General features: G+C 67.7%; 42 protein-coding genes and 3 pseudogenes (2 of these 45 cut by a window edge). 30 read left to right on the forward strand and 15 right to left on the reverse strand.

Annotated features, from left to right (window positions below):
* Both HWX00_RS30490 and HWX00_RS30495 read left to right on the forward strand, forming a co-directional pair.
* A protein-coding gene (locus tag HWX00_RS30490; RefSeq protein ID WP_175027289.1) for a polysaccharide deacetylase family protein crosses the window boundary here: on the forward strand, positions 1 to 123 show its end. It extends 786 nt beyond the left edge of the window; only the last 123 of its 909 coding nucleotides appear in the window; its start codon lies off the left edge, out of view; the stop codon is at positions 121 to 123.
* Entirely contained in the window at positions 120 to 1,496 is a 1,377-nt protein-coding gene (locus HWX00_RS30495; protein WP_175027288.1) for an MmgE/PrpD family protein, read from the forward strand. Before HWX00_RS30490 ends, HWX00_RS30495 begins: the two co-directional genes overlap by 4 nt.
* Positions 1,497 to 1,673: 177 nt before the next feature.
* On the opposite strand, the gene HWX00_RS30500 is transcribed toward HWX00_RS30495, so the two are convergent.
* Positions 1,674 to 2,570: a LysR family transcriptional regulator gene (locus HWX00_RS30500; protein ID WP_124609306.1), complete on the reverse strand. Its 897-nt coding sequence runs from the start codon at positions 2,568 to 2,570 to the stop codon at positions 1,674 to 1,676.
* Positions 2,571 to 2,675: 105 nt separating this feature from the next.
* Between HWX00_RS30500 and HWX00_RS30505 the strand changes: the two genes are divergently transcribed.
* The 21 genes and pseudogenes from HWX00_RS30505 (at position 2,676) to HWX00_RS30605 (ending at position 32,403) form a co-directional block, all read left to right on the forward strand.
* Complete coding sequence (locus tag HWX00_RS30505; RefSeq protein WP_034190955.1) at positions 2,676 to 3,581, forward strand: alpha/beta hydrolase family protein; 906 nt, start codon at positions 2,676 to 2,678, stop codon at positions 3,579 to 3,581.
* 145 nt (positions 3,582 to 3,726) lie between these two features.
* Positions 3,727 to 4,638 carry an NmrA/HSCARG family protein gene (locus tag HWX00_RS30510; protein ID WP_175027287.1) on the forward strand — a complete coding sequence of 304 codons (912 nt, stop codon included), beginning with the start codon at positions 3,727 to 3,729 and terminating at the stop codon, positions 4,636 to 4,638.
* 40 nt (positions 4,639 to 4,678) lie between these two features.
* On the forward strand, positions 4,679 to 5,695 hold the full coding sequence (locus HWX00_RS30515) for a pirin family protein (RefSeq protein ID WP_226104031.1): 1,017 nt from the start codon (positions 4,679 to 4,681) through the stop codon (positions 5,693 to 5,695).
* Between the two features lie 543 nt (positions 5,696 to 6,238).
* Positions 6,239 to 8,321: pseudogene (locus HWX00_RS30520) on the forward strand (putative bifunctional diguanylate cyclase/phosphodiesterase).
* Positions 8,322 to 8,962: 641 nt separating this feature from the next.
* Complete coding sequence (locus tag HWX00_RS30525; RefSeq protein ID WP_049035768.1) at positions 8,963 to 10,561, forward strand: Re/Si-specific NAD(P)(+) transhydrogenase subunit alpha; 1,599 nt, start codon at positions 8,963 to 8,965, stop codon at positions 10,559 to 10,561.
* A gap of 13 nt (positions 10,562 to 10,574) precedes the next feature.
* Entirely contained in the window at positions 10,575 to 11,987 is a 1,413-nt protein-coding gene (pntB, locus tag HWX00_RS30530; protein ID WP_175027286.1) for a Re/Si-specific NAD(P)(+) transhydrogenase subunit beta, read from the forward strand.
* Positions 11,988 to 13,276: 1,289 nt separating this feature from the next.
* Positions 13,277 to 14,800, forward strand: coding sequence for a mannose-1-phosphate guanylyltransferase/mannose-6-phosphate isomerase (locus HWX00_RS30535; protein ID WP_175027285.1), 1,524 nt, complete (start codon positions 13,277 to 13,279; stop codon positions 14,798 to 14,800).
* Between the two features lie 41 nt (positions 14,801 to 14,841).
* Positions 14,842 to 16,212: an undecaprenyl-phosphate glucose phosphotransferase gene (locus HWX00_RS30540; protein WP_034190961.1), complete on the forward strand. Its 1,371-nt coding sequence runs from the start codon at positions 14,842 to 14,844 to the stop codon at positions 16,210 to 16,212.
* Positions 16,213 to 16,220: 8 nt separating this feature from the next.
* Positions 16,221 to 16,673, forward strand: a complete 453-nt coding sequence (locus tag HWX00_RS30545; RefSeq protein WP_059557916.1) for an arsenate reductase/protein-tyrosine-phosphatase family protein — start codon at positions 16,221 to 16,223, stop codon at positions 16,671 to 16,673.
* On the forward strand, positions 16,673 to 17,071 hold the full coding sequence (locus HWX00_RS30550; RefSeq protein ID WP_175027284.1) for a hypothetical protein: 399 nt from the start codon (positions 16,673 to 16,675) through the stop codon (positions 17,069 to 17,071). Before HWX00_RS30545 ends, HWX00_RS30550 begins: the two co-directional genes overlap by 1 nt.
* Positions 17,072 to 17,190: 119 nt before the next feature.
* The gene (locus tag HWX00_RS30555) at positions 17,191 to 18,351 is read left to right on the forward strand and encodes a polysaccharide biosynthesis/export family protein (RefSeq protein ID WP_059558007.1); all 1,161 of its coding nucleotides are present in this window, start codon (positions 17,191 to 17,193) and stop codon (positions 18,349 to 18,351) included.
* 32 nt (positions 18,352 to 18,383) lie between these two features.
* Entirely contained in the window at positions 18,384 to 20,615 is a 2,232-nt protein-coding gene (locus HWX00_RS30560) for a polysaccharide biosynthesis tyrosine autokinase (protein WP_175027283.1), read from the forward strand.
* Positions 20,599 to 22,128, forward strand: a complete 1,530-nt coding sequence (locus HWX00_RS30565) for an oligosaccharide flippase family protein (RefSeq protein ID WP_049036127.1) — start codon at positions 20,599 to 20,601, stop codon at positions 22,126 to 22,128. Before HWX00_RS30560 ends, HWX00_RS30565 begins: the two co-directional genes overlap by 17 nt.
* Complete coding sequence (locus HWX00_RS30570; RefSeq protein ID WP_059557911.1) at positions 22,125 to 23,351, forward strand: hypothetical protein; 1,227 nt, start codon at positions 22,125 to 22,127, stop codon at positions 23,349 to 23,351. The genes HWX00_RS30565 and HWX00_RS30570 overlap by 4 nt, the downstream gene beginning before the upstream one ends.
* The gene (locus tag HWX00_RS30575) at positions 23,348 to 24,184 is read left to right on the forward strand and encodes a glycosyltransferase family 2 protein (RefSeq protein WP_034190966.1); all 837 of its coding nucleotides are present in this window, start codon (positions 23,348 to 23,350) and stop codon (positions 24,182 to 24,184) included. The genes HWX00_RS30570 and HWX00_RS30575 overlap by 4 nt, the downstream gene beginning before the upstream one ends.
* A 3-nt stretch (positions 24,185 to 24,187) precedes the next feature.
* Positions 24,188 to 25,258: a glycosyltransferase family 4 protein gene (locus HWX00_RS30580; protein ID WP_049036126.1), complete on the forward strand. Its 1,071-nt coding sequence runs from the start codon at positions 24,188 to 24,190 to the stop codon at positions 25,256 to 25,258.
* 67 nt (positions 25,259 to 25,325) lie between these two features.
* Entirely contained in the window at positions 25,326 to 26,156 is an 831-nt protein-coding gene (locus HWX00_RS30585; RefSeq protein WP_034190967.1) for a glycosyltransferase family 2 protein, read from the forward strand.
* Complete coding sequence (locus HWX00_RS37050; protein ID WP_244131202.1) at positions 26,153 to 29,698, forward strand: DUF4838 domain-containing protein; 3,546 nt, start codon at positions 26,153 to 26,155, stop codon at positions 29,696 to 29,698. The genes HWX00_RS30585 and HWX00_RS37050 overlap by 4 nt, the downstream gene beginning before the upstream one ends.
* A gap of 45 nt (positions 29,699 to 29,743) precedes the next feature.
* A complete protein-coding gene (locus HWX00_RS37055; RefSeq protein WP_226194256.1) occupies positions 29,744 to 31,039 on the forward strand; it encodes a polysaccharide pyruvyl transferase family protein in 1,296 nt (431 codons plus the stop codon).
* Positions 31,040 to 31,131: 92 nt separating this feature from the next.
* Positions 31,132 to 31,458: an H-NS histone family protein gene (locus HWX00_RS30600; protein WP_034190970.1), complete on the forward strand. Its 327-nt coding sequence runs from the start codon at positions 31,132 to 31,134 to the stop codon at positions 31,456 to 31,458.
* Positions 31,459 to 31,557: 99 nt separating this feature from the next.
* A complete protein-coding gene (locus HWX00_RS30605; RefSeq protein ID WP_226194254.1) occupies positions 31,558 to 32,403 on the forward strand; it encodes an IclR family transcriptional regulator in 846 nt (281 codons plus the stop codon).
* 147 nt (positions 32,404 to 32,550) lie between these two features.
* On the opposite strand, the gene HWX00_RS30610 is transcribed toward HWX00_RS30605, so the two are convergent.
* Positions 32,551 to 33,153, reverse strand: a complete 603-nt coding sequence (locus HWX00_RS30610; RefSeq protein ID WP_175027282.1) for a LysE family translocator — start codon at positions 33,151 to 33,153, stop codon at positions 32,551 to 32,553.
* A 782-nt stretch (positions 33,154 to 33,935) separates the two neighbouring features.
* Between HWX00_RS30610 and HWX00_RS30615 the strand changes: the two genes are divergently transcribed.
* The 6 genes from HWX00_RS30615 (at position 33,936) to HWX00_RS30640 (ending at position 41,822) form a co-directional block, all read left to right on the forward strand.
* On the forward strand, positions 33,936 to 35,552 hold the full coding sequence (locus HWX00_RS30615; RefSeq protein ID WP_034190973.1) for a tryptophan halogenase family protein: 1,617 nt from the start codon (positions 33,936 to 33,938) through the stop codon (positions 35,550 to 35,552).
* 50 nt (positions 35,553 to 35,602) lie between these two features.
* Positions 35,603 to 36,643, forward strand: a complete 1,041-nt coding sequence (locus HWX00_RS30620) for a monodechloroaminopyrrolnitrin synthase PrnB family protein (protein ID WP_175027323.1) — start codon at positions 35,603 to 35,605, stop codon at positions 36,641 to 36,643.
* Between the two features lie 44 nt (positions 36,644 to 36,687).
* Positions 36,688 to 38,388 (forward strand): NAD(P)/FAD-dependent oxidoreductase, encoded by a 1,701-nt coding sequence (locus HWX00_RS30625; protein WP_175027281.1) that lies wholly within the window; start codon positions 36,688 to 36,690, stop codon positions 38,386 to 38,388.
* 24 nt (positions 38,389 to 38,412) lie between these two features.
* Positions 38,413 to 39,528, forward strand: coding sequence for a Rieske 2Fe-2S domain-containing protein (locus tag HWX00_RS30630; protein WP_175027322.1), 1,116 nt, complete (start codon positions 38,413 to 38,415; stop codon positions 39,526 to 39,528).
* Positions 39,529 to 39,687: 159 nt separating this feature from the next.
* Entirely contained in the window at positions 39,688 to 40,365 is a 678-nt protein-coding gene (locus HWX00_RS30635; protein ID WP_124609313.1) for a heavy metal response regulator transcription factor, read from the forward strand.
* Entirely contained in the window at positions 40,362 to 41,822 is a 1,461-nt protein-coding gene (locus HWX00_RS30640) for a heavy metal sensor histidine kinase (RefSeq protein WP_175027280.1), read from the forward strand. Before HWX00_RS30635 ends, HWX00_RS30640 begins: the two co-directional genes overlap by 4 nt.
* On the opposite strand, the gene HWX00_RS30645 is transcribed toward HWX00_RS30640, so the two are convergent.
* The 3 genes and pseudogenes from HWX00_RS30645 to HWX00_RS30655 all read right to left on the reverse strand — a co-directional run bounded on the left by HWX00_RS30645 (position 41,800) and on the right by HWX00_RS30655 (position 48,058).
* Complete coding sequence (locus HWX00_RS30645; RefSeq protein ID WP_175027279.1) at positions 41,800 to 43,320, reverse strand: efflux transporter outer membrane subunit; 1,521 nt, start codon at positions 43,318 to 43,320, stop codon at positions 41,800 to 41,802. The genes HWX00_RS30640 and HWX00_RS30645 overlap by 23 nt on opposite strands.
* Positions 43,321 to 43,350: 30 nt before the next feature.
* A complete protein-coding gene (locus tag HWX00_RS30650) occupies positions 43,351 to 44,766 on the reverse strand; it encodes an efflux RND transporter periplasmic adaptor subunit (protein ID WP_175868168.1) in 1,416 nt (471 codons plus the stop codon).
* Positions 44,767 to 44,820: 54 nt separating this feature from the next.
* Positions 44,821 to 48,058, reverse strand: a pseudogene (locus HWX00_RS30655) (efflux RND transporter permease subunit).
* A 321-nt stretch (positions 48,059 to 48,379) separates the two neighbouring features.
* On the opposite strand from HWX00_RS30655, the gene HWX00_RS30660 reads away from it, so the two are divergent.
* Positions 48,380 to 48,685: a DUF4148 domain-containing protein gene (locus HWX00_RS30660; protein ID WP_175029148.1), complete on the forward strand. Its 306-nt coding sequence runs from the start codon at positions 48,380 to 48,382 to the stop codon at positions 48,683 to 48,685.
* Positions 48,686 to 49,160: 475 nt separating this feature from the next.
* Here the strand turns inward: HWX00_RS30660 and HWX00_RS30665 are convergent, their stop codons facing one another.
* The 10 genes and pseudogenes from HWX00_RS30665 to HWX00_RS30710 all read right to left on the reverse strand — a co-directional run.
* On the reverse strand, positions 49,161 to 49,697 hold the full coding sequence (locus tag HWX00_RS30665) for a DUF2878 domain-containing protein (RefSeq protein ID WP_175029149.1): 537 nt from the start codon (positions 49,695 to 49,697) through the stop codon (positions 49,161 to 49,163).
* Positions 49,698 to 49,740: 43 nt separating this feature from the next.
* Positions 49,741 to 50,283, reverse strand: a complete 543-nt coding sequence (locus HWX00_RS30670) for a chalcone isomerase family protein (RefSeq protein ID WP_049028789.1) — start codon at positions 50,281 to 50,283, stop codon at positions 49,741 to 49,743.
* A complete protein-coding gene (locus HWX00_RS30675) occupies positions 50,273 to 51,502 on the reverse strand; it encodes an SAM-dependent methyltransferase (protein ID WP_049028790.1) in 1,230 nt (409 codons plus the stop codon). The genes HWX00_RS30670 and HWX00_RS30675 overlap by 11 nt, the downstream gene beginning before the upstream one ends.
* Positions 51,503 to 51,661: 159 nt before the next feature.
* Positions 51,662 to 52,354: pseudogene (locus HWX00_RS30680) on the reverse strand (DUF1365 domain-containing protein); the annotation flags it as partial.
* Positions 52,351 to 53,658 carry an NAD(P)/FAD-dependent oxidoreductase gene (locus tag HWX00_RS30685; protein ID WP_069707154.1) on the reverse strand — a complete coding sequence of 436 codons (1,308 nt, stop codon included), beginning with the start codon at positions 53,656 to 53,658 and terminating at the stop codon, positions 52,351 to 52,353. The pseudogene HWX00_RS30680 and the gene HWX00_RS30685, both read right to left, overlap by 4 nt.
* 92 nt (positions 53,659 to 53,750) lie before the next feature.
* Entirely contained in the window at positions 53,751 to 54,362 is a 612-nt protein-coding gene (locus tag HWX00_RS30690) for a lipocalin family protein (protein WP_034190986.1), read from the reverse strand.
* 8 nt (positions 54,363 to 54,370) lie between these two features.
* Positions 54,371 to 55,471 (reverse strand): SAM-dependent methyltransferase, encoded by a 1,101-nt coding sequence (locus tag HWX00_RS30695; protein WP_175029150.1) that lies wholly within the window; start codon positions 55,469 to 55,471, stop codon positions 54,371 to 54,373.
* Positions 55,468 to 56,301, reverse strand: coding sequence for a DUF1295 domain-containing protein (locus tag HWX00_RS30700; protein ID WP_175029151.1), 834 nt, complete (start codon positions 56,299 to 56,301; stop codon positions 55,468 to 55,470). Before HWX00_RS30700 ends, HWX00_RS30695 begins: the two co-directional genes overlap by 4 nt.
* Before the next feature lie 155 nt (positions 56,302 to 56,456).
* Entirely contained in the window at positions 56,457 to 57,191 is a 735-nt protein-coding gene (locus HWX00_RS30705) for an anti-sigma factor (RefSeq protein ID WP_175029152.1), read from the reverse strand.
* On the reverse strand, positions 57,188 to 57,671 hold the 3' portion of the coding sequence (locus HWX00_RS30710) for a sigma-70 family RNA polymerase sigma factor (protein ID WP_175029160.1). 113 nt of this gene lie beyond the right edge of the window; 484 of the gene's 597 nt are visible here — the last part of the coding sequence; its start codon lies off the right edge, out of view; its stop codon occupies positions 57,188 to 57,190. Before HWX00_RS30710 ends, HWX00_RS30705 begins: the two co-directional genes overlap by 4 nt.

Genomic DNA, 57,671 nt, shown 5'->3' on the forward strand with positions numbered 1-57,671 from the left:
GACGCGTGGTTCGCGACCGGGCGCGACATCGCACGCTGGTGGCGTGCGCAGGCGCCCGTCAATCCGCCGGGCCATCCGGTCGACGTATTCGCGCACTGCGTGGCAGACGCGTCCGCGCGATGACGGCGGCGCCGGAAACGCGCGCTACCCGGCTGGCGGCATTCGTCGCGCAAACGGCCGCCGATGCATTGCCGGATGACGTCGTCGCGAAGGCGCGGCGTCATGTGCTCGACACGCTCGGCGCGGCGCTGGCAGGCACGTGTGCCGCCGAGACGCGCAGCGCCCGCGCGCTGACGGGCACGGTCGCGCAGGGCGGCGCGACGCTGTGGGGCACGCGGCACGCCGCGGGCGCGCGCGATGCGGCGTTCGTGAACGGCATTGCCGCGCACGCGCTCGAACTCGACGATTCCGGCGGCTGCGATCATTCGGGCGCGGTGGTGTTGCCGGCCGTGCTGGCCGCGCTGTCGTGCGCGGGCCGCCCGGTGACGGGGCGCGAATGCGTGATGGCGATCGTGCTCGGCTACGACGTCGGCCGGCGCGTGCTCGAAGCGGCGGGCGGCTACGCGGCGCACAACGGGGCGGGCTGGCACTCGACGCTCAGTTGCGGCGTGTTCGGCGCCGCGGCCGCGAGCGCGCGCGTGCTCGGGCTCGACGCCGCGCGCACGCGCGACGCGCTCGGCCATGCGGCGAGTTTCGCGGGCGGCCTGTGGAGTTTCATCCACGACGGTTCGCAGACGAAGCGGCTGCACGCCGGGCGGGCGGCGGAGGGCGGCGTGCTCGCGGCGCTGCTTGCGCGCGAAGGCGTGAGCGGCCCCGCGCGGGTGTTCGACGACGTATGGGGCGGTTTCTTCAGCACGTTCGCCGCGCAGTCGCATGCGCCCGATGCACTGACCGACGGCCTCGGCACTCACTGGAAGCTGATGCGCTGTTCGATCAAGCCGCACGCATCGTGCCGCAGCGCGCATGCGGCCGTCGACGCGGCGCTGCAGCTCGCGAACGGCCGCAGGCTCGATGCGGGCGACATCGAGCGGGTGGTCGTGCGCGCGAGCGCGTTCGTCGTGCGCATGTGCGGCGGTTGCGATCTGACGACGCTGTCGTCCGCGCAGATGAGCCTGCCGTATGCGGTGGCGGCGGCGCTTGCATTCGGGGACACGGGAATCGGCGTGTATCGCGCGGCGCGGCGCAGCGATCCGCGCGTGACCGCACTGCTGGCGCGCATCGCGCTCGAGGTCGACCCGGCGCTTGGCGATCTCGACGAGCCGACGGTGATCCTGCATGGCACGGACGGGCGGCAGGCATCGTGCCATGTGCCGATCGCGCTCGGCGATCCGCGCAATCCGCTGCCGGACGCGGCCTTGCTCGCGAAATATCGCACGCTGGCGGGCATGGCGTTCGACCGGCCGCAGGTCGATGCGCTGGGCGACGCCTGCCTGGCGCTGGATCGGCTGGAGGACGCGCGCGTGATGAACGAATGGCTGGCTGTGAAGCTTCGATAGGTTGGTTCGATGGTTCGTCCGGACGGGGTCCGGGCGACTGGAGGTCGCCAAACCCCCGATCTTCCAGGAACCCGGCCGGATGAACATCCACAAGAATGTCCGACGCGCTTTCGCGCGTCGATTTGAGCTGGTTCGAGAGATCACCGGATCCGGTTCGAGCGTGCCGCACGCGGCACGTCAATCGTTGCCCAACCGGATCCGCTGGGCGAGCAGATCGACGAAGGCGACGACCTTGGGCGAAAGATGACGTCTTGTCGGGTAGAGCGCATAGACCGGAATGTCTTCCCAGGACCAGTCGACGAGCAGGTGCCGCAAGCGCTTCCCGTCGAGATCGTCGGTGCACAAGGCCTTGGGTAACCATGCGATTCCCACGCCGGCGAGAGCGGCCACTCGAACCATCTCGATGTCGTTGGCCATCAGTCGTGGCGTAATGCGGACTTCGGTACGTTTGCTTCCTGATTCCAAAGGCCAGACGCGCGACGTCGCTTTACCGCCAAGGGCGATGCAGGCGTGGTTCGTCAGTTCGGCAGGTGTCTTCGGGACGCCATGGCGTTCGCAGTATTCGGGCGTCGCCACCAGCATGAACTGTGCTGTTCCGAGCTTGCGTGCGACGAGCGACGAATCGACGAGTGCGCCCGCCCGAATCGCGACGTCGAAGCGCTCGTCGACGAGATCGACAAGGCGATCTGAGTTCACCAACTCGATCGCGACGTCGGGATGGCGAGCGAGGTATTCGGCAATGATCGGTCTGAGTGGGCTGAAAGACATCGGCGCCGCGACCCGCAGCACGCCACGGGGCGTCCCACGCATTCCCGCCACTGCGCTCTCCGCCTCTTCGATGTCGCTCATGGCGGGGCCGACGCGTTCGAACAGGACGCGGCCGGCCTCGGTGAGGCTGAGCTTGCGTGTCGTGCGCTGAATGAGCCGCTCGCCGATCCGGTCTTCCAGGTCGGAGATTTTTCGGCTTACCGTGGACTTCGGCAGGTTCAGGCGTCGCGCTGCCTCACTCAGGCTTCCCGCCTGAATGACCCGGATGAAGATCAGGAATTGGTTGAGATCGATTGTTCCACTCATGGAACGATGATACTAAAAATGCCCGTCTTGTTCAACGAAAGGCTCGGACGTATCTTCTGCGGACTGGGAAAACTTCCCGAATCGGATAGCTAAGGAGAAACCGTCATGCCCGATACTTCGCAGATGCTCACGACGCTGGCCCAGGGCCTCAGCACCCCGGTCCGCGCACCGATCCTCCACACGCCGGACGAGTATGGAATGGCGTACGAGGACATCACGTTCCCGTCCCTGGACGGCACTCCGCTGGAGGCGTGGTGGATTCCCCGAGCGGGCTCGAACAAGCTGGTGATCGCCAACCACCCGATGCCGATGAACCGCTACGGCTTCCCCTCGCACCTGCCGCGGTGGCAGTTCGTTCCGGGCAATGACATCGAGGTCAACTACATGCGGGAATATCAGCACCTGCATGAGGCTGGCTACAACGTGCTGACCTACGACGCGCGCAACCACGGCCAGAGCGGCGCGGCCAACGGCAACATCTTCACGTGGGGCCTGTTCGAATCCCGCGACGTCGCCGGTTCGCTGAAGTACGTCAAGTCCCGCCCCGATACCCGTGGCATGAAGCTGGGCCTGCTCAGCCGCTGCATGGGTGCGAACGCCACCTTCGTCGCGAAGACGCGATATCCGGAGCTCTTCGCCGACGTACAGGCGCTTGTTGCCGTGCAGCCGATCTCGATGCGAGCCATGGTCGAGCGCAACCTCGAGTACATGGGGCTTGCGGACCAGTTCGAGGCGATCGACCGCGAGGTGCAGCTGATTACCAGCTTCAGGATCGACCAGGTGTCGCCGCTGGAATACGCGAAGCACTGGCAGGCGCCGGCCTTCCTGCTGCAGGTGCGTAACGACGCGCTGACCAAGCCCGGCGACGTACAGTCGATCTTCGACAACATTCCCGTTGCCGACAAGCAGCTGTTCTGGCTCGAAGGCAGCACCCGGCGCTGGGATGGCTACAACTACTTCTCCGAACACCCGGAGCAGTTGATCGCATGGTTCGACAAGCATGTGAAGTGAGTCCGTTTCACTTCGATCACGCTATGTGAACGCACCACACCGCTACGACTGGGTGCGAGACGAGCGCTGAGGATCCCGCTCCCCGAGCGATGTCCTCGGCTCCTTGGTATCAGCGGCAATCCGCAGAAAACGCAGGAGAATGACCATGTCGGAAAAAACCATTGTCGTGTTTGGCGCGACGGGGCGACAGGGGCAAGGCGTGGTGAATGCGCTGCTCGATCAAGGCGGTTATACCGTCCGGGCGATCAGTCGAGATGTCGGCTCGGATCAGGCCAAACGGCTCGCCGCTCGAGGCGTCGAAGTGGTTGCCGCAGATCTGAACAGGGTAGACACATTGGCGCCCGCGCTCAGCGGAGCCCATGGGGTGTTCCTGGTCACGAATTTCTGGGATCCCGCAACAGGGACGAGCGAATACGATCAGGTAAGGCATGTGGTCGGCGCCGCAAAATCTGCCGGCGTGACTCACATGGTCTGGTCGACGCTACCCGACGCTCACGAAATTTCAGGCGGCCGGTATGAGGTTTCGCACTTCACCCACAAAGCTCGGGCCAACGCCGTGATCGCCGACGCGGGCTTTCCCGATTACAGCTTCGTCGAAGCGCCGTTCTTCTTTCAGAATTTCCTTGGCCAGATGGCGCCGCAACCCACCGGGAACGGGAATCAAAAGGCCTGGGCGGTTCCGATGGATATCAACAGCAAGAGCGTCCATGCCGGCGACATCCACGAACTGGGGAAGTTGGTCAAGGAAGTCTTCGACCATCCGGAGATAGCCGGTCAGGGGCAGATTCTGTCGTTGTGCGCCGACGCTTACAGCTGGCAGGCGTTCGCGGATATCCTGAATGCGCAGGGCCACAACGTGGTGGTGAACCAGGTGCCGGGCAAGGCCTACGAAATGTTCTATCCCGGCGCGGACGAAGTCTGCGCGATGATGGGTTACTTCGAAGACTACAGTTACTTCGGCCCTGACGCGGACGCCAAGAGGGCGCGCGCAGATGCGCTGGTCAACGGGCAGATCACCGGCTTTGCGGAGTGGGCCAAGGTCAACATGCCGGCTTGATCAGCGTGGCAAGAAGTTAGGATGCCGATTCGATATCGTCATGGACGCGGATGATAGGCGGGACCCCAACCGGGTATTGCGCGACGCGCGGGTTGGTCAGCCACTATTCGCTCACTTTCGCACGAGCGGCAAGTCGAAAGAAGACGTGAAAACAAGGATGAATGCCATGACAACAAGCACGACGGGAAGCGAAAACGCCCAGTTTCCGCTCAAGCATGAGCAGCGTTCACGTGGTATCGTCCGCCGCGCGCGCGGGTTGGGCAACGGGTCGATTACGCGGCTGGTGAGTCCCTCTGACCTGGGTCGGTTGATCAAGCCGTTCGTGTTCCTTGATCTCTTCGAGTCCAATGGCAGTCACGCCCGACCGCTTGAATTCGGCTGGCATCCGCACTCCGGCATCGCCACGGTAACGGTCGTCCTTGACGGCGCGGTCCAATATGCGGAAACGACGGGCAACGCCGGGGTGCTGCCCGCGGGTGGTGTGGAATGGATGCAGGCGGGCGGCGGTGTGTGGCACACGGGCACCTTTGACACGGCACCCCTGCGGGGCTTTCAGCTCTGGGTCGCGCTCCCGCCAGATCTGGAGAATGCACCGACCAGGAGCCAATATGTGATGCCGGAGCAGGTTCCGGGCGCGGGCCCCGTGCGCGTGATCCTGGGCACGTACGATGGCATGACGAGCCCTGTCGATGCACCGCCGATGACCTACCTCGTGGTCACGCTGAAGGATGGCGAGCATTGGGCGTTTGTTCCTCCTCCGGGGCAGGACGTCGCGTGGGTTTCCGTGATGGATGGCGCACTGCGTGCGTCATCCCGCATCACGCGTGGAGAGGTCGCGATCTTCGAGCGCGCCGAGACGGCGATCGAACTGGTCGCCGAGGGCGACACGCGCTTCGTGCTGGGTTCCGCCACTCAGCATCCCTACGAACTCGTGCTCGGCCACTACTCCGTGCACACCAGTGTCGACGCGCTTCAGCGCGGAGAGGCCGAGATTCGCCGCATCGGACGTCAACTTCGTGCCGAGGGCAAGCAGAGCGGTGCGCTCCAGTCGATCTGACGCCGGGATCGGAACGCCCGCACCGGGCTGGCCTGAAGGCCGGCCGGAATCGACAGACTCGCTCATACCCGGAATCGAGCCGGCGCAGCAGCGTGTCGAGGCGATCGAGCGACTGTACATTGATCGCGATACAGCCGAACTCGTCAACCGCGCGGTTGCTGCGCACCATGCGAGACGATCGGGTCGACGCCGAGCGGTGTGACCGCTCGCCCGTGTCGATGTCTGCCGTCGATGGCGTCGATCGACAAACACGGCGGCCGCGCCTGACGCACGGCCGCCCGATGGCATGCCTGCGGATGCCCGTACAATCCGGGCCGCGTCCTTCACCGACCCCGCAGCGGTAAATCCTTCCCTGAACCGAAGGTCGCGTTTATGATCCGCCATGCAAGCGGTGGTCGCTGGAATCGCCTGATTGGTCGCACGACCAGTCCGTTCCTTCGGGCACCGCTTTCCTTTTGTGCCCGACCTTCACGCGAATTCACGCAGACCCCGTGTAACGTGTGATCTCGTCACCGCCGAACCGAAAGCGATCTGTAAATAACAATGCTGCCGACAAGCTACAACGCGTTGCTCGTTCTTCTTTCGCTCCTGATCGCCATATTGGCGTCCTACACCGTGCTGGACATGGCCGGGCGCATCAAGACCGCCCAGGGGCGCGCCGCACATTGGTGGCTGGTCGGCGCGGCTTGCGTGATGGGCACGGGCATCTGGTCGATGCATTTCGTCGGCATGCTTGCTTTCGCGTTGCCGATTCCGGTCGGATACGATCCGGCCATCACGTTGCTGTCGCTGCTGATCGCCATCGCCTGCTCCACGTGCGCACTGTGGCTCGTCTGTCGGGATACGCTGAAGTGGCACCGGCTGTGCGGCGGGGCCGTGTTGATGGGGGCCGGCGTCGCGGGAATGCATTACACGGGCATGGCCTCCATGCACATGTCGCCGGGCATCCGGTACGACCTGCTGCTCGTTTGCCTGTCGGTCGCGATCGCCGTGGTCGCGTCGGGCGCCGTGCTGTGGATCGTGTTCATCCGGCGTGCGAACTCGTCCCGCGTGCGCCTGCTCAACCTGGGGTCCGCCGTGCTGATGGGGGCCGCCATCGCCGGCATGCACTATACCGGGATGGCCGCCGCCCGGTTCCCGCTGGGCAGCATCTGCGGCGCAGCCGGCTCGCGCATGGACGCTGGCTGGCTCGCACTGGTCATCATCGTCGCCACGTTGGCCATCCTCGCCATCGCGCTGGTCGTTTCCATCCTCGATCTGCGTCTGGAGTCCCGCACGGCAGTGCTGGCGACGTCGCTGGCCGAAGCCAACCAGGAATTGACGTATCTGGCGTTGCACGACAACCTCACCAAGCTCCCCAATCGCGTGCTGCTCGAAGACCGGATCGATCAGGCGATCCAGGGCACCGACCGCGAGAAAGGATGTTTCGCGCTGATGTTCATGGATCTCGACGGATTCAAGGCGGTCAACGACGCGTATGGCCATCATGTCGGCGATCTGCTGCTGGTCGACGTGGCGCAGCGCATCGGCGCGAACCTGCGCACGCAGGACACGATCGCCCGTCTGGGGGGGCGACGAGTTCGTGCTGGTCGTGTCCGTCGACGAACCCGCGGACGCGGCCGGCGTGGCGGACAAGGTACTGGCGGTGATTCGACAACCGTTCCGCGTGGCCGAGCACGAATTGCGCGTGTCGGCCAGCATCGGAATCGCGCTCTATCCCGGCAACGGCAGCCATTTCCGGGACCTGATGACCAATGCCGATGCAGCGATGTATCACGCGAAGGCGCTCGGCCGAAACGCGTACTGCTTCTTCGAGGCATCGATGAACGCGAATGTCCGCGAGCACCTGAAGATCGTGCAGGAACTCCGCCTGGCGCTGGAGCGGCGTGAACTGGTCCTGCATTACCAGCCGAAGTTCGAAGTGCCGCATGGACCGATCATCGGCGTCGAGGCGCTGTTGCGGTGGATGCACCCGACGCGCGGCCTCATTTCACCCGATCAGTTCATCTCGATCGCGGAAAAGACCGGGTTGATCGTCCCGATCGGCGAGTGGGTACTGGACGAGGCCTGCCGGCAGATGCGCGCGTGGTGCGATGCCGGTCGAACCGACTGGACGATGGCCGTCAACCTGTCGCCGTTGCAATTCGGTCACGCGAGCCTGGTCCAGGTCGTGCAGGCCGCATTGCAGCGGCACGCGCTGGAACCGCGCTGCCTGACGCTGGAAATCACCGAATCGACTGCGATGCGCGATGCCGATGCCAGCTTGAGAATCCTCGAGCAGCTGCACGACATGGGCGTGCGTATTTCCATCGACGACTTCGGAACGGGTTATTCGAGCCTGCTCTATCTGAAACGCCTGCCGGCCAGCGAGCTCAAGATCGACCGCGGGTTCATCCGCGATCTCGAACACGACACCGAGGATGCCGCGATCATTTCCGCGATCGTCGCGCTCGGCCGGGCACTCGACCTGAAGATCGTCGCGGAGGGCGTTGAAACGACGGCGCAGCAGCAGTTCCTGACCACGCTCGGCTGCAATTCGCTGCAAGGTTTCCTGCTCGGGCGTCCGATGCCGGCGGAGCATTTCATCGACATGACCGCGCAAGGCAATGCGATCGGGAGCGCTTGATCCCGTCGTCATGATTCGGTTGTGAAATCCGATGGGCGACAAGCCGACGGCCGGCGCGCGACCGCCGAGCAGCGGTGCGTGAAGTCGCCGAAGCATGCAACGTCGGGCGGTGGCGATCAAGGGCGCAATGCGTGGTCGGGTGCGATGAGTGCATGGATCGGTGCGAGTTAAAGGGCCATATCGAAAGACCTGGCTGGCGTTCGTTTGTAGCGCCCCCGCGGCAGGAAAGCGAATGATCCGTGATGGCCGGCCGACATGTGTTCCGTCGGCGGAACCGATTCCTTCGAAGCCTCGCCGGGAAAGGGGCGCGTGCGGAGATCACACGCGACTTGAACGAGTAAACCGAAACGGTCAGACTGTCGCTGAATCCTCGGCACGGGATTCATGAAACGAATGCTGCTCGATTCAGAAGATAAATTTCGAGAAGACCGCGTCGGCCGGTATGCTTGATGCCGCTGTCCCACGGCCCGACGCCGGATATCGAGTACGGAACCTGGCGATGGAGACAACGTGTTCGCGGCTGCATCAGGGCTGCGCTGTTGATCCAGGTTGACCTGTTTCACCAAGGCCGGGAGCCTGAATTTGGCCACTCGACACTCGGGGCTGAATTTTTCGCGCGGCCGCAACCGACAGTTCACAATATGACATTACAGATTGGGATTCCTCTGGAGATAGCCACCGGCGAACGGCGCGTAGCGACCGTCCCCGAGGTGGTTGAGAAACTGATCAAGCTGGGGTTTTCGGTGGCCGTGCAAAGCGGCGCCGGGGCCGGTGCGAACTTTGACGACGACGCGTATCGTGCGGCCGGCGCGAGCATTGCCGCCACGGCGGCCGAGCTCTGGTCCGGCAGCGACATCGTGTTCAAGGTGCGCCCGCCGACGAGCGACGAAGTGGCGCTGATGCGCGAGGGCGGCACGCTGATCGGCTTCGTGTGGCCCGCGCAGAATCCCGAACTGATGGCGCAGCTGGCCGCCAGGCGCGCCACCGTGCTGGCGATCGATTCGCTGCCGCGCACGTTGTCGCGCGCGCAGAAGATGGACGCGCTCACGTCGATGGCCGGCATCAGCGGCTACCGGGCGGTGATCGAGGCCGCGCACGCGTTCGGCCGCTTCCTGAACGGCCAGGTCACGGCGGCCGGCAAGGTCCCGCCGGCCAAGGTGTTCATCGCCGGTGCCGGCGTGGCCGGTCTCGCCGCGATCGGCACGGCCGCGAGCCTCGGCGCGATCGTGCGTGCGAACGACACGCGCGCCGAAGTGGCCGACCAGGTCAAGTCGCTGGGCGGCGAGTTCGTCAAGGTCGACTACGAAGAGGAAGGCTCGGGCGGCGGCGGCTACGCGAAGGTGATGAGCGAAGGCTTCCAGCAGGCGCAGCGCGCGATGTACGCGCAGCAGGCGAAGGACGCCGACATCATCATCACGACCGCGCTGATTCCCGGCAAGCCGGCGCCGAAGCTCATCACCGCCGAGATGGTGCAGTCGATGAAGCCCGGCAGCGTGATCGTCGACATGGCGGCCGAACAGGGCGGCAACTGCGAACTCACGGTGCCCGGCGAGGCCGTCGTGCGCCATGGCGTGACGATCGTCGGCTACACGGATCTCGCGTCGCGCCTGTCGCGGCAGTCGTCGACGCTGTATGCGACCAACCTGCTGCGTGTGGTCGAGGAGCTGTGCAAGGCCAAGGACGGCACGATCAACGTCGATTTCGACGACGACGCGATCCGCGGCCTCACCGTCATCAAGGACGGCAACATCACGTGGCCGCCGCCGCCGATCAAGCAGGCGGTCGTCGCGCCGAAGCCCCCGGCGGCGCCCGCGGCGGCCGCGCCCGCGAAGTCCAAGGGCCATGGCCACAGCGGCGAGCCGATGTCGGCCAAGGCGCTCGCCATCGTGTTCGCGGTCGGCGCGCTGGCTTTCCTGGTCGTCGGCCAGTACGCGCCGGCGAGCTTCCTGTCGCACTTCACGGTGTTCGTGCTCGCGTGCTTCGTCGGCTACATGGTGATCTGGAACGTCACGCCGTCGCTGCACACGCCGCTGATGAGCGTGACCAACGCGATCTCGTCGATCATCGCGATCGGCGCGCTCGTGCAGGTCGCGCCGCCCCTCGGTGAACTGGCCAACGCGGGCGATCGCCCGTCCGGGCTGATCCTCGGCCTGGCGGTGGGCGCGCTGACGCTCACGGCCGTCAACATGTTCGGCGGCTTCGCGGTGACGCGGCGCATGCTGGCGATGTTCCGCAAATAAGGGGACGACAACAATGACTGCAAACCTGACTACCGTCTCCTATATCGGCGCCGCGATCCTGTTCATCCTCAGCCTCGGCGGGCTGGCCAACCCTGAAACCGCGCGTCGCGGCAACCTGCTCGGCATGATCGGCATGCTGATCGCCGTGCTGGCCACCGTGGCCGGCCCGCGCGTGTCGGCCGCGGGCATTCCGTACGTGGTCGCCGCGCTGGTCGTCGGCGGCGCCGTCGGCCTGTACGCCGCGAAGAAGGTGCAGATGACGCAGATGCCGGAACTGGTCGCGCTGATGCACAGCCTGGTCGGTCTCGCCGCCTGCCTGGTCGGCTTCGCGAGCTACATCGACACGTCGCTGCAGTTCACCGGCGCCGAGAAGGCCATCCACGAAGTGGAGATCTACGTCGGCATCCTGATCGGCGCGGTCACCTTCGCGGGCTCGATCATCGCGTTCGGCAAGCTGTCGGGCAAGATCGGCGGCAAGCCGCTGCTGCTGCCGGCGCGGCACTGGATGAACCTGGCCGCGCTGCTGATCGTGATCTACTTCGGCCGCGCGTTCCTGCATGCGGAAAGCATCCAGGACGGCATGCTGCCGCTCGTCGTGATGACGGTGATCTCGCTGCTGTTCGGCGTGCACATGGTGATGGCGATCGGCGGCGCGGACATGCCGGTCGTGGTGTCGATGCTCAACAGCTACTCGGGGTGGGCGGCGGCGGCCACCGGTTTCATGCTCGGCAACGACCTGCTGATCGTGATCGGCGCGCTGGTCGGCTCGTCCGGTGCGATCCTGTCGTACATCATGTGCCGTGCGATGAACCGCAACTTCATCAGCGTGATCGCGGGCGGCTTCGGCAGCGGCGCAGGCGCGCTGGCGGCAGCCGGCGGCGGCGCGCAGCCGGCCGGCGAGGCGGTCGCGGTGAGCGCGGCGGAAACGGCCGAGCTGCTGCGCGAGGCGAAGCGCGTGATCATCGTACCCGGCTATGGGATGGCGGTGGCGCAGGCCCAGCACACGGTGTTCGAGCTGACGAAGCTGCTGCGTGAAAAGGGCGTCGACGTGCGTTTCGCGATTCACCCGGTCGCGGGCCGCATGCCGGGCCACATGAACGTGCTGCTGGCCGAAGCGAAGGTGCCGTACGACATCGTGCTCGAAATGGACGAGATCAACGGCGACTTCCCGGAGGCCGACGTGTCGATGGTGATCGGCGCGAACGACATCGTGAACCCGGCGGCGCAGGACGACCCGACGAGCCCGATCGCCGGCATGCCGGTGCTGGAGGTGTGGAAGGCGAAGACGTCGATCGTGATGAAGCGCAGCATGGCTTCGGGTTATGCGGGCGTCGACAATCCGCTGTTCTACAAGGACAACAACCGGATGTTGTTCGGCGACGCGAAGTCGATGCTGAGCGAGGTCTTCGGCATGCTGAAGGCCTGATGCGAGCGCGAACTTGAGTCAGTGACGGAGCGCGCGACGGCCGGCAACGCCCGGCCGTCGCCGCCAACACGTGCACCGCGGGGCGAGGCCATGCGCAAGCGCTCCGCGGTCGCCAGCGGTCCGGCCACGGCGCACGATACGTCGTGCGCGAATCGATCGACGTGATCGACCGGACGATCCGGATCATGCACGACCGGGCATGGCGTCGCTCTTCCCCGGGCACGACATCCGAAACATCCCGGGATCCCTGCCTGTCCAGGCTTGTACACGCGCCGCACTGCGCGCGCGACCGATACGCTCCCCGTTCGATTCCACGCCGCTTGCGTCATGCGTCGCGGCCGTCGGTCCATTTTTGTCGCGCTGTCGTATGCAAACGATGGCGAGGCATCCGCCATTTCCAGCGCACCTTGCCGGTATTTAAATCGGTTGACAGGTTTTTTTGGATTGGATTGCGGATTACCGGCCGCCGATATTCACCGCATTCCGATACGCGCTGCAATGTGCGGTGAATCTGTCGTTCAGGCCGCGCTCTCCGGCCGCACCCGTTCCGCAATCGCAACGATCCGGGTGTTCCGTGCCATGTTCCCGTCCGGCGTGCGTTACGGCGCATCGTTACGTAACGGGCGAGAGCGTTTCATCCCCGCAAACGTTAAACACGATTATTTCTATTTATTCATACCTTTTCAATTCCGGACATAGGTCATTGGTTTGTCGAGGTTTTTCTGCGTTGCAGCAAAAGAAAGGGACGCAATGGCACGGATCGTGCGTTAAATGGCACGTGCCGAAGTAGTTAATACCATAACGTTAGACCGATCATGAATCACATCCTTATTCCGATATCCGGACGCGACGCGGGGGCGAAGCGGTCGATTCCGGGCCTTCACGTGATCAATCGCGTTCATGCGCCAATCCGTTCGGGATGGCTCGGACGCGGCATTTTCATTGCCATGCCGGACCGGGCCGACACGCCATCGCGGCGACAGTGCATCGGTGCGGAGGCGTGCGCCTAGGCAATTCGCAGTCCGTTCATCGTCCGGGTCCCTTGCGGGAATCGAATCGCTCGTCCGGTAACCGCGCGTTCCACTACATATAGGAATGCGAATTTATTGATTAATTCATCGATGGACGGGTGACGTCCGGGATGAATGTTGTCGACGTATCGGGATACCGAGGGCGGAGCATGTCCGGCGTCAGCACGGACATGCTCGCAGGCGAGGCAATGGGTGCAAGGGGCAGGCAGTGCCATGCGGTGTCGTGATGGGAAAAGTGGATGTTGAGGAGTACATGAGATGAGTGAAATCGAGTTGATCGACAAGGCGTGCCATGCCGATCCGGGCGTTCAGGATCGGCATCGTGTCGCCGCGGGCGCGGTGGTGCCGGTGGTCCTGGCCGGCGGGTCGGGAACCCGGCTGTGGCCGATGTCCCGCGAGCAGCACCCGAAACAACTCACGCATCTCGTCGGCGACGAAACGCTGCTCGAATCGACGCTGCGCAGGGTGAGCGGACTCGGGTCGGCATTCGAGCTGGCTGCTGCACAGGTCGTATGCGGCGACGCGCATCGGCACACCACGGTGCGGCAGCTTGCGGCCGGCGGCCTGCGGGCGCGCGTGGTCGTCGAGCCGGCGCGCCGCGATACGGCGCCCGCGATGACGCTCGCGGCAGCCCTTGCGCTGGCCGAGCACGGCGACGCCGTGCTGGTCGTCATGCCGGCCGATCACGCGATCCACGACACGTCCGGTTTCGAGCGTGCGATGGCAACCGCATTGCGTTACGCGCAGCTCGGGTGCATCGCGACGCTCGGCGTCCGGCCGACGCATGCCGATTCGGGCTTCGGTTATCTGCGTACCGGTGGCCAGGTCTCGCTGGACGGCGCCGCCGGCGGCTACACGCTCGATGCGTTCGTCGAAAAGCCCGTGCCCGAAATCGCGGCGCAGTACGTCGCGTCGGGCTCGCACTGGTGGAACAGCGGCATTTACGTGGTCCGGGCGAGTGTCTGGCTGCGCGCGATCGAGGCGCTTGCGCCGGACATTCACGCAGCGTGCGTCGCCGCGATCCGCGATGGCCGCGCGGACGACGGCTGCTTTCACCCGGCGCCGGAACCGTTCGCCGCGAGCCCGTCGGATTCGATCGACTACGCGGTCATGGAGCGGCTGGCCGCGATGACCGAACCGCCGGTGGCCGTCGCCGTGCCGCTGGATGCAGGCTGGTCCGACCTCGGGTCGTGGGACGCCGTCTGGGCCGCGCTCGACAAGGACGAGGACGGTAACGCCGGGCGCGGACGCGTGATGTTCGAGGACGCGACTGCGTGCTATGCGCATTCGGAAGGCCGGCTCGTCGCGTGTGTCGGCGTCAGCAACGTGGCGGTGGTGGAAACGCCCGACGCCGTGCTGGTCGTGGACCGGCAGCACGTTCAGGGCGTCAGGTCGCTCGTGGCCCGGATCAAGGCCGAACATGGCGCGGAAGCCGAGACGCACCGGCTCGTGCGGCGCCCGTGGGGCTGGTACGACTCGGTCGACCGCGGCGAACGCTTCCAGGTCAAGCGGATCGTGGTGGATCCCGGCGCGCGGCTGTCGTTGCAGATGCACCATCACCGCGCCGAGCACTGGACCGTCGTGAAGGGCACCGCGACCGTCACGCGCGGCGACGAGCAATTCCTGCTCGGCGAAAACGAATCGACCTACATCCCGATCGGCGTGCGGCACCGGCTCGAGAACCCCGGGCGCTTGCCGCTGGAAATCATCGAAGTGCAGACCGGCAGCTATCTCGGCGAAGACGACATCGTGCGCTTCGACGATGCATACGGGCGCGTGTGACGGCAAATGCGGCGCCGTCGCGCGCCGCCTGGAGAAGAGTCATGTTCGGAGTTCAGTCGATTGTTGCGCGCCTGTTCGATGCACTCGTCGTGGTGCTGGCGGCGGCCGCCGCGTCGCATGTGCGGTTCGATGACGATACGCTCGGCCGGTCGGACGCGATGGTCGTCCCGTTCGTCGCGATGCTGACGCTTGCCGTCTTTCCCGCATTTCAGGTCTACCAGTCGTGGCGCGGGCGGTCGTGGATCGCGATGATCAGCCGCATCAGTGCCGCATGGGTCGCGGTGCAGGCGGGCAATCTCGTGCTGCTGTTCGCGATGCATCGCGTCGATCACGTGTCGCGGCTGTGGTTCGTCTACTGGACGGCGATCGCGGGATGCGGATTCGTCGTGATCCGCCTGGCTGCCTACACGATGCTCGCGCACGTGCGGCATGCCGGCCTGAATCTTCGCAAGGTGGCGATCGTCGGCAACGGCGCGCATGCGGTGCGGGTGATCGAAACGCTCGCGCTGTCCCCTGCGAGCGGGTTCCGCCCGGTGGTGCTCCACGATCCCGCGGGCGGGGCCGGCGGCATCATCCCGGCGATCGCGGATTTCGCCGAGTTCGCCGCGGCCGTGCGCGCCGAAGCCGCGACGGAGATCTGGCTCGCGTTGCCGATCTCCGAGGAACAGACGATCCGGCGGGTCCTGAAGACGTTCGGCGACGACCTGATCAATATCCGCTTCATGCCGGACATGTGCAGCATCGCGCTGCTCGGCGGAACGATGATGGATCTCGTCGGCATGCCCGCGATCAACCTGGTGGCGTCGCCGATGTCGCATCGCGCGTTGATGCAGAAGGCGCTGTTCGACCGTGTGTTCGCGGCCGCGGCGCTCGTCGCGCTGGCGCCGCTGCTCGGGTTGATCGCGCTGGCGGTCAAGTTGTCGTCGCCGGGCCCGGTGCTGTTTACGCAGTATCGGAAGGGCGCCGATGGCCGGGTGTTCAGGATCTACAAGTTCCGCACGATGCGCGTGCACGCCGAACAGGCCGGCATCGTGCGCCAGGCCACGCGCGGCGACGCGCGCATCACGCGCATCGGCGCGTTCCTGCGCCGCACGAGCCTCGACGAGCTGCCGCAGTTCTTCAACGTGCTGCGCGGCGACATGTCGGTCGTCGGGCCGAGGCCGCACGCGATCGAGCACGACGATCTGTACCGGCCGCTCGTCGAGGGCTACATCCATCGTTACCGGATCAAGCCCGGCATCACCGGATGGGCGCAGGTCAACGGCTATCGCGGCGAAACGGATCACCTCGACAAGATGGTCGGCCGCGTGCAGCACGACCTCTATTACCTGCGCAACTGGTCCTTCGGGCTCGACATGAGGATTGTCGCCGCCACGGTGTTGAAGGGCTTCGTTCATCCGAACGCCTACTGAGCCCGGCCATGATCGAACGCATTCTGGTCGTCTGCGACGGCAATGCATGCCGCAGCCCGATGGCGAGCGCGATGCTGGCGCGCGCACTGCCGTCGGTGCACGTGCATTGCGCCGGGCTGATCGCGCTGGCCGGGCGGCCGGCCGCACAGGCCGCGATCGACGTCATGCGCGAACGCGGCTTCGACATCACGTCCCATATCGCGCAGCCGGTGCATCTCGGCCACGTGCGCGCATCGCAGCTGATTCTCGCGATGACGCTCGTGCAATGCCGCGAGATCGAGCGCCGCTATCCGTTCGCGCGGGGTCGCGTATTCCAGCTCGACCATGCGACGAAGCGCGATATCGCGGATCCCGTCGGCAAGTCGGCGGACGTGTTCGATGCGGTAGCGCATCACATCGAGCGCGCGGTCGCGTACTGGATCGCGCGGATTCCGGCGGCCATCGCACGGGGAGGCCGCTGATGCGCGCTCGCCACTTCGCGCTGCTCGCCGGCCTGGCGTGCATGTCGGCCGCGCATGGTAGCGCGCCGGCGGCGCGCCCCGCGACGAGCGCTGCGCCGAATCCGCCGCGGTGGATCACCGGTCTTGTGGACCCCGCGTCACACACGTCGAATCCCTGGCGCGGTTCGATCGCGAAGCCGGCGGCCGCATCCGGCGTCGCCGTGCCGTCGGCCGGCAATTATGCGCCGCTGCCGGTCGAGCGGCAGATGCGTGCGTTGTCGAGCGATGCGCTGGGCATGCCGACCGTGCATCGCGCGCGCAGTGCGCGACGCGTCCCGATTCGGACACCCGCGGGGGCCGGCGGCACGGCGGGCGACTGGCCGGGCATCGTGCCGCCCTGGTCCCGCTCGCCATGGTGATCGATCGGCAGGCACGGGACGGGGGCGAGACGAGTCGCGCCCTCGATCGACGTCATGAAAACAACCGCGAGCAACGCGCCACGGACGGCATGAACGACAGCGCGACAGACGAGGCAGCAATGGGTAATGCATTCGACGTGATATCGACAGGCAGCAGACGGGGGCGCGCGTTGGCGCCGCTCGTGCTGTCCGTGTTCCTGACGGCATGTGCGGTCGCACCCGGCATGCGAATGACCGGTTCGCAGGAACTGCCGGTGGCCAGCACACGTAACGGCGAGCCGGCGCGGTCGCTCGATGTGCCGATCCGGGAAATCGACGTCAACCTGCTGAAATCGATGCGCGACGACAGCGATGCGGCCGAGAACGTCGACACGCTGCTGCGCGAGCGCGCGAAGGGCGGCTATCGGATCGGCGCCGGCGACGTGCTGCAGATCACGGTGTGGGATCACCCCGAGCTGTCCGCCGCGGCGCCGACGAGCCAGTCGTCGTCGACGCAACGGCCGAGCGATCCCGTCAACGGCTTCGTCGTCGATGACACCGGGAGCGTGCAGTTTCCGTATGTCGGCACGATCGCGGTCGCGGGCCGGACGACGACCGAGGTCCGCGATGCGTTTCGCGTCGCGCTGACGAAGACCTTCCGCGATCCGCAGGTCACCGTGCGCGTGACGTCGTACCGCAGCCAGCAGGTGTACGTCGAGGGGGAAGTGCGCAATCCGGGCGGCCAGCCGATCAACGACGTGCCGATGACGCTGATCGAGGCGCTCGATCGCGCGGGCGGCCTGCAACCCACGGCCGACCGTAGCCGGATCGAGCTGATGCGCGGCGACGAGCATTACGTGCTGAATCTGTCGCAGCTCGTTGCACGACGGATCGACCCGGCCCGCATCCTGTTGCGCAACCGGGACGTGCTGCGCGTGCAGTCGCGCGAGGACAGCGGTGCATTCGTGATGGGCGAGGTCGCGAAGCCGACGCTCGCGTTGCCGCTGCGCGACGGTTCGTTGACGCTCGGCGACGCATTGCAGCAGGCCGGCAGCTTCAACAGCGGCACCGCCGACACCGCGCAGGTCTATGTGATTCGCGGTCGCGGCTCGAGCACGCCCGATGTGTTTCATCTCGACGCGAAGTCGCCGGTCGCGATGGTGCTCGCGAACGACTTCAGGCTCGCGCCGAAGGACGTCGTCTACGTCGACGGCAACGGCCTCGTCCGACTCAGCCGCGTGCTGTCGTTGCTGCTGCCCGCCATCAATGCCGGCATGACCGGCGCGCTGGTCGCGAAATGAACCGCCGGAACCCGATAGACACTGGATTTGCCATGACCGACCTTTCCGAAGCACGGCTGTACGACGCGGCGTTGTACGACGAGGCCCCCCTTTCGTCGTACGTCGACATCGTGCTGGCACGGTGGCGGCTGGTACTCGGCATCGCGGCCGGCGTGTTCCTGCTGGGGCTGCTGTACGTCGTGTTCGCGACGCCGATCTACCGGGTCGACGCGACGATCCAGGTCAACGAATCGACGACGGCCGGCAATTCGCCGCTGCACGACATCGCGGCATTGCTCGACAACGGCAGCACCACCGCCGCCGAACTCGAACTCGTGCGCGCGCGCATGGTGATCGACCAGGTCGTGTCGAAGCAGCATCTCAACATCATCGCCGAACCGCGCTATTTCCCGTTGATCGGCCGCTGGGTCGCACGCCGCTACCGGGACGACGGCGTGGCGCCGCCGCTGTGGGGGTTGTCGCGGTTTGCATGGGGCGGCGAGCGGTTCAACGTCGCCGCGTTCGGGACGGTCGGCAAGAAGAGCCACGACGGCATCGACGTGCTGGACGGGATCGGGTTCACCGTGACCGCCGAAGGCGGCGGTCGCTACGTGCTCCGGGACGAGGACGACGACGTCGTCCTGAAGGGCGCGGTGGGCGTGCCGGCGCACGGGGCGTTCAAGGGACAGCCGCTGAGGCTGCTGGTCGCGGATCTCGATGCCCGCCCGGGCACGGTGCTGCGGCTCAAGCGCATCCCGCAGCTCGAGGCGGTGTCGCAACTCCAGGACGATCTGACCGTCGAGGAGAAGGCCAAGCAGTCCGGCATCCTGTCCGTCACGCTCGAGGGTGACGACAAGGCGCGCATCCGGGAAATCCTGAAGGCCGTGGTCGACGGTTATGTCGCGCAGAACCGCGATTACCGGAGCGAGGAGGCCGCCGCGACGCTGAAATCGCTCGAGGCCAGCATGCCGACGGTCGAGAAGACGCTGAAGGATGCCGAGGAACGGTACGCGGCATTTCGTTCGCGTACGCGCACGGTCGACCTCGACGAACAGGGCAAGTTGCTGCTCGGTCAGGAAGTGGACATCGAGACGCGCACGCTCGAACTCAAGCAGAAGCGCGTCGACCTGATCGCGCGATTCGCCGATGGCCATCCGGCCGTGCAGGCCCTCGACGCCAACCTCGCGGAACTGGCGGGCAAGGCACAGGAACTGAAGGCGCTCGAAGCAAGGTTGCCGGGTACGGAGCGGGAAGGTCTCGCGGTGCTGCGCGACGTGCGCGTCAACACCGAGCTGTACACCAACCTGTTGAATACCGCGCAACAGCTCAAGATCGCCCGGCAAAGCGAGATCGGCAACGTGCGGGCCGTCGACGAGCCGGTGCTGCCGGTGAAGCCGGTCAAGCCCAAGCGCCTGCTGCTGGTCGCGCTGTCGCTGTGTGTCGGGCTCGCCCTGGGCGTGGCTGCCCCGTTCGCGCAACGCGCGGTTTGGGGGCGCGTCGAGCACTCCGAGCACCTCGAGCAGGCGCTGGGCGTGCCGGTCTATGCGGTGGTCCCGCACAGCCGCGAGCAGCGACGCCTGGTGCGAAGCCAGCAACGCGCGGCCCAGGGCGCGCATGTGCTCGCGTCGGAAATTCCCGAGGACGTGACCGTCGACGCGATCCGCAGCCTGCGCACGACGCTGCAGTTCACGCTGTCCGAGTCGGGGCACCACGTGATCATGGTCACGAGCCCGCAGCCCAATGCGGGCAAATCGTTCCTTTGCGCGAACCTGGCGTCGCTGTTCGCTTCGGGCGGCAAGCGCGTGCTGCTGATCGACGCGGATATCCGCCGCGGCCAGGCGCACCGTCACTTCGGCTTGCAACCGGCGCCGGGCCTGCCCGACGCGATCGCGAGCGGCACGCTCGAGCGCGGCGTGCAGCGTTCGGCAATCGCCGGCGTCGATGTGCTGGCGCGCGGTGCGGTTGCGCGCACCTCGGAGCTGTTCACCGACGGCCGCTTCAAGGGGCTGCTCGACACGGCGTCGCGGCTCTACGACATCGTCATCGTCGATACGGCGCCGATCCTCGCGCTGCACGACGCGGCGTCCATCGGCCGCCACGGCGCGACGACGCTGCTGTGCGTCCGGCATGGCCGCAGTTCGATGCCGGAGATCCGCGAGGCCGAACGTCGCCTGCGCAACGCGGGCATCGCGATCAGCGGCGTCGTGCTGAACGACGTGCCGCGGCGTCAGGCCGTCTACGGTGCGTATGGCGAAGGGAACTACGCGTATGAAACCGAGCACTGAGCCCGCGCTGCGCGACCTTGCGCCGCGCGCGGCGAACGGCCATGCGTGGTCCGGCGGCGAGCGGCTCGGCGCGCGCACCGTGCGCGGCCTGGCATGGGCGCTGGTGCAGGCCTGGGGCGGCAAGCTCGTCACGCTCGTCACGTACCTGCTGGTCGCGCGCTGGCTCGGCCCGGCCGACGTCGGGCTCGCGGCGGCCGTCACGCTGTCGCTGTCGCTGGTCCTGATGATCGCCGAGGGCGGGCTGGGCGACGCGGTGGTGCAGCGCGCGACGCTCGACGACGACGATCTCGAATGGCCGTTCGTGTTGTCGATCGCGATGGCCGTCGTGCTCGCGGCCGTGCTGTTCGCCATGGCCGGGCATGTCGAGACCTGGCTGGGCGTACCGGGCCTCGCGCCTTACCTGCGGGTGGCCTGCGTGTTCGTCCCGATCGGCTCGGCCAGTTCGTTCCAGGAGGGACTGTACAAGCGGCGGCTGGATTTCCGCACGCTGGCGATGCGTCAACTCGTGGCGGTGAGCGTCGCGGGCGCCGTGGCGGTCGCGCTGGCGGTGGCGGGTGCCGGTGCGTGGAGCCTGATCGCGCAGGCGGCGACCTTCATGACGATGTCCGCGTTCTGGCTCTGGCGCAAACCGGTCTGGCGTCCGCGCGGCCGGCGCAACGCGTCGACTTTCTGGCCCATCGCGCGCTTCGGCGGCCACGTCGTCGCGGCGCGGCTGATCGACTGGTGGGCGACGCGCACCGTCGACCTGATCGTCGTCGCGCTGTACGGCGCGGCCGGGCTGGGCATCTACGCGATCGGCGCGCGGCTCTACCAGACGGCGCTGGAACTGCTGTGCCGCGCCGCGACCGACGTCGCGCTCGCGGTGCTGTCGCGCGTCGCGCACGACGCCGGGAAAATGGCGGCCACCTACCTCGACGTCACGGGGCTGGCCGCGATGGCCGCGGCGCCGCTGTTCGTGCTGATGGCCGTCATGAGCCGCGACATCACCATCGTGCTGTTCGGCGCGCGCTGGGCCGACAGTGCCGCGGTCATGACGCCGCTGATGGCGCTCGGCGCAGTCCAGACGGTCCAGTTCGTCAACGGCGCATTCCTGTCGGCGCGCGGCCGCCCCGGCGTCACGATGTGGCTGACGGTCGTCAAGCTCGTGCTGGTGCTGGGCGCGATGCTGTGCCTGCCGTCGCACGATGTCGCCGGGCTGGCGTGGCTGTACGTCGGTGCGGTGCTGTTCATCACGCCGCTCAGCTTCGGCGCCGTCGTCGTCGAACTGTCGGTCGACCCGGGCCGCCTGCTGGGACGGCTCGTGCCGCCCTATCTGATCGCGCTCGGCTGCGCGCTGCTCGTCTCGCGGCTCGGCGCATGGCTCGGCGGCGTGCCGGTCATGGCCCGGTTGGTCCTGCTGATCGTCTGCTTCGTCGCCGCGTATGCCGGCGCGACCTGGATGCTGCGTCGTCAGGCCGCCCGGCAAACCGTGTCGATGCTGATCGCGTTGCGCGATGCGAGGAAAGCGGCATGAACGGCCTCGTCCGGCAGGTGCCGCGGCAGCATGCGGCGTCGCCCGGTGCGGCGCCGGCCGCGCCGCGCGCGCGCTTCGATCTCGCGGATGCCGTGCTGCTCGTGCTGCTGCTGCTGAACGCGATCCAGTTCCTGAAGATCGGCGGCGCGCAGCTCGGCCAGTTGTTCGCGGTGCTTGTGCTGCCGGTGCTGCTGGTGCGGCGCCGGATCCCTGTCGGCGCATGGGAAATCTGGACCTTCACGCTGTTCGTCGGCGCCGCGCTGTCGACGACGTTCCTGTCCGGCTATCCGCACTTCAAGGCGGCCGAGCAGATCGTGAAATTCGTGTTCGTGATGCCGGCGTTCTATCTGATCGGCCGTTACTACGGCGCACGGGCGCGCCAGCGGCCGCTGCCGTTCGGCTATGTCGCGATCACGGGATTCCTGGCGTTCCAGTATGCGCTGCAGCACTTCGACGTCCCGGTGCTGTACGAGAAAGTCGATTTCATGCAGAACGCGATTCACGGTTCGTTCAAGGAGCGGAACTGGTTCGCCGCGTTCTTCTTCCTGAGCGCCTATGCATGTTTCCTGCAGTCGCCGCGCCGCATTCCCGACGTCGTGAAGTTCGTGGTGCTCGCACTGGTCGTGACGCTGCTGAGCGAATCGAAGACGGTGCTGATCGCGTGCGCGATCGTGATCCTGTTCCAGGTGCGCGGCTACTTCTTCGCGAAAGCGCTGACGATGGCCGCCGGCGCCGGGTTCTATCTGTACATGTTCACGCGCGAGCTGACCGGCGACCAGTTGCAGGTCCGCCTGCAGCAGGAGCGCGGGCTGGCCTTCACGGAATCGATCAAGCTGGTCGGCCGCGACTGGATCGGTCACGGCTTCGGCTTCGTCGAACACTACTTCTCGCACTCGGCCGTCGCCGTGCGCGGGCTCGGCGAGGGCACGAGTGCCGTCTTCTGCGCGCCGCTGGACCTGATGCTGGTCGCCGGCCCGATCGGGCTGCTCGCGTGGGCGGTGTTCTTCGGCGGCCTCGGCCAGGGCCGGCGCGCGATGGTCATGCTGGCGCCGATCGCCGCCTGGTCGCTGATCAACCCGATGCACCAGAGCGAAACGTCGTACCTGTTCATCGGCTACCTCGCGTCGTTCGCCCTCGCTCCTCGGGCGGCACCCCGCAAAGCACGCACCGCGCCGCGCGTCGCGCGGCCCCGATCCTTTTTTCCGTCCGGGTCTATTCGATGAAATTCTCCCTCATCATGGCGACGCTCGGCCGCAGCGACGAGATCGAGCGCATGTTCGACTCGCTGCTGCTGCAGGCCTATGCCGACCTCGAAGTCATCGTCGTCGACCAGAATCCGGACGACCGCGTCGAGCGGATCGTCGACCGGTATCGCGACCGGCTGACCATCGTCCACCTGCGATCGGAGAAGGGCAAGTCGCGCGCGACGAACGTCGGGCTGAAGGCCGTGACGGGCGACGTGGTCGGCTTTCCCGACGACGACTGCTGGTATCGGCCCGGGATGCTCCATGCGGTCGCGGCGCGCCTGTCGGCCGACAGCACGATCGACGGCATGACCGGGATGAGCGTCGACGCCGCGGGCAGGCCGTCGCAAGGACGATGGGCGACGTCGGCGCAGACCGTGAACCGTTTCAACGTGTGGGTGTGCGCGACGTCGTACACGATCTTCCTGCGCCGGACTGCCGTCGCCGCGGCGGGGCAGTTCGACGTCGACCTGGGCGTCGGCGCGACCTCGCGCTGGGGCGCGGGGGAAGAGGTGGATTTCCTGGTCCGCGCGTTGCGGGCCGGATGCCGGATCGACTACGACCCGCACCTGCGCGTGCATCATCCCGAGCCGCTGGCCGTGCTCGACGAGCATGCGTATGCGCGCGGACGACGCTACAACCGCGGGTTTGGGCACGTGCTGCGCATCAATCGTTATCCGCTCGCGTACGTCCTCTACATGATCGCGCGGCCCGTGGCCGGCTGCGTGCTGTCGTGCGCGCGCCGCAATCCCCGCCGGGCGAAGTACTACTGGATCGCCGCATCGCATCGGCTGCTGGGCTGGATGGACTGAACGATGAGCACGATCCTCTCCCCGTCGACGGACAGCGCCGATCGCGCCGGTCGCGTCGAGCGCGCACCGCTCACGGTCTACACCGACACGCGCTGGCCGGTCGGCACCGGCATCCACAACGTGATGGCGGCCTATGCCGAGCGTGCACCGTCGACCGTGCGCATCGCGCCGCTGACGGTCGGCGGCGGTGTCGCGCATCCGTTGTCGCCGCTGGCGTTGAGCCGGGCGCTGCGGCGGCTGCCGGCCCGCAATGCAGTGTTCTGGAATCCCGGGTTCGTTCCGGCCACGTTGCCCGATTTCCCGTCGGTCGTCGTCGTGCACGACCTCACGCATCGCCATTTCTATACGCGCGCGCACCGCTTCTACTACGACACGATCCTCCGGCCGCTGTACCGGCGTTGCACGGCGATCGTCTGCGTGTCCGAGTTCACGCGCGACGAATTCCTGCGCTGGTCGGGCATGCCGCCCGAGCGCGTTCACGCGATCCACAACGGCACCGACGACGCGTACCGGCGCAATCGCGACACGCTCGGCTATCCATTTCCGTACGTGCTGTATCCGGGCAACCGGCGCAACTACAAGAACCTGCACCGGCTGATCGAGGCGTTCGGCGCGAGCGGGCTGTTGCCGCTCGGCGTGCGCCTGATGCTGACCGGCGAACCCGATCCGGCGCTGCTTGCGCATGCCGCGCAGCACCGGTGCGCCGACGGGCTCGTGTTCGCGGGGGTCCTGCCGAACGATGCGATGCCGAAGCTGTACCGCGGCGCGCTGTTCGTCGCGTTCGTATCGCAGTACGAAGGTTTCGGCTTGCCGATTCTCGAGGCGATGGCGTCCGACGTGCCCGTGCTGACGTCGATCGTGTCGGCGATGCCGGAAGTGGCAGGGGCCGCCGCGATGCTCGTCAATCCGCTGTCGGTCGTCGACATCGCGGTCGCGATGCGCCGGCTCGGCACGGAGGCCGCATCGCGCGACGCGCTCGTCGCGCGGGGCCGGGAGCAGATCCACCGGTTCGACTGGAACGCATCGGCGAGCAAGTTCTGGCGGCTCGTCGAGCAGGTCGGCGCGTCGGCATGACGCGCCCGTCAATCAACAGAGCCGGGCAAACCGGCCGACACCATCAATCACGGCGCGGGGTATCACGATGGAAACGGAAGGAAGAATCAGCGTCATCGTCGTCAATTACGGCACGCCCGACCTGACGATACGATGCGTGGCGTCATTGACGTCGTTACGCGTCGCGTTTGCCGACGATATCGTCGTCGTCGAGAATGCGTCGCCGGACGACTCGTATGCGCGGTTGCGACGCGAACTGCCGCACGGCGTGAGGCTGTTGCGTGCCGCATGCAATCGCGGTTTCGGGTCGGGTGTGAACTTCGGCATGGCCGCCTGCCGGCGCGACTACGTGCTGGTGGTCAATCCCGATACGCGTTTCAGCGAGAACGGGCTGGCCAGGGTGCTGGACCTGCTCGACGCGCGCCCGGAGGCCGGGCTCGTCGGGCTCGATCTGCAGTATCCCGACGGCCGCCGCCAGTATTCGGCACGGCGGTTCTACAGCTGGCTCGACATCCTGGCGCGCCGCACCGCGCTCGGCCGCTCGAACCGCTTCCGCGCGCGGATGGCTCGGCATCTGATGATCGATGCCTGGTCGTGCGGCAGTCCGTTCGACGCCGAATGGGTGATGGGAACGGGGTTCGTGGTGCGACGCGACCTGTTCGAGTCGCTCGGCGGCATGGACGAATCGTATTTCCTCTACATGGAGGATGTCGATCTGTGCGCACGGACCTGGCTCGCCGGTTATCGCGTGCTCGGCATGCCGGGCGTCACGCTCGTGCACGAGCATCAGCGGCAGTCGGCGGCGAGCCCCGTCTCCCGTGCGGGACGCCATCATCTGCGCAGCCTGTGGCGGTTCTATCGAAAATTCCACGTGCCGCTGTCGTTGCCGCCCGGCGTGTCGCGGATCGCCCGGCAATGACGTCAGTCCGTCCGTCTCGCGTCGTCCGGTGTGCCGTGGCCGCCGCGCTGTACGCGCTGGTCATGCACGGCGCGGATGGCGCGCAGCCCGTGCCGCCGGAGTCGCGCGTGCTGCTCGCGCGGGACGGCGTCGCGCGCTACGGCGTGCGCGCCGGTGCGGCGGATGCCGTCACACGGCACGCGGCCGACGAGATTGCCGACTACCTGTCGCGCATCAGCGGCGCGTCGTTCGCCGTGTCGGACGACGGCCAGGACCGGACACCCGCGATCGTCGTCGGCGGCGAGCATGCGGCGCAACGATGCGGACCGGCCAACGCGGCGGGGCTCGGCAGCGACGGCTTCGTCGTCTGCCGCAGCGGCGCCGACCTCGTCATCGCCGGTGGGACGCCGCGCGGCACGCTGTTCGGCGCGTACTGGTGGCTCGACCGCAAGCTCGGCGTGAAGTGGCTCGCGCCCGATGCGACCGAAGTGCCCCGGCAGGCGGAACTGCGGGTCGATGCGGCACCGGTGCGGCAGGTTCCGCGCTTCGCGTATCGCGAGGTATTGAGTGCGGAAGGCGAGGACAAGCCGTTTCGCGCGCATAACCTGCTGAACGGCGAGTCGCACGGGACGTCGTACCGCGCGTCCCCGCCCGGGATCGACATGTGGGATCGCAGCTGGCTCGCGCGGGATGGCGACGCCGACTTCTGGACGCTCGTGCCGCGCGACCGCTACGCGGCCGCTCACCCGTCCTGGTATGCGGGCGGGCAACTCGCGATGATGTCGGCCGACGTCCGCGCCACCATGGCCGCCGAGATCGTGAAGCGGCTGAAGCGTTTGCCCGATCCGGGCCGCATCTGGTTCGGCATCCGCGACATGGACTGGGGCTGGGACCCGGATCAGGCGAGTCGCGCGTTCGCCGATACGCACGGTGGCGCGCTGTCGGCCGCGTTTCTCGACATGGTGCGGGACGTGTCGGCGCAGGTCCGGGCCGCGGTGCCGGGCGCGCGTTTCGCGATGCCGGCCTATCACTGGGGCTTCACGCCGCCGGACGGCATGCAGGTGCCGGATCACGTCCGCGTCTATCCGATGACGATCCAGGTCGACTACAGCGTCGCGCTGAACGAGGACCGCAACGCGCGGCTGCGCGACGGCCTGAAGCAATGGAACCAGATCGCGCGGCACGTCACCGTCTGGGATCACGTCGTGAACTTCGGCGGCTACCTGCAGCCGACGCCGAATCTCTATCCGGTCGGCCGCAGCATTGCGTGGCTCGCCACGTTGCCGAACGTCGACGGCTACTTCGCGGAGGGCGACTGGCAGTCGCGCGGCGGCGAATTCGCGAGCCTGCGCGTGTGGCTGATCGCACGGATGCTGTGGACGCCGACGGCGGACCCGCGTGCGCTCGTCCGCGAATATTGCGACGCCTACTACGGTGCGGCGGCCCCGGCCGTCATGCGCTATATCGACCGCATGCATGCGGCGCTGCGCGCGAGCGGCGACGTGCTCGCCGAGCAGACGCCGGTCGGCATGTCGATGTACACGTACGACTTCGTTCGCGAGGCGGAACGCGATTTCGACGCGGCCGCCCGTGCCGTCGACGGCGACGCCGTGCGCGGCGCGCGCGTGCGACAGGCGCGCGTGCCGCTCGATTTCGTGATCCTGGCCCTGCGCGAGCGCTACGCGGCGCGCGCCGCGAAGGACGGCTGGGACCTCGACGTCGGCGCGCGACGCGCCCGTCTCGACGCGGCGATCGCGGCAGCAGGCATTCGTCAGTATCGGCAAAGCGGCAATCTCGCGGCACTCGGCGCGTTGCTCGATATCGACCGGCATCCCGTCGTCGCGCCGCCGCTCGTGGCGGGTCTGGCCGACGGCGACTGGCGCGCGATCGACGTGTCGCGCGTGAACCTTTACGACAGCGCGCGTTTGGTGGCCGATCCGGGTTCGCTCGACGGCGCCGCGATCGCGATGCGCGGCGATTCGGGCGCATGGGCGGTCCAGCTCAAGCTCGACAAGCTGCCGCGCGACGGGCGCTGGGATCTCTACGCATCGGTGCGCGTGCCGGAAGGCGGCGGGGCAGGCGCGGCCGCCGTGCGCGTCGGCGCGTACCCGCCGATGACGCTGCGCACCGACACGCCGGCGCGCACGCTCGACGACGCGCGATTCCGGTGGCTGCCCGTGCCGGGCGGCCCGTTCAGGTACGACGCCGATCACGAGAAAGGCATCTATGTCCACGGCGTCGGCTTCGCGCGAGGACAGTCCGTGCGCGTGGGGGGCGTTCGTCGCCATTCGTCACCGTGCGCCGGACGACACGCCGCCGCCCGCTCCGCTTCAAGGAAACGCTTCATGAAAGTCGCCATCGTTTCGCCGATTCCGCTGTTTCCGGTCAACGCGGGCAATCGCAGTCGCGTCCTGAATCTCGCGCGGGCGGTGAGGTCGCTCGGCTGCGATGTGCATTTCGTCTATCTGGAATCGCGCCAGACGGGCGGCATGGATCTCGACGCGCATCGCGAGGAGTTCGGCGCGGACCGCGTGTCGGTATTGCGTCGCGCGGGCCTGGCGCTGGCGCGCTATCGGTTCAAGCGGGTCGCGTGGCTCGCGCGTCGCCTCGCCGCGAAAGCGGCCGGCAGCCGGCATGCGTATTACACGGGGCTCGACGAGCTGTTCAGCGACAGCTTCTCCGCGCAGTTGCGCGCGCTGCAGCACCGCCACGCGTTCGACGCCGTGTTCGTCGAATACGTGTTCTATTCGCGTGCGCTCGATGCGTTTCCCGATTCGGTCGTGAAGGTCGTCGACACGCACGACATCTTCGCGGACCGGCACGTGCCGTTCATCGGCCGCCCCGGTGCGAAGCGCTACATGTTTTCGATTCCGCCGGAACGGGAATGCGACGGATTGCGCCGTGCGCATGTCGCGCTGGCGATCCAGGCCGAGGAGGGCGACGCGCTGACGGCACGCCTCGGCGGCGGCGACACGCCGTCGGTCGCGGTCCTCAGTCACCTGCTCGCGTTTCCGCCGCAGGTGGACTGCGCCGGGCATGCCGACGCGACCTTTCTCGGCAGCGACAACCAGCCGAACCGCGACGCCGTGAAGTACTTCGTCGACGAGATCCTGCCGCATGTCGTGGCGCGGCTGCCGGCATTTCGCCTGCATCTCGCCGGCACGATCGCGGCGGCCGTGCCGGACGGTCCGCACCTCGTCAAGCGCGGCACCGTCGCCGAGCTGGGCGACGCGTTCGCGATCGCGCCGATCTCGATCAATCCGATGCTGCTCGGCACCGGCATCAACATCAAGCTGCTCGAGAGCATGGCGCTCGGCGTGCCGATCGTCAGCACGCGGACCGGCGCGCGCGGCCTCGGCGAACGGGACCTGCGCGGTGTGACCGTCGTGCGGGACGGCGATCCGCAGGGCTTCTCGGATGCGGTCGTCCGGCTCGCGACGGACCGCGCGCAGCGTGTCGCGCAGGGGGCCGCCGCACGCGCCGCCGCGCTGGCCTGGCACGAAACGCAGCTGGATGTCCTGCGCGAGACGCTCCGGCGGCGGCCGGTTGCAGCGCACGCGTGACGGATGCATCCATCGAAACCATCGAACCAACCAGGGGAATCGAACATGTCGAAACTGGCCGATCTGAAGCAGCGGCTGCGCGTGTGGCTGTACGTCACGCGACTGACGCTGCAATGGCGTCGCGAGGTCGCACGGCGTGCCGCGAGCGACGCCGCCGCGCCCGGCGCCCATCTGCTGGTCCTGCCGTGCGACCCGTGGACGCTGGTCGGCTCGAAAGGCGACGAAGCGATGCTGCGCGCGGTCGTCGAGCGGTTGCGTGTTGCGAACGGCGCGTTGCGGGTGTCGGTCGTCACGGCCACGCCGGAGGCGGCGGACGCCGCGACCCGGCTCGGCTTTCAGGCGGTCGACGCATGGCGCGAGCCGTGGCGCCTGATGGACACCGTCGAACGGCTGGCCGCATTGCAGCCCAGCGCGGTGGTCGTCATCGGCGCGGACGTGATGGACGGCTACTACTCGCCGATGACGTCGCTGCGGTTGCTGGCGACGGCGGACCTGCTGGTCCGGCGCGGCGTGGCCGGCACGATTCTCGGCTTCAGCTTCAACCGCCAGCCGTACCGGCAACTGAGGCATGCATTCGACCAGATCGACGCGCGGCTGCTGGTCAATGTGCGCGACGGCGTGTCGCTCGACCGATTCAGGCGTTTCAGTTCGGCGCCCGCCGAGCTGGTGGCGGATTCCGCATTCATGCTTCAGCCGGACCATGCGTCGGATTGCGTCAGGGGGACGGCATCGTGGGTCGAATCGCGGCGCGCGGCCGGCGACATCGTGATCGCTTTCAACTTGCACCCGATGCTGATTCGTCGGGCCAGCGACACGGATATCGCGGCGCTCGTCGCGTCGGCGCAGGAGGCGCTTCGCGAGCTCGCGGCACGGCATCGCGTCAGCATCGTGCTGCTGTCTCATGACTATCGCGGCCGCGACGGCGACGATACCTGTCTCGAACCACTGCACGACGCCTTGGCCGAGACGATGGGCGACCGGCTGTACTACCCGCGCCCCCGCATGTCGGCGGCCGAGCTGAAGGCCATTTCGGGGCAGGTCGACGGCGTGGTGACGGGCCGCATGCATCTCGCGATCGCCAGTCTTGGCATGGGCGTGCCCGTCGCGGCGCTGACCTACCAGGACAAGTTCCAGGGCCTTTTCAGTCATTTCGGGCTGCCGGACACCTTCCTGATGAAGCCTGACGAAGCGATGCGCGCGACGCGCCTGGCGGCGGTGCTCGACCGCTTCGTGTCGGAGCTTCCCCAGCTGCGCGACCAGGTGCATGCCGCGCTGCCGCGCGTCAAGGAGGCGTCGTGCAGGAACCTGCGCGGCGTGATCCACGCGATTCAGCCGTCGTGAGCGGGTATTCCGCCATTTTTACCCCGTTCGAAGCCGCGCCGCGCCGCGCGGGGTCGAACGGCAACCTGTCGAGTCTCGCTTGAACCTGTCAAATGAAAAGTCCCACCATTCGCGAACTGCAACAGCAACTGGGTCAACTGAACCTGATCGTCGAAGAAGTCCGGCAGAAGGAGAAGCAGGCCCGACTCAAGGAGATCGCCGAGTACGTCCGGCAGTTCAGCATCACCGAAATCGAACTGCTGCGCGCGGCGGGCTTCATCAAGGCGCGGCAACAGAAGGCGCCGGCGAAATACTACGACCCGAACACCGGCCGCTCGTGGTCGGGGAAGGGCGCACGTCCCCGGTGGCTGGCCGGCAAGAATCTCGACGACTACCTGATCCGCGAGACGCCGCAGCCATGGTGGCCGGAAACGCGCTGACGGCCGGTCGGCAACGGCGTCCTGAAGCGACGCCGGGCGATCCGGCATGACTCGAACGAACTGAATTTAGAGGCAATGCGGCATATGCGGAATCCCGACATGGACCCGGTCGCTCCCCCGGACAGCCCGGGACCCAGGAAGAAGACGAGCTATCGCGCCCCGGCGCTCGAGAAAGGCCTCGATATCCTCGAGCTGCTGATCGATCGCCAGTACGGCATGGCGCAGGCGGACATCTGCCGCGCGTTGAAACGCAGCCGAAGCGAGCTGTACCGGATGATGCAGGTGCTCGAGGATCGCGGTTACATCTACCGGGTGGATCGCTATGACCGGTACGCGCTCACCATGAAGCTTTACTTTCTCGGGCAGCATCATGCACCGACCCGATCGCTGGGCGCGCTCGTCACGCCGCTGTTGCAACAGTTCGCATTGCAGACGGTCCAGTCGTGTTACCTGGCGGTATTCGACGGCGACACGATGATCGTCATCGCGACGGCCGGCGCCGAGACGGAATGGAACATCGCGGTCCGCGTCGGCACGCGCATGCCGCTGCACGGCAGCGCGGCGGGCGAGATGTACCTGGCCTTTCAGGACGAAGACGTGCGGGCCCGGTTGTCGCGGGCCGACGGGCACGCCGGTGGGTCGCGCAATCCGCCGCCCGGTGACGACACGTTGCCGCCCCATCTGGTCGACGGCTATCTCTGCCGTCCCAATGCGCGCATTCCCGGCATCACGGATATCGCGACGCCGATCGTCGACAAGTCGGGTTCGGCCATCGCGATCCTCGCGTGCCCGTACCTCGCGCTGTCGGGGGAAGCGGGCGCGATGTCGGTCAAGCAGATCAGCGCGGCGTTGTACGAAACGGCCCAGCGCATCGCCGCGACGGTCGATCAGCGGTTCATGCAATCGGCCGTCGACATGCCGGCGCGCGGCGCGGCATGCACGTAGGGCGACGGGAATCGTCCCGGGTTCCGACGGAGAGGACGAACTTACCGTGAAGCGGCGCCGGCTCTGCGCCAGGCCGCGCTCAGGGCGGTCGCGGTCATGTCGCGGCGCGATGCGTGCTCACGCGTCGCGACGATCGGCAGCCTGCGGTCAGCGGTTCACGACCGAGTACACGAGCGTGCCGGAGAACATCAACAGCACGAGCGAGGCGCCGCGCAGCAGCGTCGACGTTCGACCGGCCCACGCGCGTTGCGAGGTCAGGAGTCCGCCGAGGGACGACCAGCCCACGCCGATCGGCGCGAGCACGACCAGAAAGACGAGGAGCGTCCATGCGAAATAGTGGGCCGACCTGAACGCCTCCAACGGAAACAGCGTGCTCGAGAACAGCAGCGCCTTCGGGTTCATCGTCGTCGCGACGAACACATCGCGAAACCTCACCGGCGCGATCGGTACGTCCTGCGGCACGCGGCTATGCGTCCACATCCTGAGCGCGAGGAAAAAGATGTAGACGGAGCTCGCGAGCTTGACCACGTCATACAGCCAGGGCCGGCCGGCAGCGAACGCGGCCAGGAAGAATCCCCATACGGAAATCGCGATCGCGTAGCCGAGCGCCTCGGCGATCACCAGCGGCCAGGTACCGCGCAGGCCGACCTTCAGCCCGGACGACAGCAGCAACGTATTGGTCGGCCCCGGCACGATCAGCACCAGCGAGACGTACATCGACATCTTCAGCAACGCTTCCTGGATGGGCACGCGGCCTCCTCGATTCGTCGGTGTCGCGGTTCGCGTCCGGCCGAAGCCGGGGCGCCGCTGGAATGCTTCAGTGCAGAGGCGATCCGCTCTTTCGGGAACGTGCCCGTTTTCATTGCATGGCCTTCGTGTCCGCCCGGACACATGATGACGAATTTCTCCGGCGACGAGTCGGATTATTTTCAGGTCGGCATCAAAACTGCCGAAATTCGAAAAGATCGACTTCGTTGTTTTGGAAATGAAGAGGAATTTATTTCTTTCCTGTTAATTAGGTCGGCCATTTCGCGTTTTTTTGTAAAATGAGGTACTTGTTTATGCGATTTAAATAAAAAACAGAATTCATTTGGTTTGAGAAATTAAATCGATCGTTGTGCAGTATTTCGTCGATATTTTGCGGGATTTAGAATTTCTCTGGATAACTTTAGATTGATATGAAATTTTTCTCGGCATGCCGTCCTGAACGCTGTTAAGGTGTGCCGCAGCGGTCAAGTGCATGGCGTATCAATCCTGCTGGCAATCAGGGCAATTGATCATGGCCGTGCACTAACGGCGATCGTCGAATCGGCAAGTCAATCTGCCGAGGCTGAATCCATTGCGCGGTGTGCCGCCGCATTCGATGGGGATTCGCATTGTTGATTGAATTCACTTCAATTAACCGCGTCTTTGCGATTTGACTTGTCATGATGGGTGGCGTCATGTTGTGACGCGTTGCCGAACAATTTGCCGGTTCAATTCGAAAAGGCGGCACTATCCATTCAGGTTTTCAATCCCATGGGAAGCGTGTCATGAGTAATCCGATCAGGAATATCGTCATCGTGGGCGGCGGCACGGCGGGCTGGATGTCTGCCTCGTACCTCGTCCGGGCACTCCAGCAGCAGGCGAACATCACGCTCGTCGAATCCGCGGCGATTCCCCGGATCGGCGTGGGCGAGGCGACCATTCCGAGTCTGCAGAAGGTGTTCTTCGACTTTCTCGGAATACCGGAGCGGGAGTGGATGCCCCAGGTGAATGGCGCGTTCAAGTCTGCCATCCGGTTCGTGAACTGGCGGAAGTCGCCCGACCGCGCGCCCGGCGATCATTTCTATCATCTGTTCGGCAACGTGCCGAACTGCGACGGCGTGCCGCTTACCCACTACTGGCTGCGCAAGCGCGAACAGGGCTTCCAGCAGCCGATGGCGTACGCCTGCTACCCGCAGACCGAGGCGCTGGACGCCAAGCTGGCACCGTGCCTGGCCGACGGCACCCGCCAGATGTCCCACGCGTGGCACTTCGACGCGCACCTGGTGGCCGACTTCCTGAAGCGCTGGGCCGTCGAACGCGGCGTGAAGCGCGTGGTCGACGAGGTCGAGCAGGTTCACCTGGACGATCGCGGCTATATCTCCAGCCTGTCCACCAAGGAGGGGCGGACGCTGGAAGCGGACCTGTTCATCGACTGCTCCGGCATGCGGGGACTCCTGATCAACCAGGCCCTGAAGGAGCCGTTCATCGACATGTCCGACTACCTGCTGTGCGACAGCGCGGTCGCGAGCGCGGTGCCCGCCGACGACGCGCGCGTGGGGATCGAGCCGTACACCTCGGCGATCGCGATGAACTCGGGCTGGACCTGGAAGATCCCGATGCTGGGCCGGTTCGGCAGCGGCTACGTGTTCTCGAGCAAGTTCACGTCGCGCGACCAGGCCACCGCCGACTTCCTCGACCTCTGGGGGCTCTCGGACGAGCAGCCGCTCAACCAGATCAAGTTCCGGGTCGGGCGCAACCGGCGGGCGTGGGTCAACAACTGCGTCTCCATCGGGTTGTCGTCGTGCTTCCTGGAGCCGCTGGAATCGACGGGCATCTACTTCATCTACGCGGCGCTTTACCAGTTGGTGAAGCACTTCCCCGACACGTCGTTCGACCCGCGGTTGACCGACGCATTCAATGCCGAAATCGTCTACATGTTCGACGACTGCCGGGATTTCGTCCAGGCGCACTATTTCACCACGTCGCGCGACGACACACCGTTCTGGCGCGCGAACCGGCACGACCTGCGGCTCTCGGACGCCATCCAGGAAAAGGTCGAGCGCTACAAGGCGGGGCTGCCGCTGACCACCGCGTCGTTCGACGATTCGACGTACTACGACACCTTCGACTACGAATTCAAGAACTTCTGGTTGAACGGCAACTACTACTGCATATTTGCCGGCCTGGGGCTGTTGCCGGACCGGTCGCTGCCGCTCTTGCGGCACCGGCCGGAGTCGATCGACAAGGCGGAGGCGATGTTCGCCCGGATCCGGCGCGAGGCCGAGCATCTGCGAAAGAGCCTGCCGACGAACCACGATTACCTGCGCTCGCTGCGCGAGGGCCACGCGGGGCTGTCTCGCAGCCAGCCCGGGCCGACGCTCGCGGCGCCGGAGATCCTGTAGTGGACAGCACCCAGGCCCGGGTACGCGCCATCGCGGCCACGCACGACGCCGTGGCGGCGTGCGATCCGCTGCAGGCGCGGGCGTTCGTCCTGCAACTGCCCGGCCTGAACCGTCAACGGGACGTGCCCGGCATCGTCGGCCTGTTGCGCGCGTTCCTTCCGGCGCGCGGCATACCCGCGGGCTGGGGCTTCGTCGAAGCCGCGGCCGCGATGCGGGATATCGGGTTCTTCCTCGGGTCGCTCAAGCGGCACGGACACGAGCCAGTGGACGCGGTGCCCGGGCTCGAGCCGATGCTGCTCGACCTGGCGCGCGCGACCGGCCTGCCGCCGCGCGAGACGCTCCTGCATGTGACGGTCTGGAACCCGGCGGCGGCCGACGCGCAGCGCAGCTACACCGGGCTGCGCGACGAAGCGCACCTGCTCGAGAGCGTGCGCCTCTCGATGGCGGCGCTCGAGGCGGCCATCGCGTTGACCGTCGAGCTGTCCGACGTGCCGCTGCAGGCACCCGCGTTCGCGCAAGGGTGCGACGCGCTGGCGGCCTATCTGCGGAAAATGGTCGACTCGATTGTTTACGCGTACCGCTTCATCTCGCTGCAGGTCTTCTACGACGAGCTTCGCCCGTTCTACGAGCCGATTCGAGTGGGGGGCCGCAGCTACCTCGGCCCCGGCGCCGTCGAAATGCCGCTCTTCGTGCTGGAGCACGTGCTGTGGGGGTCGCAATCGGACCACCACGCGTATCGGGAATTCAAGGAGACGTACCTGCCCTACGTGCTGCCCGCATTCAGGGCGATCTACGCGCGGTTCGCCGGGCAGCCGTCGCTCGTCGACCGTGCGCTCGGCGACGCGCAAGCGGCCCGTGCGCGGGGCGAGCCCGTCGCGGCCGGGTTGGCGGCCCTCGACCGCGTATTCGAGGTCCTGCTGCACTTCCGGGCGCCTCACGTCAAATTGGCGGAGCGCGCATACGAAGCCGGTAAAAGCGGCCCGTCGATCGGCAGCGGGGGGTACGCGCCCAGCATGCTCGGCGATCTGCTGACGCTCACGCGTGCCGCGCGATCGCGCGTGCGCGCCGCGCTCGACGAATCCTGCGCCTGACGCGCGCGGCCATGTGTTCCATCTCACCAGGAGAGTGTGCCCCCATGACTCAGCAGAGCCCCGCGAACGGGCGCGACAGCAACCACTTCGATGTGATCATTCTCGGCTCGGGCATGTCGGGCACCCAGATGGGCGCCATCCTGGCCAGGCAACGGTTTCGCGTGCTGATCATCGAGGAGTCGTCGCACCCGCGGTTCACGATCGGCGAATCGTCGATCCCCGAGACGTCCCTGATGAACCGCATCATCGCCGATCGCTATGGCATTCCGGAGCTTGACCACATCACGTCGTTCTATGCGACGCAGCGGTACGTCGCATCGAGCACGGGCATCAAGCGCAACTTCGGCTTCGTATTCCACAAGCCCGGCGAGGAGCACGATCCGAAGGAGTTCACGCAGTGCGTCATCCCCGAACTGCCGTGGGGGCCGGAGAGCCATTATTACCGGCAGGACGTCGACGCCTACCTGTTGCAAGCCGCGATCAAATACGGCTGCACAGTCCGCCAGAAGACGACCGTGACGGAATACCACGCGGACAAGGACGGCGTCGCGGTGGCCACCGCCCAGGGCGAACGGTTCACCGGCCGGTACATGATCGACTGCGGCGGGCCCCGCGCGCCGCTCGCGACCAAGTTCGCGCTGCGCGAAGAGCCGTGCCGCTTCAAGACGCATTCGCGCAGCCTCTACACGCACATGCTCGGGGTCAAGCCGTTCGACGACATCTTCAAGGTCAAGGGGCAGCGCTGGCGTTGGCACGAGGGGACCTTGCACCACATGTTCGAGGGCGGCTGGCTCTGGGTGATTCCGTTCAACAACCACCCGCGGTCGACCAACAACCTGGTGAGCGTCGGCCTGCAGCTCGACCCGCGTGTCCACCCGAAAACGGACATCCCCGCGCAGCAGGAATTCGACGCATTCCTCGCGCGGTTCCCGAGCATCGCGGCGCAGTTCCGCGACGCCGTGCCGGTGCGCGACTGGGTCAGGACCGACCGCCTGCAGTTCTCGTCGCGCGCGTGCGTCGGCGATCGCTACTGCCTGATGCTGCACGCCAACGGGTTCATCGATCCGCTTTTCTCCCGCGGGCTCGAGAACACCGCGGTGACCATCCACGCGCTCGCGGCGCGCCTGATCAAGGCGCTGCGCGACGACGACTTCTCCCCCGAGCGCTTCGAGTACATCGAGCGGCTCCAGCAGAAGCTGCTGGACCACAACGACGACTTCGTCAGCTGCTGCTACACGGCGTTCTCGGATTTTCGCCTGTGGGACGCGTTCCACCGGCTGTGGGCGGTCGGCACGATCCTCGGCCAGTTCCGGCTCGTGCAAGCGCACGCGCGGTTCCGCGCGTCGCGCGACGAGCGCGACCTCGATCGCCTCGACGACGACGCGCCGTACCTCGGGTTCCTGTGCGCGGACATGGAGGGGTACTACCAGTTGTTCAACGACGTCAAGGCCGAGGTCGAGGCCGTGAGCGCCGGGCGCAAGCCGGCCGGGGAGGCCGCGGCGCGGATTCACGCGCTCATCAACGAACGCGAGTTCGCCAAGCCGATGTTCGGCTTCGGATACTGCATCACCGGGGCCAGGCCGCAGCTCAACAACTCGAAGTACAGCCTGCTGCCGGCGATGAAGCTGCTGCACTGGACGCAGACCAGCGCGCCGGCGGAGGTGAAAAGGTATTTCGACTACAACCCGATGTTCGCGCTGCTCAGGGCGTACGTCACGACCCGCATCGGCCTGGCGCTGAAGTAGTCGCTCGACCCCGGAATCGAAATGATCGACGACATTCAATTGAATCAGGTGGGTGCCGGCGCGCATCCGGCGGCGGCATACGACGCGACCACGCGCGTGGCCGCGAGCTGGTACGTCGCGATGCGCACGGCCGACCTCAAGGACAAGCCGGCGGCGTTGACGCTCTTCGGCCAGCCGTGCGTCGCATGGCGCGGCGCGTCGGGACGGGCCGTGGTGATGGACCGCCACTGCGCGCACCTTGGCGCGAACCTGGCCGACGGGCAGGTCGAGGACGGGTGCATCCGGTGCCCGTTTCACCACTGGCGGTACGACGAGCACGGCCAGTGCGTGCATATCCCCGGCCACAGCCCGGCGGTGTGCCGCCTGGAGCCGGTCCCGCGCGGGGCGCGCCAGCCGACGTGGGTCACGGCCGAGCGGTACGGCTACGTGTGGGTCTGGTACGGCTCCGCGCAGCCGCTGCACCCGCTGCCCGAAATCGCCGCGGCCGATGTCGACAACGGCGACTTCATGCACCTGCACTTCGCGTTCGAGACGACGACGGCGGTGTTGCGGATCGTCGAGAATTTCTACGACGCGCAGCACGCGGCGCCCGTCCACGCGCTGCCGATATCGGCCTTCGAGCTCAAGCTCTTCGACGATTGGCGCCCGTGGCCGGAGGTCGAGTCGCTGGCACGGGCGGGCGCGTGGTTCGGTGCCGGGATCGATTTCACCGTGGACCGGTACTTCGGGCCTTTCGGCATGCTGTCGCGCGCGCTCGGCATGAACATGTCGCAGATGAACCTGCACTTCGACGGCTACCCCGGCGGGTGCGTGATGACCGTCGCGCTGGACGGAGACGTCAAATACAAGCTGCTGCAGTGCGTGACGCCGGTGAGCGACGGCAAGAACGTCATGCACATGCTCATCTCGATCCGGAAGGCGGGCGGCCTCCTGCGTCGCGCGACCGACTACCTGCTGTTCGGGCTCCAGACCCGGCAGGCCGCGGGGTACGACGTCAAGATCTGGAACGGGATGAAGCCGGACGGCGGCGGCGCGTACAGCAAGTACGACAAGCTCGTGCTGAAGTACCGCGCGTTCTACCGCGGCTGGGTCGAGCGCGCCGGCGCAAGCGAGCGGCAATACGCGAGCCGGCGGCTCTAGCCGGACCGGGTTCGGCCGCGTCGCGAAGAAGATCTCGCCACGCTGACCGGCTGATTACGGTTTTGTCATCAACGCCGTGCGCGCCTGCACGCAGCGAAGCCGTGGCGCCATTTCCGGGTAACATCGCCGGATGTCCCCACGCTAGCGACGGAGCCGGCCATGCGCATCCTGATAGTCGAAGACGAACCGAAGACGGGCGCTTACCTGAAGAAGGGGCTCGAGGAATCGGGCTTCAGCGTCGATCTCGCAAAGGACGGCGGCGAAGGGCTGATGCTGGCGCAGGAAGAGCGTTACGACGTGATCGTGCTCGACGTGATGCTGCCCGTGCTCGACGGCTGGGCCGTGCTCAAGCGGCTGCGCGACACGCACACGACACCGGTGCTGTTCCTGACCGCGCGCGACGACGTGCAGGACCGTGTGCACGGCCTCGAACTCGGCGCCGACGACTACCTCGTGAAGCCGTTTGCGTTCGTCGAGCTGCTCGCCCGCATCCGCACGCTCGCGCGTCGCGGGCCGCCGCGCGAGACCGAGCACCTGACGGTCGGCGACCTCGAAATCGACGTGGTGCGCCGCCGCGTGAAGCGCGGCGCCACCCGCATCGACCTCACGCCGCGCGAATTCTCGCTGCTGCAACTGCTCGCGCGCCGGCAGGGCGAGGTGCTGAGCCGCACGCAGATCGCATCGTACGTGTGGGACATGAATTTCGACAGCGACACCAATGTCGTCGAGGTCGCGATCCGGCGCCTGCGCGCGAAGATCGACGACGCGTTTTCGGTCAAGCTGATCCATACCGTGCGCGGCGTCGGCTACGTGCTCGAACCGAAGGACGACGCATGATGCGCCCGCGCTCGCTTGCCGCGACGCTCGCGCTCGCGTTCGCCGCGACCACGCTCGCGTCGTTCGCGCTCGTCGGGACGTATGTGTATGCGGGCCTCGAGCGGCAGGTCAACACGCAGGACGACCTCGACATCGTGCTGGCCGCGCGCCACACACGCCGGCTCGCGGGCGAGCTCGAGTCGCTCGAGGCGGTGCGTGCGCACGCGGAGCGGTTGACGAGCCAGGTGCTGGGCAACGAGGCGCTGTCGATGGCCGTCGTCGATGCGCGGGGCGAGGTACTCGCGCGGCACAATGTCCGGCTCGCCGCGCTCGACGACGCGCCTGCCGCCGCATCGGTTCCGCTCGCCGACGTGCAGCTGTTCGCGCCGCACGCGGTGCCGGTTCCGGCAAACGACCGGATCACGGCCGACCGGCTCGTCACGTGGACGGCCGGCGGCGGCACGCCGATGCGCGGCGTCGTGATCGAGGCGGCGCTGGGCGACCGCACGCCGATCCGCATCGCGATCGCGCGCAACATGCGCGACCGGGCCGACCTGCTCGACGGCTATCGCGACCGGCTCGAGCTCGCCGGCGGGCTCGGCGCGCTGTTCGCGCTGCTGCTCGGCTACTGGCTGATCCGCACGGCGCTCGCGCCGCTGCGCGAGATCGTCGACAACACCGGCCGGATCACGGTCGACAAGCTCGACACGCGGCTCGACGCGTCGCGCGCCCCGCCCGAGCTGCGTGCGCTCGTCGATGCGCAGAATGCGATGCTCGGCCGCCTGCAGCAGGCATTCGCGCATCTGTCGCAATTCAGCGCCGACCTCGCGCACGACCTGCGCACCCCGCTGAACAACATGCGCGGCGCCACCGAAGTCGCGCTCGCGCGGCCGCGTTCGGTGGATGAGTACCAGACGCTGCTCGAATCGAATCTCGAGGAATACGACCGCCTCGCACGGATGATCGAGAACGTGCTGTTTCTCGCGCGCGCCGAGCATCCGAGCTTCGTCACGCGGCAGCGCGCGTTCGACGTGCGCGACGAACTCGAGCGCATCGCCGGGTATTTCGAGGGCCTTGCCGACGAAGCGGGCTCGACGTTGCGCGTCGAAGGGCAGGGGCACCTGACCGCCGATGTCGAGCTGTTTCGCCGCGCCGTCGGCAACCTGCTCGCGAACGCACTGCGTTACACGCCGCCCGGCGGCGTCATTACGCTCGGTGTCGACGAAACGGCCGAGGCGGTGAACGTTGTCGTCGAGAATCCGGGCGAGCCGATCGATCCCGCGCTGCTGCCGCGAATCTTCGACCGGTTCGTGCGCGGCGACCCCGCGCGCAGCGGCGGTGTGCCGGGCGGCACGGCCGGGCTCGGCCTCGCGATCGTGCGCTCGGTGATGGAGTTGCACGGCGGCACCGCGGAGGTCGAAAGCGACGCGCGCGGTACGCGCTTCGTGCTCACGTTCAACCGGCCGCCGGCAGCGTGACGGCGGGGGCGGGCTGAGCGGCTGTTGCTCGTTCCATCGTACCGGCTTTCGATACCACGTCCGCGCTCGCCTGCCAGCCGCCGCCCAGCGCCTTCAGCAAGCCGACTTCGGCCTCCATCCGGCGCGCGTCGATCTGATCGGCCGTGCGCCGGTTCGTCAACGCGATCGTCTGCGCGGTCACCACGTCCAGATAGCTGACGGCGCCCGCGTTGAAGCGATTCGTCGTCAGCCGCAGCGACAGGTCGGCCGCGTCGGTCGCGCGCTGCTGGCTGCCGGCTTCGGACGCAAGCGCATCGAGCGCCGACAACTGATCCTCGACCTGCTGGAACGCGACGAGGACGGACTGCCGGTAGTCGGCGACCGCGCCGTCGTACTGCGCGTGCGCGCCGCGCAGCGATGCGCTGCGACGGCCGCCGTCGAACAGCGTGCCGGCGAGTTGCGGGCCGAGCGACCAGAACAGGCTCGGTGCGGCGAGCCACGGCGCGAAGAACGCGCTTTCGAGGCCGGCGCTCGCCGACAGCACGAGATCGGGGAAGAATGCGGCGCGCGCCTCGCCGATCCGCGCGTTCGCGGCCGCGACCCGGCGTTCGGCCGCCGCGATGTCGGGCCGCCGCTCCAGCAGTTGCGACGGCACGCCGGCCGGAATCGCCGGCACGCGGAACGCCTGCACGCGCGGCGGCAGCGCGAACGTCGACGCGCTTTCGCCGACGAGCGTCGCGATCGCGTGCTGCAACTGCGCACGCGACGCGTCGATGTCGGTGTCCTGCGTGCGGGTCGATTCGAGCTGCGTCTCGGCTTGCGCGACCGCCGATGCGTCGATCGCACCGGCCGCGAGCTGCTGCTTGAGCAGCGTCAGCGCATCCGTGTAGGCGCGCACCGTATCGTCGAGCAGCTGCTTCTGCGTGTCGAGCGAGCGCAGCGCGAAATAGTCGGTCGCGAGCTCGGCCGTGACCGACAGCTTCACGGCCTGCAGGTCGGCTGCACTCGCGGCGGCGTTCGCCTGCGCGCCCGCTACGGCGTCGCGCACTCGGCCGAATACGTCGGGTTCCCAGCTCGCGGCCACGCCGGCCTGGTAGTCGGGCGTCGTCTTGCCGGCGAGCGACGAGCCGAGCCGGTTTTGCGACACGCGCGCACGGCTCTGCGCGACGCCTGCCGTGATCGTCGGCAGGAACCCGGCGTGCTGATAGTCGACCATCGCGCGCGCCTGCTGCAGATCGGCGATCGCTTTCTTCACCGTTTGGTTCGACACGTCGACGCGCGCTTCGAGCGCGTTCAGGTCGGCGTCGTCGAACACGGTCCACCACGCGCCGCGCGCGGCGGCGTCGGCGGGCATTGCGACGTGCCAGCCGGCTTGCGCGGCCGGCGCGCCCGCGTAGTGGGCGGGCACCGCGACGGCGGGCGGTGAATAGGGCGGCAGCGTCGAGCAGGCAGTCAGTGCGGCGGCAACGCCGAGCGCGACGATGCGGCGAGCGAACGGGAGCGGATGAAGAAGGCGCATGGCAGGCATCTCGTGGGAGGCGTCGAAGGGTCAGCCGCGGGCGGGCGCCCGAGCGGGCGTTGACGTAGCCGGTGCAACGCCGGCCTCGCGCGGCGGCACGTGGCGCGCACCGGACGCGGACGCCGGTTGATCGGCCAGTGCGGTCCGAGCGGCCTGCGCGGGCGAAGCGGACGAAGCAGCCAATGGCGCCGCATCGTGCGCGGTCGACACGATCGTCACGGCTTCCCCTGCCGTGATCGCATCGCCCGGGTTGTCGATCACGCGATCGGTCGCCGCGAGCCCCGCGACGATCTCCACGCGCGTGCCGAAATCGCGCCCGATCTGCACGGTCTTCAGCGCGGTGCGCCCGTTCGCGCCGACGGTGGCGACCGTCACGCCGCTCGCGCGGAACAGCAGCGCGCTGACCGGCAGGTCGAGCGCCGGCGCCGCGCTCGGCACGACGAGATGCGCCTGCGCATACGCACCGGGCATCAGCGTGCCGTCGCGATTGTCGACGTCGATCTCGACACGCAGCGTGCGCGTGACGGGGTCGATCGCGCCCGCGCTGCGCGCGACCTGCGCGGCGATGCGCCGCCCCGGAAACTGCGGCGTCGTCAGGTAGACCGGCGTGCCGGTCGACACGCCGGCCGCGCTGTCCTGCGGCACGTCGACGAACACGCGCAGCGTGTCCGTCTGTTCGAGGTGGAACAGTTCGCCGGACAGGCCCGGGCTGCCCGGCGTGCCGCCCGCGGTCACCAGCGTGCCGACGTCGACGTTGCGTGCGGTGATCACGCCGTCGAACGGCGCGGCGACGGACTCGTACGACACGAGTTCGGCAAGATGCGCGACGTTCGCCTGCGCGGACGCGAGCATCGCGCGCTTCGCGTTCATGTCCGCGACCTTCGTGTCGGTGTCCTGCTGCGAGACCGACTGCGTTTTCAGCATGTCCTGCCAGCGCTGCGCGGTCGATTTCGCATAATCGTAGTTCGCCTGCGCGCTCGCTTCGTCGGCGCGAGCCTGGCGCAACTGCGCGTCGAGATCCGGCGCCGAGATCCGCGCGAGCGTCTGGCCGGCCTTCACGTGCGTGCCGAGATCGGCGCTCCAGTGCGCGATATAGCCGCTCGTGCGCGCATAGATCGATGCGTCCGCATACGGCATCACCGAGCCGGGCAACGTCAGCGTTTGATCGGCCGGCGCCGTGCCGGGCATGATGACCGCCACCGGCAGCGCCTGCTGCGCGGCCACCTGCATGCGCTGCGCGGCGCGTGCATCGATACGCGGCACGATGCCGAGCGCGAGCAGTCCGGCGGCGAGCGCCGCGGCCGCGAGCGGCACGGCCCGCTTGCGGCCGTGGCGGGCCGGTGCGGTGTCGGGGGCGGCGCCCCGCGCGGCGGGCGGCACGGCTGCTGCCGCGGCTGCCGCGTCGGCGGCGGGCGGCGGGGCGACGGGTTCGATCGAGTCGTTCATGATGGGTCCGGGTCGGGCGAATCGAAGGATGAGAAGAAGGAGGCCATCCGCGCGTCAGCGCAGCGCCGGCGTATCGGGCGCGGACTGCACGCGCCGGGCGGCCGCGGCGTCGCGGCGCCGGGCGAGCCACGCGTGGACGAAGCCGAACAGCACCGGGACGAACAGCAGCGTCGAGAGCGTGCCGAACGCGAGGCCGCCGATCACCGCGCGGCCGAGCGGCGCATTCTGCTCGCCGCCGTCGCCGAGGCCGAGCGCCATCGGCAACATGCCGATCAGCATCGCGAGCGCGGTCATCACGACGGGCCGGAAGCGGTTGAAGCCGGCGTCGAGCGCCGCCTGCCACGGCGATGCGCCGGCCGCGAGCAGCTCGCGCGCCGCGTTCACGACGAGGATGCTGTTCGCGGTCGCGATGCCGATGCACAGGATCGTGCCGGTCAGCGCGGGCACCGACAGCGTGGTGCGCGTGACGAACAGCATCCACGCGATGCCGGCGAGCGACGCCGGCAGCCCGCCGACGATCACGAGCGGATCGAGCCACGACTGGAAGTTCACGACCATCAGCAGGTAGACCAGCGAGATCGCGAGCGCAAGGCCGCCGAGGAGGCCCGCGAACGATTCGTGCATCGCCTGCACCTGGCCGCGCAGCACGATCGACGAGCCGGGCGGCAGTTGCGCGCGCGCGGCGTCGACGAGCTTCGTCACGTCGGCCGTGACGCCGCCGAGGTCGCGCCCCTGCACCGACGCGAAGAGGTCGAGCACCGGCTGCACGTTGTAGTGCGACACCACGGCCTGCTGCGTCGTGCGCGAGAACGAGCCCAACGAGCCGAGCAGGTTCTGCGCGGGCGCGCCCGCGGCCGGGCCGCCGGCCGGCGTCTGCGGCGCGCGCGGTGCCGGCGGGCAGCGGGACGTTCGCGAGCGACTGCAGCGAATTCACCGTGTACTGCGGCGTCTGCACGAGCACCGGGTAGCTGACGCCGTTGCGCGGATCCAGCCAGAAGTTGGGCGTCGTCTGCGAGCTGCCGGACAGCGCGATCAGCAGGTTCTGCGCGACGTCGCGCTGTTCGAGGCCGGCCTGGATCGCCTTCGTGCGGTCCACGTTGACGTTGATCGCGGGTTCGTCGCCGGGCTGCTGGATGCGCGCGTCGACGAGCCCGCGCACGCCGCGCAGCTTCGCGAGCAGCGCATTCGCGACCGCGCGGTTCTGGTCGAGCTTGTTGCCGACGATCTGGATGTCGATCGGCGCGGGCAGCCCGAAGTTGAGGATCTGGCTGACGATGTCGGCCGGCAGGAACGCGAACGTCACGCCGGGGAACGACTGCGCGAGCACGTTGCGCAGCGTCGCGACGGTCGCGGCGGTCGACGCGTGATTCGGCTTCAGCGTGACCAGCACGTCGGCGTCCTCGGTACCGATCGGGTCCGACGAGTCGTACGTGAGGTTGATCCCGCTCACCGGCACGCCGATGTTGTCGAGCACGCTCGCGAGCTGGTTGGCCGGAATCACGTCCCGGATCTTCGCTTCGACCTCGTCGGTCAGTCGCGCGGTTTCCTCGATCCGCGTGCCGGTCGGCGCACGCAGATGCAGGCGGATCTCGCCGGTGTCGACCGACGGGAAGAAGTCCTGCCCGGCGAACGCGTAGAGGCCCGTCGACGCGACGCACGCGAGCAGGAACGCGGCCGCGAAGCGGCGGCGCCGCGCGATCGCCGCCGAGAGCAGCGCGCGATAGCGCAGCCGGACGGCTTCGAAGCGATGCTCGAACGCGGCCTGGAAACGTGCGACGCGCGCGAATACGCCGCGCGGCGGCTGGCCGTTTCCCTTGACGCGCATCAGCACCATCGCGAGCGTCGGCACCAGCGTGCGCGAGAAGAAGTACGACGCGATCATCGCGAAGATCACGGCCTCGGCCAGCGGCACGAACAGGTAGCGCGCGACACCCGTGAGCAGGAACATCGGCACGAACACGATGCAGATCGACAGCGTCGACACGAAGGTCGGCACCGCGATTTCTCCCGAGCCGGTCAGGATCGCGTCCTCGAGCGGCGCGCCGCGCTCGAGATGATGCGTGATGTTCTCGATCGCGACGGTCGCGTCGTCGACCAGGATCCCGACCGCGAGCGCGAGCCCGCCGAGCGTCATGATGTTGATGGTCTGGCCGAGCGCGGACAGCGCGAGCAGCGACGTGAGCACCGCGAGCGGAATCGTGATCGCGATGATCAGCGTCGCGCGCCAGCTGCCGAGAAACAGCAGGATCATCAGCGCGGTCAGGCACGCGGCGATCAGCGCTTCGCGCACGACGCCCTGGACCGCCGCCTTCACGAACACGGACTGATCGTCGAGCGGCGCGATGTGCAGCGCCTTCGGCAGCCCGGCCGCGATCTTCGGCAGCATCGCCTTCACCTGGTCGATGATCGTCAGCGTCGACGTGCTGCCGGTCTTCTCGACCGTCAGCAGCGCCGCGCGCTTGCCGTCCGCCCGCACGATGTTGGTCTGCGGCGCGTAGCCGTCGCGAACGTGCGCGACGTCGCGCACGTACACGACGTTGCCGCCGATCGTCTTCACCGGCAGGTCGTTCAGCGCGGCGACCGTCTGCGTGCTGCCGTTCATCTGCACGTTGTATTCGTGCGTGCCGATTTTCGCGGTGCCGCCCGGCAGGATCAGGTTCTGCGCGTTGATCGCGTTCACGACGTCGATCGGCGCGAGCCCCTTCGCCTGCAGCGCGCGCGTATCGAGGTCGACGACGATCTGGCGGATCTTGCCGCCGAACGGCAGCGGCACCGCCGCGCCCTGGACGGTCGCGAGCTGCGTGCGGATGAAGCTGTTGCCGAGGTCGTACAGCTGCTGCTCGGCGAGCGTGTCGCTCGACAAACCGAGCTGCAGGATCGGCACCGTCGACGCGTTGTACGTGATGATGTTCGGCGGCAGCGTGCCGGGCGGCAGGATGCGCAGGATCGATGCGGCGTTGCTCGCGGCTTCCGCGATCGCGCGATTGATGTCGGCGCCCGGGTGGAAGAAGATCTTCACGACCGACACGCCGTTCAGCGACTGCGACTCGATGTGCTCGATGTCGTCGACGTCGGACGTGAGCGCGCGCTCATAGTTCGACGTGATGCGCTTGGCCATGTCTTCCGCGGAGAAGCCGTTGTACGACCAGACGATGCTGACGACCGGGATGTCGATGTTCGGGAAGATGTCGGTCGGGGTGCGCAGCAGCGCAAGCGGTCCCGCGATGAAGATCAGCAGCGCGAGTACGACGAACGTGTAGGGCCTGCGTAACGCCAGCCGGACGATCCACATGATGGTGCTCCTCGAAGCAGGGCTCGGATTCGCATTCGATGCGACGAGCGTGCAGTCTGCCGGCGCGGCGTTGACCCGACCCTGACCCGAAGATTACGAAACCGTTATCTGTGCCGGCGCGCGGGTGCGCAGCGTCCGACCGGACCGGTTGGCTCGCGGCCGACAGGCGGCAGCCATCAGATGACAAGACCGTAATCGAAGCCTCACCTTCCGGAAAGCGCGCGAATCGCAGAATGGATTCCACTCTTCATCGCATCGATGCGGAGCGACGGCCCGGCCTGGTGTGCGGACGCCAATACGCCATCTTGAGAGGTGAACATCATGAACAACCTGATTCGTGCAGTCCTGCTTTCCTGCGCATTGAGCGCGCCGATCGTCGCCTTCGCGCAAACCGCCGACGGTACGGTCACGCGCGCCGACGTGCGTGCCGATCTCGTTCGGGTCGAAAAGGCCGGTTATCGGCCGGTCGCCAGCGATCCGTACTATCCCGACGACATTCAGGCAGCGGAGGCGAAGATCGCCGCGCAGTCGTCGCAATCGATTGCCGCTCGCCCGTCCGTCGTCGCCGGTGCGGCCGTGTCATCGCTCGCGTCGCTTGACGCGCAGCCGTTGTACGAGCATCACTGAGCGCGATGTTCGACCCCCTTCGCGGCCGCGACGGAAGCGGCTGCGGATTCCAGGTGTGTCGCCCGCCGGTCGCTGTTTCAACGCGGCGCCCCCGAGCCGTGGCGGCTCATCGAAGCGGATCCGGCGGTCCAATCGCTTCGAGAGTGGCCTTGTCGCGACGCTACCGCATACCTTGCGCGAGAACGCGCACGAGTTCTCGATCGGCGATCCGGCGCGGGTGCCTGGCACCGCCGCACGTGACCGGCGCCGCTGCCGACAGGGCAGGCCCCGAGCGCCTTGCAGCGGATCGGTTACCGACGCTTGCCAGTATTGCTCACGACACGGGGCGACTTGGCGAGCGGTTGTCGGCGCAACTAAAGGAAACGACCGGCCGGAATGTCATGTCGGTCCGGAACGCGTCCGGGAGAACGGGAAGGCCCGTGTCTTGAAGAGCGAGAACGGTTGACAGGCAAGCGGTAATGCCCACGGAACCGTGTCAATGATCGTCGCGTGTTCCGTCCAGGCGCTGGCCTAACCAGACGGCCGCAGGCAGCACGACCGCCCAGCCGCATGCGAGCAGCATCCACGCGGTCGGGCTCACGAAGCGCACCGCGCCGAGCGCTGCGCCCGCCCGGAACGAGAGCGGGCCGGCGACGGCGCCCAGCAGCGCGGCGGCCAGCCAGCGCCCGCGCAGCCAGCGCAGCGGGACGTTCAGCTGGGCGGCGAACAGCACCCACAAACCCGCGATCCAGTAAGGCGCCGTTCCGTCCAGCAAGACGCCGTTCGGGTAGTGCAGCGTGCCCGTCGCAACGGGTACGGCATCCCAGCTCCAGCCGATCGCAGCGACGATCGCGATCAACGATACTTCGCGGGCGGGGAAACGGGTGCGCAGCAGGTGGCCGCCCGCCAGCAGTACCGCACACAGCGTCCCGATCCAGCCGCGCCCATGTGCGGCGCTCGACACGCAGACGAGCCAGCCGGCTTGCGACAGCACGAGATACGCGGCGGTTTCGACGGCGGCGGAATGAAGCATGAGTCGCTGCGCGTTCGGCCGGCCGGCGGCCGTCGTCGCACGCTCACATGTTCGGCCCTTGGCGGACCGGGTCGCCAAGCAACTCGCGGCGCAGCGATGCTGCCCGGGTGCGCGGATCGAACCAGATGGCGAAGAACGCGCGCGCGAAGTCCGGATCGGCGACGTCGGACATCAAGCGGTCGTTCTTGTAGAAACGCGCGCCGCGGCCCGGCAGGTAGACGCCGCAGAGCACGTCGCCGCGCAGCACGTCGGTAAAGGCGCCGGCGATGTCGGCGCGCCAGGCGTCGCGGGTCGCCGCCGGCAACGGCGTCGCGGCCAGGCGCTCGATTTCGGCGATGCCGGTGGCGACGAGCCGCTCGCCCTTCACGTCGTGGCGGTACGCGAGCGAAAGGGCGAACGGCGTATCGAATGCCGCGGGCGAACGGGACGCCCAAAGCTGCGCGTCATAAAGGCAAAGCCCGAATACGCAGAATCGGCCGGATCCGATCATCCGCGCCGACGCCACGTCGTCGACGCATCCCGCGTTCGCCACCTGCGTGGCGGCATACGCGGCCACGGCCACGAGGATCGCGAGCCTACGCGTCATGGCGGTCCCCGCTCGAGACGACAAAGTGCATCACGTCGGTGCGCCGTTCGGCAAATCCCGCTTCGCAATACGCCAGGTACAGGCGCCAGGTGCGGATGAAGGTCTCGTCGAATCCTTGCGCGCGGACCGCGTCGAGGCTGGCCTCGAACGCCGCGCGCCATGTGCCCAGCGTGCGCGCATAGTCGAGACCGAACGCATGCACCGGTTCGGCGACGAGGCCCGCGTGCCGGGCCGCGCCGACGAAGCGCTCGGCGCTTGGCAGCATGCCGCCCGGGAAGATGAACTCGCGGATGAAGTCGCTCGATGCACGGTACGCATCGAACTGCGATTCGGCGATCGTGATCGACTGGATCAACGCCCGCGCGCCTGCTTTCAAGCGCTGCCTGAGCGTGTCGAAATACACCGGCCAGAACGCTTCACCCACCGCCTCGAACATTTCGATCGACACGATCGCGTCGTAGCGCCCGTCGATGTCACGGTAGTCGCGCAACTCGAGTGTCGCGAGACCGGACAGCCCCGCCCGCGCGATGCGTTCCGCCGCCAGCGCGTATTGCGACGGCGAGATCGTCAGCGCGTGCACGTGGATCCCCTGGCGGGCCGCATGCATCGCGAAGCCGCCCCAGCCGCACCCGATCTCGAGCACGCGCATGCCGGCGCGCAGGCCGAGCGAATCGACGATGCGCTGATATTTCGCCGTCTGCGCGTCGGCGAGCGAGCGCCGCGCGTCGCCGTCGAAGCACGCGCTCGAATACGTCCACGTTTCGTCGAGCCAAAGCGCGTAGAAGGGGTTGCCGAGATCGTAATGCGCGTGGATGTTGCGGCGGCTGCCGGCGCGCGTATTCGCCCGCAGCCGGTGGCGCAGCGCATACCAGAGGCGGGCGAAGCGGCCGCCCGTCACCGTGCGCGCGATCGCCGGCTCGTTGCGGATCGCCAGACGCAGCAGCGCGACGAGGTCGGGCGTGTCGATGCGGCCCGCGCGATACGCGTCGGCAAAGCCGATGTCGCCGGCGCGCAGGATCGCGCGGCACGCCCGCCAGTCGCGGATTTGCAGCGTCGCGGCCGGCTGGCGGTGCGGATCGCCGAACACGTATTGCGCGCCTTCGGGCGTCACGAGTATCAGGTGGCCGTGCCGCAGCCGCCGCAGCAGCGCGACAAACAACCGCGCGGAAAGCGGCAGCGCGGGTTGCGAGGCATTCGATAACAGGCGCAGCAGGGTCATGGGCGGACCTCGTGGTCGGATACCGCAGGGCGGCATGGCGGCGACACCGGTGCCGACGGGGGCGGCAGCGCACCGGCGCGGGGCGGCCGGGCAGGGGGGCGTCCTGCCGTGGAACGGCACGCGCTTGAGCCAGAGCCGCAGCGCTTGCCAATGGATGCGGACGAGCACGCCGATCGCATTGAACGGCTGCCGCGCGAGCGCGCGCCACGCCCGCGCGGCACTCAGCGGGCCGGCCTGCATGACGAGCGCCGTCCGCAGCAGCGGACCGTCGTCGTCGCGGTAGTCGATGGCGACCAGCAGGTGGTCGCCGCGCTGACGCACGCGAAACGCATACGTCCCGGCGACGTCGCAAAACGGCGATACATGAAACGTCTTGCGGCAGACGAGGACGGTGTCGTCCCCGATCGGCGCGTGCCGCGTCGCGCTCAGCAGGTAGCCGTGGTACGCGCCGAACGTGTTGCGCACATCCGCGTACAACGCGCGGAGGCGGCCCGCGCGGTCGTAGCAGTACCAGAAGCTCACGGGGTTGAACGCATGGCCGAAGAGGCGCGGGATCGTCTGCAGCCAGATCGGGCCGTCGGCCGGAATGCCGGCTTCGGCGAGGCGGGCCCGCAGCCAGGGCGCAAGCGGCTGGCCGTCACGCGGACCGTAGTCGCGCGACGCGAGTCCGAACGGCCGCCAGCGATCGACGCCGAACCAGTGGCCGCCGATTTCGTGAAGCCGCTCGATGTCGCAGCAAACCTGGAACAGCGGATACGTGAACGCATGGTGCACGGGCCGCAGCCGCTCGTGCATCACGTGCCCGACCAGAAGCCGCGCGCCGCTGCCGTCGCTCGCGAACGGCACGTTCATGGCTTGGCCCAGGCCGGCTTCACGCCGAAATCGTCGGCCACGCGCAACGCGGATTTCAGGCCGTCCTCGTGAAAACCGTAGCCCGTCCACGCGCCCGCGAACCACGTGCGGTGCCGCCCCTGCAGCGCAGGCAGGCGATCCTGCGCGTCGACGGCGGCGAGATCGAGCAACGGATGCTCGTAGTCGTAGCGACCGAGCTGCGTGTCGGGCGCGGGCGCGTCGATCGGGTTCAGCGTGACGACGACCGGCGTGCGGAACGGCAGCGGCTGCAACTGGTTGATCAGGTAGCTCACACACACGGGCGCTGCGCCGTCGGCAGCGGGCGCCGCACGACCGCTCAGGTAGTTCCACGCCGACCACACGCGCCGGCGGCGCGGCAGCAAGGCCGTGTCGGTATGCAGCACCGCGACGTTGCGTTGATAGCGCACGGCCCCCAGCACGCCGCGTTCGGCTTCGCTGGCGTCCGCGAGCAGCCGCAGGCTCGTCGGCGCGTGGCACGCGAGCACGATGGCGTCGAACCGCTCGCCGCCGGCCGCGTCGGTCGCCACCGTGACGCCCTGTTCGTCGCGCCGAACGGTACGGACCGGCGCGTTCAGGCGGACGTCGTCGAGCGTCGCGGCGATGCGCTCGACATACTGCCGTGCACCGCCCGCGATCGTGCGCCAGGGCGGGCGGTTGTTGACCTGCAACAGCGCGTGGTTCAGGCAGAAGCGCAGGAACGTGGCGGCCGGAAACCGCAGGATGTCGCCGGCCGCGCTCGACCAGATCGCGGCCGCCATCGGCAGCAGGTAATGATGCTGGAACGGTGCGCCGTACCCGCCCGCGGCGAGCAGTTCGCCGACCGACAGCCGCTGGCGGCTCGCCGCATCGAGGTGGTCGTGCGCGGATGCATTGAAGCGCAGGATATCGCGCAGCATGCCGAGAAACGTCGGCGAAAACAGGTTGCGGCGTTGCGCGAACACGGTGTTGAGGTTGCTGCCGGCCCATTCGAGCCGGCCGCCGTCGACCGACACCGAGAACGACATGTCGCTCGGATGCGCGGCCACGCCGAGTTCGGCGAGCAGCGCGATCAGGTTCGGATAGGTCCGGTCGTTGAAGACGAGGAACCCGGTATCGACCGGGTGGCGCGCGCCGTCGAGTTCGACATCGACGGTGTGCGTGTGGCCGCCGAGGTAGCCGGCCGCCTCGAACAGCGTCACGCGGTGACGACGGGCCAGCAGGTAGGCGCTCGCCAGGCCGGCGATGCCGGCGCCGACGACGGCGATCCGCCGCCCGGGCGGCAAGGCAGTGAGGGGCTGGTGCATCGCGAAGGGTCTCCGTCAGGCGGGTCGGCGGTCTCGGGAAGGGTTGTTCGGAGATACGGAGCAAAGCGGGCGGCGGATGCGCGTGGCCCGCTTCAGTCGCGCTCGCCCGGCGAGGCGAAGCCCGGTTGACCGATCTGCCCCGGTGTTTGCGGCACGCGCCTGAAGCGCGACGTGTCGTAGCCCATCGCATCGAGCCGCGCGAGCAGCGAGCGATACGTCGCGTCGTCCATCGTCGGCTCGCGCGAGAAGATCCATCCGAGCGTCTTGCCCGGGTAGCCGAGGATCGTATGGCGGTAGTCGGGATCGACATAGAGCGTCAACTGCGTGACGTACACCGGCCAGAACAGCCGCACACGCCATTCGCCGCCCCCGCTGCCGGGCTTTGCCGTATCGACGAAGCGATAGCGTTGCTCGGGCCGGTCGAAGCCGCCCTTGCGGCCGACGAACACGTCGTCGATCCGGCCGTCCTCGCGCAGCGTCCACTCGGCACGGCTGCCCACGTAATCGCGTTCCGCGAAGTACGGGATGTTGGCGATCACGTACCAGCGGCCCATGTAGCGCGGCAGGTCGACGGGCACGCTCGACAGGGGCACGGCCGCACGCGGATTCGTGTTCGGCGCATTGCCCGAGCAGCCCGCGGCGATGGCGAGTGCAAGACCTGCCGCGAGCGCGGCGGCGAAGCGGCGGACGATCGGGGACGGCATCACACGTCTCACGCGCGTACCGGCCGCTTGTCGAACAGGTAGTGGGCGACGCCCCATTCCTGGCCGCCGGCATAGCCGAACAGCTCGGCGACCGCCATGTAGAACATGCGCCAGCGCTGGAACCAGATCCGCGCGTCGGCGCTGTAGACCGTTTCGAAAATCGGCATGATCCGGCCGCGCGCGGCGTCGAGCGACGCGAGCCAGTCGTTGGCCGTGCGAGCATAGGCGGTGCCGTCGATCCACCATTGGCGGTCGAGACGGACGTCGTCCTGGAACCGCGGCAGCAGATGGGCCGACGGCATCGTGCCGCCGGTGAAGAAATGGCGCGACATCCAGTCGGTGTCGTCGCGCACCGCGAAGTGATAGGCGAGCAGCTTGTGCGCGAAGACGTGCACGAACAGCTTGCCGTCGTCGTGCATCCAGCGCGCGATTTTCGCGAGCAATTGCCGGTAGTTCTTCATGTGCTCGAACATCTCGATCGACAGCACGCGGTCGAAACCCGCTTCGCCGGGCGCGAAATCGAAGTCGACCACGTTGCCCGTGACGATCCGCAGATTGGTCAGCCCGCGCCGGGCCGCGCATTGCTCGATGAAGTTTCGCTGACCGTGAGCATTCGACAGGCCGACGATCCGCGCGTGCGGATAGCGCTCGGCGAGCCACAGCGACAGCGACCCCCAGCCGCAGCCGAGATCCAGGATGCGCTGGCCGTCCGCGAGACCGGCCCGCTCCGCGTAAAGCGACAGCATCGCGTCCTCGGCTTGCGCGAGCGTTTCGTTGCCGAGCGGGTAATAGCCGCACGAGTATTTCAGCCGGGGGCCGAGATGGGCTTCGAAGAACGCGCCGGGCACTTCGTAATGCTGCGTGTTGGCCGCTTGCGTATCGATCGCGATGGGGCTCGCGTTCAGTTCGTGCACCAGCCGCTCGAAGGCGGCCGCGCGCCGCTCGCCGTCGAGCAGATGTTCGTCGCGCAGGCGCTGCCGCAGCAGGGCGCGCATCCCGGCGCGGATCAGCGGATCCGGCAGCCAGCCGCGTTCGCAGCAGCGGATCAGCCACGTGTCGCCGGGGGCGGGCATCCGGGCGGGCGACGGTTGCGAGGCGGTGGCGGTCATGAGCGCGTACTCCTGTCTTCGGGATGGTCGGGGCGGGCAAGGGGCGGGCACGCGGCCGGCCTGGGCGGCCACGGAACGAGGGCGCTGGTCGTGCGCATGTATTCCCGGTAGCCCGGCCGCGTTCGCACGAGATGCGCCTCGAGCAGCGGCAGGCCGGAGACCCTGAGCAGCAGCCACGCCATCAGGAACGGCGGCATCAGCGTGAGCCAGCCCCACGGCATGCCGATCGCCAGCGCCGCGTAAGCGCACCAGTGCAGGCATTCGAAGAAGTAGTTGGGGTGACGCGAATAGCGCCACCAGCCCACCCGACAGACGCCGTCGCGGCGGCCGGGGGCGGCCAGGAAGTGCTTGAGCTGCCGGTCGGCGGCGGCCTCTCCGGCCACGGCGACGAGCCAGATCGACACGGCGGCGACGGCAGCGGACCGGGACGGCGCGTCCGGACTGTATGCCGGGACGAAGAACGCGACCGACAGCACCATCGAGATCAGCGCCTGCAACTGGAACAGCCAGAACATGTTGCGCGGCGCGGCGTCGCCCCATTGCAGGCGAAATTGCCGATAGCGCCGGTCCTCGGGTTGCCGATGGTTGCGACGCCACAAGTGCCGCGCGAGCCGCAGCCCCCAGATGCCGCCGCCTGTCGCGACGAGTGCGCGGTTCAATACCGGGCCGGTGCCGAGCCCCGCGATGAACATGGCCATGCCGCCGAGCGTCACCGCCCAGACCGGGTCGATCATCCCTGCATTCCGCGAGCGCAATTGGCCGATCCACACCGCCGTGAACGACAGAAACAGTCCGACGAAAGCGAGGAGGGCAACGGCGACGGCAGGCATGCGGGCGGCTCCGGGGACGCGATATCCGTCATATACGGAGCCGAAGGCCAAACGGATGCATCGGGATGCGCCGCGACTTGCGCGCGGACGACAGGGGCGCGCACCGCGCTCTCCCGCGAAGGGCGGTTGCCCGACGCGGGGTGGCGCGGCGCCCGTTATGCCGCGTGCATGGCCCCGGTGGCGAGCACCGGACCGGTGGGTTGACCGCTCGGCGAGCCGCCGCGCGGCTCGATCGACACGGCGAGCACCGCGCGCGCGCTGAGCTGCGCGACGATCGCGGGCGGCAGCGTCATCGACGCCGGCGCGTCCGGCGTGAATACGCCGAGCGAGATCGGCTTCGCATTCGGCGGAATCAGCCAGAGCTCGGTCGAGCGATTCGCGGCGATCGTCGGCTTGTCCGCCGGTACCACGACCATCCGGGCGCGGCGCAGGTCGACCGTGGCGGTCCAGTGTGCGACGCCGTCCGCTCGTGCAATCGTGGCCACCATGTAGCTGCCCGCGACGGCGGCCGCGCGCGGCGGCGCTTCGTTCACCCGGATCAGGTTGACCGCGAGCAGTCCGAGCGCGGCCGCGCTCGCGCCGAGGCCGACCCAGCGCCATAGTCGCAGGCTGTTCCACCATCCGTCCGATGGCGCGGTGCCGTGTGCGGCCGGCGGAACGAAGAAGCCGAGGTCACGCTGGATTCGCGTCCAGACCCGGCCGGGCGGGGCGACGGGGGCGATGTCTTCCGCGAGCGGTGCGAAGCGGCGCTGCCAGCGTGCCAGCGTCGCCTGCAATAGCGGATCGCGTGCGGCGGATGCCTCGAGTGCGCGCCGCGCATCGGCGTCGAGCACGCCGAGCGCGTATTCCGCGCAGCGCAATTCGGGATCGTGATCGGCGGGCGTATTCATTGCTCGAGACATCCCTTCAGCTGCATCAGGCTGCGCCGGATCCAGCTTTTCATGGTTCCGAGCGGCACACGCAGGCGCGCGGCGAGTTCGCTGTAAGTCGCGCCGCTGAAAAAAGCCTCGCGTATTGCGCGGCCCTGAACCGGCTCCAGCCGCTCGAGGCAGCGTTCGAGGCGCTGGCGCTCCTGGCTTGCCTCCGCGAGCGCGGCGGGCGTCGGATCCTCGTCGGGGAGATCCAGCATCTGTTCGTCGTCGAGTGGCGCCTCGCGATGCTGCCGTAACCGGTCGATCGTCCTGTTGCGCGCCAGCGTGGTCAGCCACGTCATCGCACCGCCGCGTGCCGGATCGAATGCGTCGGCCCGTCGCCACACGGCCGTGTAGACCTCCTGGAGCAGATCCTCGGCTTCCCCGCGATCGTGAACCATGCGCACGATGATGCCGAACACCCGCGACGAGCTCAGCCGGTACAGCTCGGCGAAAGCC

The sequence above is a fragment of the Burkholderia seminalis DSM 23518 genome, from assembly GCF_902832885.1.
In the GTDB taxonomy this organism is placed as follows: domain Bacteria; phylum Pseudomonadota; class Gammaproteobacteria; order Burkholderiales; family Burkholderiaceae; genus Burkholderia; species Burkholderia seminalis.

Coding starts and splice junctions, on each gene's coding strand:
- HWX00_RS30605 (WP_226194254.1), top strand. CDS start 31,558: ATGGACCCGGTCGCTCCCCCGGACAGCCCGGGACCCAGGAAGAAGACG.
- HWX00_RS30690 (WP_034190986.1), bottom strand. CDS start 54,362: ATGCCGTCCCCGATCGTCCGCCGCTTCGCCGCCGCGCTCGCGGCAGGT.
- HWX00_RS30660 (WP_175029148.1), top strand. CDS start 48,380: ATGAACAACCTGATTCGTGCAGTCCTGCTTTCCTGCGCATTGAGCGCG.
- HWX00_RS30570 (WP_059557911.1), top strand. CDS start 22,125: ATGAACGGCCTCGTCCGGCAGGTGCCGCGGCAGCATGCGGCGTCGCCC.
- pntB (WP_175027286.1), top strand. CDS start 10,575: ATGACTGCAAACCTGACTACCGTCTCCTATATCGGCGCCGCGATCCTG.
- HWX00_RS30640 (WP_175027280.1), top strand. CDS start 40,362: ATGATGCGCCCGCGCTCGCTTGCCGCGACGCTCGCGCTCGCGTTCGCC.
- HWX00_RS30645 (WP_175027279.1), bottom strand. CDS start 43,320: ATGCGCCTTCTTCATCCGCTCCCGTTCGCTCGCCGCATCGTCGCGCTC.
- HWX00_RS30495 (WP_175027288.1), top strand. CDS start 120: ATGACGGCGGCGCCGGAAACGCGCGCTACCCGGCTGGCGGCATTCGTC.
- HWX00_RS30575 (WP_034190966.1), top strand. CDS start 23,348: ATGAAATTCTCCCTCATCATGGCGACGCTCGGCCGCAGCGACGAGATC.
- HWX00_RS30555 (WP_059558007.1), top strand. CDS start 17,191: ATGGGTAATGCATTCGACGTGATATCGACAGGCAGCAGACGGGGGCGC.
- HWX00_RS30580 (WP_049036126.1), top strand. CDS start 24,188: ATGAGCACGATCCTCTCCCCGTCGACGGACAGCGCCGATCGCGCCGGT.
- HWX00_RS30670 (WP_049028789.1), bottom strand. CDS start 50,283: ATGACGCGTAGGCTCGCGATCCTCGTGGCCGTGGCCGCGTATGCCGCC.
- HWX00_RS30500 (WP_124609306.1), bottom strand. CDS start 2,570: ATGAGTGGAACAATCGATCTCAACCAATTCCTGATCTTCATCCGGGTC.
- HWX00_RS30675 (WP_049028790.1), bottom strand. CDS start 51,502: ATGACCCTGCTGCGCCTGTTATCGAATGCCTCGCAACCCGCGCTGCCG.
- HWX00_RS30585 (WP_034190967.1), top strand. CDS start 25,326: ATGGAAACGGAAGGAAGAATCAGCGTCATCGTCGTCAATTACGGCACG.
- HWX00_RS30525 (WP_049035768.1), top strand. CDS start 8,963: ATGACATTACAGATTGGGATTCCTCTGGAGATAGCCACCGGCGAACGG.
- HWX00_RS30625 (WP_175027281.1), top strand. CDS start 36,688: ATGACTCAGCAGAGCCCCGCGAACGGGCGCGACAGCAACCACTTCGAT.
- HWX00_RS30635 (WP_124609313.1), top strand. CDS start 39,688: ATGCGCATCCTGATAGTCGAAGACGAACCGAAGACGGGCGCTTACCTG.
- HWX00_RS30650 (WP_175868168.1), bottom strand. CDS start 44,766: ATGAACGACTCGATCGAACCCGTCGCCCCGCCGCCCGCCGCCGACGCG.
- HWX00_RS30550 (WP_175027284.1), top strand. CDS start 16,673: ATGCGCGCTCGCCACTTCGCGCTGCTCGCCGGCCTGGCGTGCATGTCG.
- HWX00_RS30545 (WP_059557916.1), top strand. CDS start 16,221: ATGATCGAACGCATTCTGGTCGTCTGCGACGGCAATGCATGCCGCAGC.
- HWX00_RS30515 (WP_226104031.1), top strand. CDS start 4,679: ATGGACGCGGATGATAGGCGGGACCCCAACCGGGTATTGCGCGACGCG.
- HWX00_RS30615 (WP_034190973.1), top strand. CDS start 33,936: ATGAGTAATCCGATCAGGAATATCGTCATCGTGGGCGGCGGCACGGCG.
- HWX00_RS30505 (WP_034190955.1), top strand. CDS start 2,676: ATGCCCGATACTTCGCAGATGCTCACGACGCTGGCCCAGGGCCTCAGC.
- HWX00_RS30685 (WP_069707154.1), bottom strand. CDS start 53,658: ATGCACCAGCCCCTCACTGCCTTGCCGCCCGGGCGGCGGATCGCCGTC.
- HWX00_RS30600 (WP_034190970.1), top strand. CDS start 31,132: ATGAAAAGTCCCACCATTCGCGAACTGCAACAGCAACTGGGTCAACTG.
- HWX00_RS30510 (WP_175027287.1), top strand. CDS start 3,727: ATGTCGGAAAAAACCATTGTCGTGTTTGGCGCGACGGGGCGACAGGGG.
- HWX00_RS30540 (WP_034190961.1), top strand. CDS start 14,842: ATGTTCGGAGTTCAGTCGATTGTTGCGCGCCTGTTCGATGCACTCGTC.
- HWX00_RS30665 (WP_175029149.1), bottom strand. CDS start 49,697: ATGCTTCATTCCGCCGCCGTCGAAACCGCCGCGTATCTCGTGCTGTCG.
- HWX00_RS30565 (WP_049036127.1), top strand. CDS start 20,599: ATGAAACCGAGCACTGAGCCCGCGCTGCGCGACCTTGCGCCGCGCGCG.
- HWX00_RS30695 (WP_175029150.1), bottom strand. CDS start 55,471: ATGACCGCCACCGCCTCGCAACCGTCGCCCGCCCGGATGCCCGCCCCC.
- HWX00_RS37050 (WP_244131202.1), top strand. CDS start 26,153: ATGACGTCAGTCCGTCCGTCTCGCGTCGTCCGGTGTGCCGTGGCCGCC.
- HWX00_RS30700 (WP_175029151.1), bottom strand. CDS start 56,301: ATGCCTGCCGTCGCCGTTGCCCTCCTCGCTTTCGTCGGACTGTTTCTG.
- HWX00_RS37055 (WP_226194256.1), top strand. CDS start 29,744: ATGTCGAAACTGGCCGATCTGAAGCAGCGGCTGCGCGTGTGGCTGTAC.
- HWX00_RS30705 (WP_175029152.1), bottom strand. CDS start 57,191: ATGAATACGCCCGCCGATCACGATCCCGAATTGCGCTGCGCGGAATAC.
- HWX00_RS30535 (WP_175027285.1), top strand. CDS start 13,277: ATGAGTGAAATCGAGTTGATCGACAAGGCGTGCCATGCCGATCCGGGC.
- HWX00_RS30560 (WP_175027283.1), top strand. CDS start 18,384: ATGACCGACCTTTCCGAAGCACGGCTGTACGACGCGGCGTTGTACGAC.